The organism is Gemmata algarum (genome assembly GCF_034097035.1).
Taxonomy (GTDB): Bacteria; Planctomycetota; Planctomycetia; order Gemmatales; family Gemmataceae; genus Gemmata; species Gemmata algarum.
Window position 1 is genome coordinate 173,014 of the sequence record NZ_JAXBLV010000211.1, and the last position, 57,671, is coordinate 230,684.

Below are 57,671 nucleotides of genomic sequence, written 5' to 3' on the forward strand. Positions count from 1 at the left end.
GGGGGGCGGTGTTTTTTGAGCGTGTTTCCAACTCTGCTCTTCCACCGGCCCGGGGCCGGATTAGTATTGGCTGTAGACTGGACACGCCAACGGGATTAGCACGGATGAACGCGGCATCTCCGGGGCTCGGGGCCGAACTCGCTAACAAAATTGCCCGTCTCGTCGAAGAGCGGGGTTGGAACCAAGAAGACTTCGCCCGCATCTCGGGTCTGAATCGTCACACAGTTAGGCAGATATTGCAGGGCGGACCGAAACGCCAACTCCGTAACACGACCGTGAGCCAGTGCGCGGACGCGTTGGGGCTAACCGTCAGCGAGTTGCGCACGCTCCCGCTCGAGCGGCTCCTGCCGCGCATGCACGGGAAGCCGGCGGACGACGACGAGTCCCTCAAGCTGCTGGACGAGCGCGCGCAGTTGCCGGAGCTGGTCGGCTGGCTCGAGCGGAACCGCAACCGCGCGACCGAGCTGCGCCCGGACGAGGTGCTGGAACTGCTCGACATGCAGGCCCCGGGCGGGCCGCTCGTCAAGCTGGGGGTCGAGACGTGCGTCGACCTCATCGAGCGGCGCCGGCACCTCGTGTGTAAGGTGAAGGAAATCGCGGGTACGGAGTACTTCGAGTTCCTGGAACAGTTCGTTAAACTGATCCACGAGAAAGTGAAGCCGGCCCCCAGTAAACGTGTCTGACACCGAATCCAGTCGTTTGTAAGGGTCCGGCTCTCGGTTCCGGGTTGCGAACCGGGCCGCACGGCCGCGCCACCAAATCGAACACACGGGGTCGGTCACCGTTCGCATTCGGGGACGGGGCTTACCGCTCCGGAGGTCCGTCCATGACCGCTTCCCCGCCCCCCCCGCGCCCGTTCAACCCCCCGCCGCGTCTGAGGGACACGCGCCTCCCCCCCCCCGGCGAAGTTCCGGCGGTGCTGACCCGGGGGGAACCGGGCGCGCACACGTACTTCTCCGAGATCGAACAGCTCTGGGCGTCCGACCGCGCCGGGCTCGCGACCGAGCTGCGCGCCTACGGCGAATCGCTGGACGACACGCACTGGGAACGGCTGAATAACGTCAACTACCCGCCGCACTGGCACACGTGTGTTATGGTCGAGTGCTACGGCACGCTACAAGGGGTGATGGCGGTCGAGAACCTGCTGCGGCCCGCGCGCCTGACCCCGGGGGCGTGGGTGCTGTACGTGGATTACATCGAAGTGGCCCCGTGGAACTACCGCGTGCCGCAGAACCGCGCGCTGCCGGTCGCGCGCGACGCGCGGTTTAAAGGGGTCGGGGTAACGCTGCTCGGCGAGGCCGTCCGGATCAGCGTCGGTGCGACGGCCGGCGGGCGGGTGGGGTTGCACGCGCTCCCACAAGCCAACGAGTTCTATTCGCGGTGCGGGCTGACCTGCGTCGGCCCCGACCCGGACCACCACGACCTCGTGTATTGGGAGTACGAGGACGGCGCGGCTGCCGCGTGCTTAACCGCCCTGGGGCTTTCCGCATGACCACGCACCAGAAGCACGGACCGGACGTTTGGGACTACACCGGCTGCGTGTCCGCTGGGCGCGCGACGAGCCGCGCGCTGCCGCCACCCACCGAAGAAGAACTTCGGCGGCTCGAAGGCGCGTGGAACGACCCGGCCCGGTACACCCGCCGGGACGTGGCGCCGGCGGGCGGTGCGGCGGCGCGCTCGGATTCGAGTCGCGCGCTGGTCCCCTCGCGGCAGGACATCGCGGCGCTGCCCCGCTGGGCGCGGGTCGCGTTCGCCGCGCGCTGCGCGCGGCGCGTGCTGCCGGTCATCAAGAAGCTGTGGACCGACTCGCCGAAGCCGCTCCTGCCGTCGCTCGATAAAGCAGTTCGTGCCGCCGAAGCCGCCGCCGCCGCCCGCACCGTCGGCGCGGGCGCGGTCGCCGCCACCCACATCGCCCGCGCCGACGGTGCGGCCGACGCGGTCGCCGCGGTGTGCGCCGCCGACGCGGCACGCGCCGCAGCCTACGCGGCCGATGCGGCCCACGCGGACGTGGTTCGCGGCGCCGTCACCGCGGCCGTCACCTGCCTGCTTCGGGCGAGCACCGTCGGCAGCGTGGAGCACCTCGCCGCACCGGCGCGTGACTTCGCCGCCCTCGCGCGGCGCGCGAAGGGTGAGCGCTGGACCCACGACACGCCGGTACCGGTGTCCGAGTTCGGGCCGATGTGGGACGGCGCTCCGCCGGACTGGTGGACCGACGATCTGTTCCGCTCTTAGAGGGGGCGGGCCGCGCCCTACTCTGAGTTCGTTGCGCGCCCGGCATTGGCCGGGCGCCGGCGGCGGCGTTTCCCCGAAGAATTTTGCTCTGGTGCTTGCATCGCGCGCCGGCCGTGAGTAGAACACGTTTGATTTTTGCCGCCCAGCGGCCTGCCGCACGGTGTGACTCGCGCACCCGGGCCGCCGTCACCGAAACTGCCCTGTGGGCAAACCGAGGAACCGATGCCAGATTTCATGACGAGTTGGGGCTTCATGGGCGCGATGGTCGTCGCCCTCCTGGTGCTCATCGGCCTGATGCTGTTTCTCCGCAGTAACAAGAAGGACGAAGATTGAGCCCGGTTCGCCTCGGTCAAAAACAAGCGGGCCGCCACGAGCGGCGGCCCGACCCGATGCTCCCCTTTGCCGATCATCACGGCCGGTTCGATCGGCTGGTCTGCCCCGCGAACTGTCCGACCGTCACTTCCAGAGCGACCGCCTTTCTGTCGCGCCACACACCCAATCGCACCTTCTGACCCGGTGGCAGTGCCGACACCAAGTTGATCAGGTGGTTCTCGTCCCGCAGCGTGACATCTTCGATTTGAAGGACCACGTCGCCGACCCGTAAGCCTGCGGCCGCGGCCGGGGTGTTCGGGTGAACGATTTCGACCAGCGCACCGCTGACGCGGCTGAGGCCCAGACGCAGGGCTTCGGCGGGTTCCAGCGCGCTGGCCAACTGCACCCCCAAGTACCCCCGCGTGACCACACCCTTCTCGATCAACTGCCCCGCGATCCGCTTGACGAGGTTCGCCGGGATGCTGAACGACACCCCGCTGCTGCTGCCGCTCTTCGACGCGATGGCCGTGTTGATCCCGACCACTTTACCGTCGAGATCGACCAGCGGGCCGCCGCTCGAACCGGGGTTGATCGCGGCGTCGGTTTGGAGGAACTCCTTGATGCGGATGGTCGAGCCGAGCGAGATCTGCCCGCGGTCGGTCGCCGAGATGATCCCGTGGGTCACGGTCTGGTTCAGGCCGAACGGGCTGCCGAACGCGAGCACCCATTGCCCCCGCTTCACGCGCGAACTGTCGGCGAGTGTCGCGGCCGGCAGGGAATCGTCTTCGATGTTAAGGAACGACAAGTCGGACTCGGGGTCCGCCCAGATGCGCGCCGGCTGAACGATGCGCCCGTCGGACAGCGTGACGTACACCTTCGACGGCGCCGCGGCGCCGACGACGTGGTAGTTGCTCACCACGACCACGCCCGCCGTGCCCGGAAACTTCACGATCACGCCGGAGCCGGATTCTTCGACCGGGTCGTTCTTGGTCGAGCCCAGGGAAGCCGGTTTGACCGCGTCCACGGCGACGACCGACGGGCTGAAGTGCTTGATGATGTTCTGGAACCGGTCGTGCGGCACCACGGCCGCTTCACCCGGTTGGGCCGCGGCACGCTCGCCGCGCACGAGGGACTCGGCAGCGGCCCCGCCCAGGAACGCGAACGCGGCACACACCGCCACGAAGAGCACTTTGTTCCGCATAGGTTCGTCGCCTTGAACAGAAGTTGGCCTGGTGTACGGGAACTGCCCATCGCTCGCCGTGCAACCGCTTCCACTCTACTCTTCGGCGGAGTCCGCGCGCGCCGGATGACCGGGCCGGAACGCATAATTTCTTTGGACTGAGCGGCACAAAACGAACAGAGCCCGCGGCCGATTGGCCCGCGGGCTCTGTACAGCCGGCACATCCGGTTCTATTTGCTCAGGTCGCTTTCCAGGTCCGAGATGCGCACCTCGCGGTCGGCCATCGGGTCGCCGTCGCGGATACGATCCCATCCGTTCGCGCTGTAGTCGGCGGACCAGCCGCCGTCGCGCTCCATCTCGCGCTGGCAGTCCACGCAGAACGTGCTGAAGGGCAGCGCGTTCAGGCGGGCGACCGGGATCTTGATCGAGCACACCTCACACTTGCCATAGGTGCCCGCTTTGAGCCGGCGGAGCGCACGCTCGATCTGAGCCAGCTCTTTAGCCTCAAGTTCGGCCAGAGTGGACGAAATTTCTTCGCCGCTCGCATCGAACGCCGCGTCCGCCGCGTCGCCCGAAGCGGATGAGTGCTTGACGTGGGCGAGTTCCTCGAGTTCGAAGCCGAGGCGTTTACGGAGCTCGGTGCGGCGGGCGATCAAACTTTTATGAAGTCGCAGTAATGCGTCTTGGCGAGCCATGGTGTGATACCTCCCGGGGCTTAAGCATCCGCCCGGTCGTAACCGTCGAATGCTGTACGTTTTGGATCGCGCTCACCGGGCTAAAGATTCGCGCAGTTTCGAAGTAGCTCTGCGGCAGGTCTATTTCCCGGTCGGACAGTCAAGTATAGGCGCCGACTAAGTGTACCTTTCATCAACCGGAATCGAATCCAAAGGGTCAGAGCAAAAAACCCATGCACGATGCGTGCCGCAAACTGGCGGCCCAGCCGATTATGTGCCAGTATAATCGTCGGCAACCGCAAATAGTTTCAGTATTTCAGACGATTATGCCGAAGTTTCGTTGGCGTTGTATGTGTTGTGCGAATGGTAGTGTGTGAATTGGGGTGAGGCCGAAACGTGATCTCTTCGTGACAGTTTTGTGAGTGGTCAAGAACGCCGTTAGATATTTTGGTGGCGATGTGTCCAGAAATGCGGCATTCTGGGCGCAAAATTGCACGGGCAGGAGGATTGGGTATTTTCGTTTTGGTCAAATAACGCGGCGGCGAAACGCGGTCCTGCGTTTCGCCTGATGGCGCGTTCTCTGGGCTGAAACACGTTACGACTGAAGGTTTTGGAGCATTTCTCGGAGCGGAACAAGTCGCTGCCCGCGCACGTCTTCAATCTTGAGAGCCTTCAAGAACCGGCGCCGCAACTCGCTTTGGAGGTCCTCGATCGCGCTCGGCGCGGTGCTGGAAAGCGGAATGCTCCCGCCGGCACGGCGGTCGTGCCCGCCGGCGCGACCCAGTTTGCCGACGACTTGCCGGAGGATTTCACCCGCTCGTGCGTTCTCGATAGCTGCTCGCACCGAGAGGATGAGCGAGTCCTCGTACACGCCGCCGCAGAAGGCGTAATCCACGCGCTCGAACCGGATCATGAAGTCTACCACTTCTGCGGCCTGTTCGGGCTGCGGGAGCGGGTTGACCCAGCTCATCATGAGCCGGTCGTAGACGAAGGAGCTTTGCATCGCCTGGAGCGTGCATTCGAAGTACGAATGCGGGAGCCGGGCGTTGCGGATCTGGGCGATGATGTCTTTGTCGGCGATGGGGTACAGCGCGATCAGCGCCGCGTCGTCGGACGAGCTAGCTTCTCGCGGGAACCCGGTCACTTCTGTCTCGATCCCGTACAGGAGCGCGGTGGCGACCTTTTCCGGGATCGGGGCGCCTTGCTCCAACAGGTACTTGGTAACGAGCGTGCAGGTGGCCCCGTGCGCGGACCGGATGTCTGTGAACGTCACGCCTTCGAGGTCGCCCGGGGTGTCGTGGTGGTCGAGGACGGCGTACAACTTCACCGAGTCGGGGAACGTGTGGCGACCGGTGCGGGGCTGGCTGTCGACCATCACAACCGCATCGTTCGGCCCCCAGTTCATCTTTTCAACGGGCACCAGATCGAGGCGGAGCACGTCCACCATCGCGCGGTTTTCGGCACGGCTGATCAGCCCGTCGCGGGTAATGAGGGTGGGCTTTCCGAGTCGCGTTTCGACGAGGTGGGCGAGCCCCAACATGCTGCCGAGACTGTCCGGGTCTGGCTGAACGTGTGAGACGAAGATAACGCGGTCGAAAGACGAGAGACCGAGGAGAAACCGGTCCGAGCGTCGCAAACCGGTGGACGACGTTTTCAGGTTCGGGCTACTACTGTCCGGGTCGGCGCTACGGCGCGCCATGGGTGTGGTCCTCTGATACAAGCGGACACGCACGCTCCGTGTGCGGCGCGTTCGCCGGGGGGAGGGCGGTGGGCTGATCCGAATGCCCCGTACCGTTCTACCTTACGGCCGGGGCGTTGCCAAGCACGGATCAGGCCAGCGGATGCGAGAGCCGCCTGCGCACATTCTACAGAACAAATGGCCGCGCGAAGAACGTTGGCGCCGCGGGATTCTCGATGAGAGAAGTATGAGCGGCTGGCGCTCTCGCGCCGCAGAGTACGAGCCGTCACCGGGACAGGTCGCCGATCGACAAATATGTGATTAGTCGCGCACCCCCGATCGGACGCGGCCCCGGAACGTTTCTTCGGAGCCGGCCCTCAGCCGCCGGCCGCTTTCTTCGCCAACTCTCGGAGCTTGAGGACGGTGTTCCAATTGCGGGCGGTGTTCGGTACGCCGACGCCCTTGTCGAACTTCTCACCCAACTTCGATGTGCCCAGACCGAACGGGGTGTGCAGGTACACGACGCCCCCGACGAGTTCGATCGCTTCCCCTTCGACCGCGTGCGTTCGGAGCGCTTCGATCGCTTCCGTTTTCGGCACCCCACCCAGGACTACGGCGTGGACGTGCTTCCCTTCCTTGAAGTCGGGGAACGGGTTGTTCGCGATCAGCGCGTCCCACTCTTCCAGGGTCGGGGCGTAGATCGCTTTCGTGAAGCCGAACTTCTCCTCGCACAGCTTTGCTGCGGTGGCAATTACCTGCTCCCGAGGGAGATGGCTGCGGAGGACGGCGTTGCCGCTGTTGATGTACGTGGCGACGTTCTCGAACCCCGCTCCCGTCAGAGCCGCGCGCAGCGGGGCGACGGGCAGTTGGGTGGCCCCGCCGACACCTCGGAACAAGAGGATGTACGCAGTTTTCGGTTTCGACATGCGGCGATTTTACAGGACTGGCGGGGCCTTCGACCCAGGACCCCGCGGATTGCACACACGACCGCCTGGGCGATCGTGGCCCGTCAAGAAAAGCGGCCACGGCCGCACATTTAGGTCGGGCGGGTGAGCGGGCGTGCGGCAAGAACCACGGCGGCTTCGCCCGGGATCTGCCAGTTGTCGTCGGTGTCGAGCGGGGCGGTTCCCTGGCCTCCGTATTTCGGTGCCTCGCTCGACCAGATCGGGTGCCAGTGCGCGTCCACGTCCGGGGGGGCCAGGAGCGGTTCCGGGGCCGGGTCCAGGTGCAGGTCGCGCCCCAGGTTCACGACCAGCAGTCGGTCGCCGCCCGCGGGGACGAAGAAGCGGAGCACGAACGCCGACGCGCTCAGGACGGCGCCGTCAACGACCGCCGAGCGGAACGCGGGGTCGGTTTTCCGGAGCTTGAGCAGGTCGGTGTGGAGCGCGAGCCACTCCGGGCGGGAGTCGCGCTCCGCCGGGTCGAGCTTCGACCGCTCGAACGTCTTCGGGTCCGCCGGGTCCGGGATCAGGCTCATGCCGTCCGGCCCGGCCTGGCTGCGGAAGCGGCGCATCGCCTCGCGGCGCCCGTTGAACACCAGCGCCGCGAGTTCGGGGTGGTGGTCGGCGAAGTACAGGAACGGGCGCGTGCTGGCGTACTCCTGCCCCTGGAACAGCATCGGGGTCGCCGGGATGAGGAGCAGGTACGCGGTCAGCGCGCGGAACCGGGCCGGGCTGGTCAACTGGTTCACGCGGTGCCCGCGCCCGGAGTTCGCCACCTGATCGTGGTTCTCCAGGAACGCCACGAACCGGTGGCGGGGGATGTCGAACGCCGGGCGCCCGCGGCGCCGGTTGTGCCAGCGGTACTGCTGCCCCTGGTACAAGAACCCGTACTTCGCTGCGCTCACGAGTTCTTGCGGCGTGCCGCTGTAGTCCATGAAGTAGCCTTCGTTCTTGCCGCTGAGAGCGACCCGCGCGGCGTGGTGCAGGTCGTCGTTCCAGATGGCGTCGAGCCCGCACCCGCCGTTCTCCGGGGGCCGCACCAGGTTCGCGTCCTGCGGCTCGTTCTCACCCATGACGTAGATGGTGCGCCGCCCCGCCGCCGCACGCGCCCGGCGGGCGATCTCGGTGAGGACGTGGGTCGGCGAGTCGTCGTAAATGGCCTGGGTCGCGTCGAGTCGCAGCCCGTCGATGTGGAACTCCTCGACCCAGTACGCGGCGTTCGCGATGAAGAACTCGCGCACCGGCCCGGAGTCCGGGCCGTCGAAGTTGAACGGCTCGCCCCACTCGGTTTTGTGAATCGTGCTGAGGAACTGCGGGGCGAACTCGCGGATGTAGTTCCCGTCCGGGCCGAAGTGGTTGTACACCACGTCGAGGATCACCCCCAGCCCGAGGGCGTGGGCGGCGGCGACGAACCGCCGGAAGTCGTCCGGGGCGCCGTACAGCCGGGTGGGGGCGAACAAGCAGGTGCCGTCGTAGCCCCAGCCGAAGTGCCCCGGGAAGTCCGCGACCGGCATCACCTCCACGGCCGTGACGCCGAGTTCCGCGAGCTGCGGGAGCCGCGCCGCCGCCGCCGCGAATGTGCCCTCGGGCGTGAACGTGCCGATGTGCAGCTCGTAGAGCACCTGGCCTTCATCGGTGATGCCGGGCCAGCCCGCGTCGGTCCACTCGAAGCGCGTGTGGTCGACGACCTGTGACGGGCCGTGCGGGCCGCTGGGCTGGAACCGCGACGCCGGGTCGGGAAACAGCGACGACCCGCCGTCCAACTGGAGCCGGTACCGCGCGCCGTCGCCGATCCCCGCGGCGAACCCGGAGAAGTACCCGTCGGGCTCGCGCGCGAGTTCGATTGGGGGGCCGGCTTCCGGCACAACTTCGACCCGCGAGCGGATCGGCGCCCAGACGCGGAAGTGGGTGCCGTCGGTTGTGAGCTCGGCCCCAACCGGGAACCGGCGAACGTAATCGGACGCCATTGCTCTCCTCAAACTCTGTGGACCAATGCGTTCGCGCGTGCTCGCGGGGCTGGCCCGCGTCACGGGGATGTCGCATCACATGGGGGCCGGAATCAGGTTCCCGTATCGCAGATGAGCAGCGCTACCGGGAACCCCTTGAGCACTTCGGCCAGTGGAAGCTGTCCGTTGTGAGCGCGGATTGACTCACCGGTGAGCAGGCTCTTCCATCCCGCGCCGGCCCACTCCGCCGGGAGCGTTAGCGCGGTGCCCGCCCAGCCGTCACGAAGGGACGCCGGGAGCCGCGTCGTCACCACCAGGGCCGCGCCGGTGCCGCTGGTGCGCAAGAACGCGAACGCGTTGGCTCCGCGCGCGCCGGTCGCCTCAACGGGCACGTAATCCCCGTTGGCGAATATCTCCTGGCGGTCGCGGCGACACCGGAGCGCGGTGGCGGTGACGAACAGCTTCGCGCGCGGGTCGGCGAGGTTGTGCGCCAAGTCCGCCGCGGCGGTTCCCTGCGTGTCGAGTTCGTGCAGCCAGCTCGCGCGGGCGGTGTAATCGACCGGGCGGCGGTTGTCGGGATCAACGAGCGAGAGGTCCCAGCTCTCGGTCCCCTGGTAGGTGTCGGGGACGCCCGGCGCGGTACAGCGGATCAGGGTCTGGGCCAGGGAGTTGATCCGCCCGAGTTCCGCGACGCGCTCCGCGAACTCGCCCAGTTCCAGGAGGAACGCGTCCGATTGCTGCGGGTCGAGTGTGCGGTCGACGAACGCCGCGACCGCGGCCTCGTACTCCGCGTTCGGGTTGATCCAGCTCGTGTGGACTTTGGCCTCGGCGAGGGCCTTCTTCATGTAGTCGCGGATGCGCTGCCGGAACTCGTCCGACACGCCCGCGCGGCCGGGCCAGGCGCCGACGAGCGTCTGGTACAGGAGGTATTCCTCGTTCGCGTCCGGTGCGAGCCGGTCGTCCACTTCGGTCTTGTGAGCGCGGTTGTAATCGGACCACCGCGACACGTGCTGCGTCCACTCCGCCGTCAGTTCCGAGAGAACGTTGAGGCGCGCGCGCACGTCCTCGCCGCGCTTGGTGTCGTGGGTGGAGAGCGGCGACAACCCGCCGGGGGCCGCGGCCCGCGCGTGCAGGAACGCGTGGACCTGCTCGGGCTTCCACCCGAACTTGCCGGGCTCGCCGCCCACCTCGTTGAGCGACACCAGCCGGTTGAACACGTAGAACGCGGTGTCCTCAACGCCCTTGGCGGCCACCGGCGAGGTGACCTGCTGGAACTTCCCGGCGAACCGGCGCTGCAACTCGCGGTACTCTTCCGACGCCGGCCCGCTCGGCGAATCCTTCAGCAGAACGGTGTCGCGGATGAAGTCGAACACGGCCTTCCCGAGCACCGGGTTCCGCCGGTACGCCCAGCGCGTGGCCTTGCCCACCACCGCTTTGTCCGTGTCGCCGACCGAGCCGTTCACGTAGGAGCGATACACCGGGAAACACGCGACCACCTCGCGGAGAGCCTTCCGGATGCCGTTGAGGGTGAAGTCGCGGCTCCGGCGGTCGAGCCGGGCGATGCGGTCCAGTTGATGGGCCAGCGCGTTCAACTCGCTCGCGAGCGCGCCCTGCGTCGCCTGCCGCTTCGACCGGTACACCACCTCCGGCCACGGGTCGTCGAGGCCGGTGAACTGTTGGTAGAAGCTGGTGAGCGGCCCTTCGCTCGCGGGATCGACGAACAGCCCATTGAGCGCGTGAATGAACTCGTACCCCGTGGTCCCCGCGCACTCCCAAGCCGCGGGCAACTCCTCACCGTCGCCCAGGATCTTCTCCACGACGACGTAGAGCCCACTGTCCCCGTCGCGGCTCGTGCCATCGTCGGTCGGCCCGGGCGGCGTGCGCCCCACGCTCGTCTGAAGGCGGGCGAGGTACTCTTTCGGATCGAACAGCCCGTCCGGGTGGTCGATCCGCAGCCCGTCGGCAATGCCCTCCCGGAGCCACCGGAACCAGGTGGCGTGGACGGCGTCGAACACCTCCCGGCGCTCGGTGCTGAGGGCCGCCAAGTCGTTCACATCGAAGAAGCGGCGGTAGTTGATTTCGTCCGAAGCGACCCGCCAGAAGCACGGTCGGTACGCCTGGGCCTCAAGCAGTTCGTCGAGGGCCGCGAAGCTGGTCGGGTCGCCCGGCGTGCCCGCCAGTTTCGTCAGCGTGCCGGCAACGGCCGCCGCCGCTTCCGGGAACCGCTCGGCGAGTTCGCCCAAGCGGCGGCGGATCGCGATCACCTCCAGACGGCCTTCCGCTTGTCGGGCCTCGTCGGGATCGGTTCGCGGGGGGAGCCCCTGAACGGCGTGCAGGATGCTGGCGAGTTCGATCGCGGACGGGTGCTCGGCGCCGTGCCGCTCGCGCACGTCTCGGGACGCGGGGGCAAGCACCTGTCCGTAAGTGCGCGGGTCGAGGGGGAGCCGGTTGTCGTGAACGCGAACGTAGAACCCGCCCTCTTCGAACACCGGCTTGAACTCGCCCGCCTCCAGCACCGCGCCGTACTGGTCGCCGAGGACCGGCAGGAGCAGGCGGCCGGCCATTTGCGGACGGGGCGAGTCGTGCCACGCGATGTCGAAGGCGGTCGCAAAGGAAGACGCCGGGCCGTGTTCGAGCACGTCCGCCCACCACGCGTTCCCGGTCCCCACGCTCATGTGGTTGGGCACGGCGTCAAGGAGCAGCCCCATGCCGCGGTCGCGCAGCGCGCGGGAAAGTTCTGCGAGGTCGGCTTCCGATCCGATTTCGGGGTTCAGCGCTGAGTGGTCGAGAACATCGTACCCGTGCGTGCTGCCCGGTCGGGCCTTCAGGATCGGTGAGGCGTACAGATGCGTGACGCCCAGGGCATGTAAGTACGGCACGATCGCCAAGGCGTCGCGGAGGGTGAAGCCGGCATGAAACTGGACGCGGTACGTCGCGCCTGGGGCGCGAACCGCATTACTCGTGGGCTGGTCCGTCATTCGGGTTCCGTTCGACAAGCAGGCGCCAAGTGCGTTCACCACCCAGACACTGGCTGCAAGCTGCGAACCGCGTGCCGCTACTGCTCAGTCGGCGCGAAAGATGCTAGGTACGTGGCGACCGCCCGTCGCGGTTGTAACGCGGCCCTGTGGCCCTGGGGTGATAAAGTTCTGTGATTCAAATTCTCGACATGAAGGTTTCGTGTCGAGTACAATACTCAAATCCTCTCCACCAGAATCGCCCCATTGAGGAAGTGTCCGGGGAGCTACCGCATGTCATCGCGCCGACCCGTAATCGGGATCGCAACCCAAACCCTTCCCGCCGTACCGGGTGAGCGGCAGGCGTGTTGGCTGATGGGCCGTAGCTACATTGAGGAGTTGCGTAAGGTGGGTGCGGTACCGTGGGTCATCCCGCTGGTGCCGCACGATCCCGATACGCTTCAGGAGATCTTCAACCGGCTCGACGGGGTGTTCATCACCGGCGGCGTGGACGTGGACCCTTCACGCTATGGTGAACCGAAGACCGAGCTTTGCGGCACCACAGATACAGACCGCGACGCGGTGGAGATCGCGCTGCTCAAGCACGCTCTGGCCGCCAAACTCCCTGTTCTGGCGGTCTGCCGGGGCATCCAGATTTTGAACGTCACCTGCGGCGGAACCCTGTACCAGGATGTCCACGCGCAGGTGCCCGCCGCGCTGAAGCACGATTTCTTCCCGACCCCCGATCGCCCGAGCCGCAAGTACCTCGCGCACGACATCACGGTGAAGGCCGGGTCGCGGATGCGGAACATCCTGGGCGACACGGTGGTGCCGGTCAACAGCATGCACCACCAGGCGATCAAAGATCTCGCGCCGCGACTCGCCGCCACGGCGTTCGCTCCCGATGGCATCATTGAGGGTGTCGAAGGGACCGACGACCAGTACTTGGTTGCGGTGCAGTGGCACCCGGAAGAGCTGACGGAGACGCAGCCGGGGATGGCCCGGTTGTTCACCACCTTCGCACAGGCCGCTAGCGCGGCGTAGCAGTCGAGAACCTGCGGGCCGCGCCGACGGGCGCGGCTCAGGACCGGCGGCGGTGATCGACACGCCAGCCGGTCCTGAGCCGCGCCCGTCGGCGCGGCCCGCGGCACGTATTCGTACCTCAAGGAGCCCTGAACCGTGCGTTACCTCGCGCTCGTTTGTCTCGCGTTGCTTGCCCCGCGCGCTTCCGCCGCCGAACTCGAACGCCGCATCACGCCGCTCGTGAAAGAGCACAAGGGCAAGGTGGCAATCGCGGTGAAGCACCTCAAGACGGGCGAAGAGTTCTACCTCAACGCCGACGAGCCCATGCCCACCGCGAGCCTCATCAAGTTGCCGATCATGGTCGAAGCGTACTGGCAGGCGAAGGAAAACAAAATCAAGTTCGACAAGCAGGTCACGCTCGCGAAGGGGGACAAGGTGCCCGGCAGCGGCATCCTCACGCCGCACTTCTCCGAGGGGGCCGCGTTCCCGCTGAAGGACGCGATACGGCTCATGATCGTTTACTCGGACAACACCGCCACCAACATGGTCATCGATCAGATCGGGCTGCCCGCGACCGGCGAGCGGATGGCGCAGCTCGGGCTCAAGAACACGAAAGTGAACGCGAAGGTCTTTAAGCCCGAAACCCGTCTCAGCCAGGAGTTCGGCAAGAAGTACGGTCTCGGCAGCACGACCGCGAAAGAGGCGGTCCGGTTGCTCGAACTCATCGACGCGGGGAAGGTGGTTTCTCCGGAGGCGTGCAAGGAGATGCTCGGGCACCTGAAGGCGTGCGACGACAAGGAGAAGTTGGTCCGCTACCTGCCCGCGGGGACCGTGGTCGCGCACAAGTCCGGCTCGGTGGACGCGACGAAGACCGACGCGGGGATCATCTACACGAAAGGCGGCCCGATCGCGGTGTGTGTGCTGACCGACGCAAACGAGGACAAGCGCTGGACCGCAGACAACGCCGGACAGGTGCTGATCGGGAAGATCGCGAAAGAGGTGTTCGACCACTTCGCGGAAAAGAATTAACGGGACGCCGCACGGTATCCGCTAGCGATCCCGTCGTCCGTTCCATTCGCATTTGCCCTTCGGTCACCTGCGGTTGCAGGCGGCCGGTTGTCCCGCGATCCGCCAGCAGCCGAAGACACGACCGGGGCGTTTACCCGGTCGCGTTCCGCTCGCAACTGGAAACGATTGCCCTCACACCGGGCGGTTCCCGCCGGGCGACACTCGGGTGCCGATGTCGAGGAACCGGACGATGGCGGTGGGGTCCGCGTTGAGCACCACCCCGCGGGCGCCGGGCTTCACCGCGTGCCCCTCGTTCCGCGCCGCCGCCCACAATTTCGGCGGCAGCGCGCTCGACATCCGGAACAGCAGTTTCGCCTCCGTCTCGGGGAAGCTCGCCTCGTCGGCCGGGAAGTACGCGGGGGTAACCGGCACCTTCGAGATCAACAGGTTGAACAGCAGCACGTTGCCGTCGGCGGTGGAAATGGTGCGGATGGCGCGGGCCGCCTCCTGCGGGTTGCCGTCGGAGGGTAGCCCGTCGGTGAGGTTCAGCACGATCGGCGGGTACGAGTTCGGGAACTCGTCCAAGAACCCCTTCACCGCCAGCCCCGCGACGCGGAGCGCCTCGCACATCGCCGTTTGGCCCCCCGAGACCGGGTCGTACCAAACCGGGAACTTCACCTTCTGCTCCGTCACCCGGCCGTGCGCGTCGAGCACCTTTTTCACCCGCGCGTCGACGCGGAGCGGACGCTCCCCCAGCCGGCTCACCGGGACGAGCACGTTGAAAGGGGTGGTGCCGCCGAGCCCGGCCTTGACGGTGGTGCCGTACCCGATGACGCCGACCCGGAAGTAGTCGCGGACCCCGTCCGCCTTGGCCGAGCGGAGCACCACGTTCTGGAGCAGCCGGTTAACGGCGTCCGCCACGGTGGCCGCCTTGGACGTTCCGCCGGCCCCGATGAACGGGTCGGCCATCGAGCCGGATTGGTCGATCAGGAACAGCAGACACGCCGGGTTCGCCCGGCTGATCTGGGCGTCGTAAGAACCGACCGCGCGGCGGATCGCCGGGGCGCCGGCCGATGTCGGCAGCGCCGGGTCCGAATCGGGAGCGCCCGCCAGGGCCGGGTTCGCTTGCAACTCGGCCCGCGCCCGGGCCACCTCGTTCTGAATCCAGTCGTCGCCCTCGTCACCGGCTTCAGCGAGCGCTCGGCGGGCCTCCGCGAGCCCCTCCCAGTGCCCGGTGACGGCCACGTTCACCAGCCCGGTCAGCCCGGTGGGCATGATCCCGCTCAGTTCCGTCGATGACCGCCCGTGGGTGAAGGTGTCCAGCGTGATGCCTTGCTTCGCGCCGAGTTCGGGTTCCAGGGACCCGCCGTTCGGCCCCAGGTACGTGCCGACCACGCGCGCCAGCCGGTAGTTCCGGATGTCCCGGTGGTACGGCTCGAACGTCGAGAACGTGAGGTCGTCCGTCATTTCGGGCGGGAGCAGTCGCACGCACCCGTACAGGAGCAGCGCCACGACCCCGGGCTCGGCGTGGATGAACAACCGCTTGCGGCTCCCCGGCTTCTCCGCGGCCAGCAGTTGCACCGCGTGCAGCGCGCGGGCCAGCAGGTCCCGCCGCGACGACGCCGGGAGCACGCGCAACCGCAGCGGGCACACGTCCACGCACGGCGCGGTGGGCCACGGCGGCCGGTCCCCGAGGAACGCGGTCAGCGACGCGTCGCAAACCAAATCGTCGTCCGGCAGAGTGGCGGCTGGCAGGGCCTTCGATTCACCCGACGGGTACCGGACCGTCCACTCGGGTGCCCCCCACGACCGCAGCACGGCCGCCGGGCTCGCCGCCGGGAGCAACATCAGGTGTGAGAAGAACGAGCGGTCGCGCCCGACGGAGTCCTTCGCTAGGTACGCCGAGTGCGCCACCCACACCCCGCCGCGGGGACTGACCGTCCGGGCCAGCCGCCGCGGCGCGGCCCCGGGTTCGGGCCGGTCGCGCCACATGTCGAACGGCAGCCCGTAGGGCGGATAATGGAACGCCTCGTCGAGCAACCCCGATGCGGTCGTCGATGCGGCGCGCACGCTGTAGCCCGCCTCACGGCGGACACTGTCCGCGGGCACGCAGTGGGTAACGTAGAACTGTTCTGCGCCGATCGACCGACCCGCACCTGACATCTCTGGCCTCGCACACCCACCGCACCACGCGCGACCGACACGAGAATCGTACTCGCCTGAAGCGGTCGCCGCAACGCGGGCCGGCGGTCAGGCACGTCTCATTCACGGCCCGGCCGGTGGTGTTTGTTTCTTGTGGCAGAGACGTTCCCACCGACTGCGAACCAGCTACGGGTGGCAACGCGGCCTCTGCGACGCGGGCCGAAACGCCGTGTCACAGAGGCTCAGGAAATGCAGTTCACGAGTAAAAGAATGGCATAGGGGCCGTCAAATCAGTTCCTTGATCGGCGCGCCGCTGTCCTCGACGAGGTACTGCGGTCGCCCGGTGAAGTCCGGGAGCGTCACCTTGTCGGCGTCGATCCCGAGGTTGTGGTACAGCGTCGCGAACAGTTCGCCGAACGTCACCGGCCGGGATACGGCCTCTCCGGCGATCCGGTCGGTACTGCCGATCACCTGTCCCAGCTTCATGCCGCCGCCGGCGAGCAGCGCGCAGTTTACGTTCGGCCAGTGGTCGCGCCCGAGCTGCGCGCTGATCTTCGGGGTCCGCCCGAACTCGCCCATGATGACGACGGTGCAGTCCTTGTCCAACCCGCGGTCGTGCAGGTCCTCGACCAGCGCGCTGACGCACTTGTCGAACACGGGGAAGTCCTCTTCCTCACGCAAGAAGATGGAGTTGTTCTTGCGGCCCTCGGCGTTCATCCCGCCGTGCCAGTCCCACTTGCTGTAGTTCAGCGTCACGACCCGCGCGCCCGCCTCGACCAGCCGGCGGGCCATGAGGAGGCTCTGCGGCACCCGCGGGGCGCCGTTGCTGTCCATGAACACCTTCGGGTCGCCGGTGCCGTACCGCTCGATCACTTTGACCGGCTCGCGCGAAATGTCGAGCGCTTCGGCCATCTTCGAGGAGGTGAGCAGCCCGAACGCCTGTTCGGTGAACGCGTCCATCGCTTTGACCGAGCCGGACGTGTCGGCGTCGCGGCGCATGTCGTCGAACTGCTTGAGGAGCGTCTTGCGGTCGGCGAGCTGGTTCACGTCGACGCCGCGCAGCGTCATGTCCTCGCGGGTGCGGCCCATCGCGCGGAACGGGGCGAGCGACTGGCCCAGGAAGCCGGGGCCGGGCTCGTTGTAGGGGCCGTGGGTGCAGGTGTAACAGAGACTCACATACGACGGCACCGACGGGTGGACCGGCCCTTGCAGCTTCGCCACCGCGGAGCCGAACTGCGGCCACCCGCCGGGCGGCGTTGGCTTCTTCGGGTTGTGCCCGTTGTACACCTGGATCGCGTCGTGGTCCGCCTGGTTCCCCACCAGCGAGCGGACGATCGCGAGCTTGTCCATGTTGCGGGCGAGCAGCGGGAACGCCTCGCAGATCTGGACGCCGGTGACGTTCGTCGGGATCGGCTTCCACGGCCCGGCGATCTCCTTCGGCGCGTCGGGCTTCAGGTCGAACATGTCCTGGTGCGGCGGCCCGCCGACTAGGTAAATGAGGATGACCGACTTGTGCGGCGTGCGCGTGCCCGCTCTGGCTTCGGCGCGGAGCAGATTCGGCAGGGTGAGGCCGCCGAGACCGAGGGCGCCGATCTTGAGGAACCCGCGGCGCGGGAGCGTGTGGGGCGGCATGACGTGAGCCCGTTGGGGTGGGATGGCGGGAGGGACTTCAAGTGTGCCGCGGCGCAGCCGCCGCGTCAACCGGTTTCTGCGGCGCGAGCGGCCTCGTACACGCCGGGCCACGGCCACAGCCGGATCGTGCCGTCGCGGTCTGCGGTCGCGAGCCACCGCCCGTCCGGCGACCACGCGAACAGATGCATCCCAGAAGCAAACACGTTCAGCCCGCACCATTTCCCAACCGCCGCTCCGGATGGGTCGGCAAAGTACAGTTGTCCGCCGAGCGCCGCGACGAGCACGCGACCGTCCGGCGACACGGTCGCGCGCAGGTACGGGGACGCGTCGCCCGTCCCCGGGAACCGAACCCGGATCACGCGCAGCCCGTCCACCTCGGCCGGTGTTCCGCCAGCGGAACTCCCTTCACTGAACGCGTACAAGACGCGCCCGTCCGGGCCGAACACCATTTCGTGCAGTAGCCTTACGGGAAGCGATTGTACCGTGTCGGTGTGTACATCCCAGAGCTTTGCCGTACCTTCACGATCGGTCACCAGCAACCGCTGCCCGTCCGGACTGAAGACGACCCGGCCATTGCCCGGCGGAGTGAGGGTCCGCAGCACACGGCCGTCGTGTGCAGAGCGAAGCGAGTGCCAGTCGCTCACCTCGGCACCCTGGGAAACGGCAACCGTCTCACCGTCCGGAGACGGTTCCAGCCGCCGGGCCCAGTCCGGTTCGAGCACCCACTCGACCGCGGACGGCGTGCCGACCTCCCAGAGTGCAACCGACGTTTCCTGCGGGTACTCGCCGCGCGCTCCGAACAGCAGCGCCCGTTTGCCGTCGGGCTGAAGCGCGAACTGCCAGCACCTTCCGAGGTGCGGCGGGTACGCGACCGCTTCGACCGCGCCCGTGGCAAAGGTCCAGCACCACAGGCCGTCGTTCGTGAAAAACAGTGAGCGTCCTGTGGGGTCGAACGCCAGCGAGGTGAGATAATACCGGGCGTAAGGACCGTACTTCACCCCGGCCTCGTGCCAGGGCACGGGGAGGGCCGCGTGCCCCTCCAATCCGTGGTCGCGGCACGGCCCGCAACTCGGCCCCGTCCATCCGAGCGCGGCGAACGACCCGACCGCCCCGCAGTCGCACACACCGACAAGCAACTCGGCCCCGCCCGGCAGTCGCGCCCGGGCGACACGCTCGGGGTACAGCAGTTCGGCGTAGCTGAGCGGCGTACCGAACTGGTACTGCCCCGTCTCCCCGATGCGCAGGCGGCCGCCCGTGGTCAGCCCGTGCCCGCCGAGCACGCGAACGTGCTTCTCGCCGAACTGGTTCGTCCACCACGCGGCCGTGACCTGCGACTTCCCCGCGAAGTACTTCTTCTTCGTACCGCCGTGCCACCCGTGCAGCCCGTCGGGCGCTTCTCCCAGGCGCTGGAGGAACTGCGGCAGGTCCGCGGGCGGCCACTTGATGAGTTTGCTTTTCGTCTCGTTACCCGTGTTCGCCACACGGACGGCCTCCCGCAGCGCGGCGTCGAGGGCGTCCGGCGCGGGGTCAACGAGGGTGCGGTCGAACGTCTCGCGGTCGGCCATATTCGCCACGGCACCGCCCTCCCGGTCATACAACGGACCTCATGACGATACCTGCGATCATTTGGGATGTCGACGGTACGCTCGTGGACACCGCGGAACACCACTTCCGGGCGTGGGCGCGGTTCGCGGCGGAGATCGGCCGGCCGTTCACCCGCGCCGACTTCGCGGCCACGTTCGGCATGCGCAACCCCGAAATCCTGCGCAAACTGTTCGAACCAGACGCCGACGACGCGCTCTGCGCGAAGTGGGGCGAGCAGAAGGAGAACCACTACCGCGCGTCCGTGCGTGACGAGGGCACCCAGCTCCTGCCCGGCGTCGCGCGGCTCCTCAAAGAGTTCGCTGATCGCGGGTGGCCTCAAGCGGTGGGCTCGTCGGCCCCGCAGGGGAACCTCGACCTGCTGCTGAGCGTCACGAACACGCGCGGCTACTTCGGCGCGGTCGTCACCGGCGACGACGTGAAGCGCGGCAAGCCGGACCCCGAGGTGTTCCTCACCGCCGCGGCACAACTGGGCGCCGACCCGCGGCGGTGCGTGGTATTCGAGGACGCCGCGGCCGGCGTGGAAGCGGCCCGGGCCGGCGGGATGAAGTGCGTGGCGGTGACGTTCGTGGGGCACCACCCGGCGGACAAGCTCCGGGCCGCCGGGGCCGACATCGTTGTCGGCTCGCTCGACGAAATCACCGCCGAGCAGGTCGCGGCACTGGTGTGAGTTAGGGCGCGCGCCGCGCACGACCGCCTCAGTTCTTGCGGGGCGCGTCCGGCAGTAAAAGATCGGGCGACGTGTCGGCGTTCCGCGAGTACACTTCCGCACCGCCCGCCGACAGCTCCAACCGCACCCGCTCGCGCTCGCGGTCGATCTGGTCCGGTGTCGCCCCGAGCCGCCGCAGGATCGCTTCGGTCAGTGCCAGCGCCACCTCACCCTCGCCCGAAACCACCACCTCCGAACCGGCCCGCTGGAGCGCCGCCAGTTCGCGCACGTACGCCGACCGCGCCAGCACCCGGATCTCCGGGTTCAGCTCCTTCGCTGCACGAATCACCTCGCTGCCGCCGCTCACCTGCGACGAGCTGAGGATCAGGCTCGCCGCCCGGTCCGCGCCCGCCTCTTTGAGCGTGTCCGGGTGCGTGGCGTCGCCGTACACGGCCCGGACGCCCTCGGCCCGGAGCCGCTTCACCGTGTCCACGTTCAGCTCGACGACGGTCGGCTCGATGCCGTTCTCGCGCAGCAGCCGGCACACGGTGCGGCCGACCGGGCCGTACCCCACGACCACCGCGCGGTACGCGCGGTCGGCGTCCGCGGGCGCCGGCTCCGGGCCGCTCCCGAGCTGTTCCCGGGTGCGCGCTGTGAGCAGCGCCCAGAGCCGCGGTCGGCCCGCGGCCCAACGCTCCAGCGGCCCGGCGAGCCGGTACACCAGCGGGCTCACCGAGATGGTCCCGATCGCGACCACAACCAACACCTGCGTGGCGTCCTCCGGCAGCACGTTCAGGGACTTGCCGGCCGCGGCCACGATGAACGAGAACTCGCCGATCTGCGCGAGCGCCAGCCCCACCCCCAGCGCGACCCGCACCGGGTACCCCCGCGCCAGCACCAGCGCGAACGTGGTCACGGGCGTGGCGAGCGTCACGATGGCGGCGGTCGCCGCCACGAGCGCCGGCGCTTTCAGCAGGAACGCCGGGTCGAACAGCATCCCGACGGAGATGAAGAACAGCACCGCGAACGCGTCCCGCATCGGGAGCGCCTCGGTGGCCGCCCGGACGCTGAACTCCGACCGCCCGACCACCATACCCGCCAGGAACGCGCCGAGCGCCATCGACGCCCCGAACAGCACCGCCGACCCGACCGCGATCCCGAGCGCGACCACCAGAACCGTGAGCGTGAACAGCTCGCGCGACCGCGTCTCGGCCACGTGCCTCAGCAGCCACGGCACGAACCGCCCGCCGGCCACCAGCACCGCGGCGATCAGCACCCCCACCTTCAGCGCCGCCAGCCCGAGCGCGAGCGGCAGTTCGATGGCGTCGATCGGCCCGTCCTTGAGCACCGCCGGCAGCACCACCAGCACCAGCACCGCGAACACGTCTTGAAGGATCAGCCACCCGACCGCGACGTGCCCGGTGGGGGTGTGCAACTGGTTCTGGTCCGACAGCACGCGGGTCAGAACGACGGTGCTGGCGAACGACACCGAGATCCCGAACACGACCGCCGCGGAAGGGAGCCAGCCGAACCCGAGGGCGACGGCGGTGCCGAACGCCGTCGCCGCCCCGCACTGGGCGAGCGCGCCGGGCAGCGCGACCCGGCGCACCGCGAGCAGCTCCTCCAGCCGGAAGTGCAGACCGACCCCGAACATGAGCAGGACCACGCCGACCTCGGCGAGCTGGTCCGCGATGCCACGGTCCACGACGAACCCGGGGGCGTGCGGCCCGACGACCACCCCCGCGAGCAGGTAGCCGACGATCGGCGACAGCCCGAGCCGGTTCGTCAGGTACCCGAAGGCCAGCGCCACCGCGAGCCCGCCGGCGAGCATAAACACCACGTCCTGATTGTGCATCCCGCTCACCCGCTCCCGAGCCGGCCGCCACGCGCCCCGAACAGGAGGTTAGCGGCAGGTCGGGATTAGCGGAAGCCCGGTCCCGCGGGCGGAGGCGTTCGCGCGTCACCGGCCGAGCGGCGCGCGGCCGGTGACGCGCGAACGCCTTCGCCCCGCGCCGGATAATGAAGCCGAAACGGAACGGGGATGTGAAGGACGCGCTCGACTCGCGCCCGTAATCGCGCCGCTGGGGGGCCGTTCGCCCCGGCACCCGCGGGTCGGATCAGGAGCGCGGCTTCGCGCCCTTCGCCGAAGCCGACTTGGCCGGGACCGCCGGGCGCTTCAGCTCGTACTCGTACTCGCCGTATTCGGCCGCGTGCTTGCCCTTGTCAGTCAGCGAGTAGGTCGCGGCGAACGGGTCGGCAGCGGACCCGGTGGTGAACGCCAGCAGGCCCTCGTCAACGAGCGACGTGAGGAACGAGCCGTCCTTGGTTTTGCGGCTGGGAACCAGCCGTAAAGCGCGCCCGTCGATCGGCTTCTTGCTCCGCCGGACGGTGCGCAGAACCTGCCACGTAAAATGGGACGTTGGGCGTAAGGGCACGGGATGCCTCTCGATCTGTCCGATGCGGGTAGCGAATCGTTGTTCAGAGATTTGGAGAAGTTTAGCTCCAACGGCACACCGGATCAACTCTCTTCGTTCAATTGTTAAAGACGTTACACTCACAACGAGCAAGACCGCGCACGTGAATCCGATTGCCGGCGTCATACCGATTCGCGCAATCTGAGCAGGCTACGCGATTTGGAAAAGGCGACAAAACGGGCCGCGGACCTAGCCCGACCGGCTAATTTAATTCGCGACGGGCCGCGCCCCCTCGGCCCGTTTGGCTCGCACGAGCCCCGCCCAGCGGCGCAACTGATCGGCCCTCGTGACCGCCCCCTTGAACCCGGTGCCCGTATGCCGAACCGCTCTCCGAACTGGTCGAAGCAAGCGTTCAAGAGCCCGCACCCGGCTCGGTCCGCGGGTCCGCGGCTCGGTGTCGAAGCCTTGGAAGACCGCAGCGTTCCGGCGACGGTCATCACCATTCAGGAAGCCCCCGGCTCGCTCGACGGCTTCCTGAGCGCGACCGACGGCACCATCGCCCTGACCGACCTCGCCGGTCAGGCCGCCACGCTCTCCCGCGGCGCCCTCCAGAGCGTCGGCGCGGGCGTCGCCGTCAGCATCACCGCCGAAACCGGGATCGTCTTCGACCCCTCCCTCGCCGCCCCGGTCGCACTGCAAACGAACAACACCGCCAGCGCCGCGTTCGTCGCGTCGAACGGGAACCTCACGTTCGCGGCAGGTCGGTCCCTGACCACAAGCGGCGCCGACCTGGCGCTCACGTCGACGAACGGAACGCTCACCGTCGCGGGCCTCGCCACCTCCGGCGGAAACATCACCCTGAGCGCCGACGCGGTGAACGTTCCGATGGGGGCGATGGTCGATGCGGGCGCGGACCCGGCCCGCAGCACCGTCACCGTTCAGCCGGCCTCGAACGCCATTAGCATCGCCCTCGGTGGCCCGGACGGCCCCGGCACCCTCGGCCTCACCGACGCCGAACTGGACGCGCTGACCGCCCGCGTGTTACGTATCGGTAACGCGACGGCCGGGTCCATCGTCATCAGCGCGGCGATCTCCGTCGGCGGCTCGAGCCAGCTCGAACTGGTGACCGGCGGCGCGGTCGTGGACAACAACCCCTCACAGGACATCTCCGTCGCCCGGCTCGCGATCACGGCGGGCACCGGGATCGGCGTGACCGGCACCGACTCTCCGAACCTGGATTTGAGCGTCACGAACCTGGAGGCCACCACCGCGACCGGCGGCATCGCGATCAACAACGCCACCCCGCTGGTGATCGGCGGCGTGACCGGAGCCCTGTCCGGGGTGAGCGTAACGACCTCGGGCGGCGTCTCGATCTCCGTCGTGGGTGCGCTCACCGTCGGGGCGACCCCGGCCGAGGGCGTCTCGGTCGCGGGCGGCGGGAACATCGCCCTGTCGCCGTCCAGCAACTTGGTGGTCAGCGCGCCGGTCGTAGCCACCGGCGGCAGCGGCAGCGTGACCCTCTCCTCCCAGAACAACATCAGCATCGGCGCCGCCGTCACCGTCGCGGGGGCGGGCACCATTACCGTTGACGCCGACAACGACAACAGCGGGGTCGGCAGTTTCTCGAACACCGCGGCGCTCACCACCGCCGGCGGCGACATCACCATCACCGCGAAGGACATCGACCTCGGTGCGGCGGTCAGCACCACCGCGGCGGCCGGGGGCGACGTGTTCCTACTCGCCCGCGACCCGCTCGACGTCATCAACCTGGGCACCAACACCGGGTTCGGGCTCACCGACGCCGACCTCGACAACGTCACCACCGCGACCCTGCACGTCGGCAGCGCGACCAACGCCGGGGGGATCGCGGTCACCGGCCAGATCACCCTCGGGGCCACCGTCCCCGCGCTGTCGCTCGAAACGAGCGGCGCGATCACCGACGCCACCGGCACCGAGCAGACCGACATCACGGTCGCGGGCCTCGCGCTGCTGGCCGGGCGTGCCGGGGCGGGCGGCATCGGGGCGACCGGCGCCGGCAACCTCGACGTGGCGGTCACCACCCTCGCAGCCGCCAACGCCAGTGGGGACACCGGGTCGATCGTCATCGCGAACGCCTCGCCCGCCCTGAACGTCGGCACCGTGGCCGGGCGCACAGGGGTCGTCAACCAGAACACCACCGGCGGCGTCTCGCTGTCCGCGACCGACGCGGTCGCCCTCGGTGCCACGGTGAGCGGGGCGACCGGTGTGACGGTTTCGGCCGGGGGCGGCGACCTGAGCACCACGGCCGTCGTCAGCAGTTCCGCCGGCCCGGTCCAGCTCACCGCCTCGGCCGCGGTCAGCCTCGGCGGGGCGGTGAGCGGTACCGGCGTTACTGTCACGGCCGGCACCGCGCTGACCACCACCGCGGCGGCGACCATCACCGTCGGCGGGGCCGGGAGCGTCGCGCTGACCGCGTCGGCGGGGGCGCTGGCGGTCGGCGCGAGCGTCGCGGCCGGCACCGGCGGCGTCACCCTGACGGCCACCGACACCGCCGCGACCACGAACACCGTGACGGTGGCCGCCGGCGTCTCGGTCTCGACCACCGGCGCCACGCTCACCATCAACGCGGGCGACGCGGTCACGATCGGCGGCACGCTCACCACCGCCGCCTCGGGCACGGTGAACGTGAACGTCGATGCGGGGGCCGTCGATGTCGGCGTGGGCGGTGCGGTCACGTTCTCGACCACGTCAAACGTGAGCGGCGCGACCACCCTGAACGTGACCGGCGGGGCCGACGACGACACGTTCAACCTGCGACCGCTCACCACCGGCATCACCACCAACCTGATCGCCGCCGCGGGCACGGACGCGCTGAACATCGACCTCACCGCCGCAACCGCGTCGGCGTTCGGCAACATCACCGCGGCCGGCGCGGGCACCTTCAGCTTCGGGAACCGCGGCAGTGTGGTCGTCACCGGTCTCGAATCGGTTGCGGCCACCGGGGGCACTTACGCCGTCAACTTCGGGCTCCAAACGGCCGGGTTCCAGGACGGCAACGCGAGCCCGGACGTGACCACCGTGTCGAACACCGGCACCGCTCTGAACGTGACCGTTCAGGCCAACAGCACCGGCGCGGCGCAAACGCTGTTCAGCGGCCGCACCGGCGACGTTAGCACCCTCACCGTCACCGGCTCGACCGACCGCGACACGGTGACCGTAGACCTCACGAACCCGCTGCCGGCGGTGACCGTTGCGGGCGGCGCCCCGGCCACCGTCCCCGGCGACACACTCAACCTGATCACCACGAACGCTGCCGGCGCGACGTTTACCCCGGTGGTCGGGGGCGGGACGTACACGTTCGTGAACCGTAGCGCGGTCACGTTCAGCCAGATCGAGACCGGGCCGGCGCCCGTGCTCCGCGTCGCGGCGTCCGACGCGAGTGCCGCGGAGGGCGTTACCCCGGACACCGGGACGTTCACCATCACCCGCGTCGGTGACACCTCCGCCGCGCTCACGGTGACGTACACGCTGGGCGGCACCGCGGTGAACGGCGTCTCCTACCAGTTGCTCACGGGCACGGTGACGTTCGCGCCGGGCGCGAGCACCGCGACCGTCACGCTGACCCCGATCGACAACTCGAGCGTGGACGGCACCCGCACGGCGGTGCTCACGCTGTCCCCGAGCGCGGCCTACGACATCGCGACCGGGGCGGGCCAGGCCACGGTCTCCATCGCCGACAACGACGCGCTCGGGCGGCGCCTGGTTGTGGGGTCGTCGGCCAGCGGCACGGTACAGGTGTTCGACAACAGCGGCACCACGGCGGTGGCTTCGTTCCGACCCTACGCCGGGTACCAGGGCGGGGTGTCGGTGGCGGTCGGGGACGTGACCGGCGACGGCGTGGCGGACATCGTGACCGGCGCGACCGCCCTGTCGCCGCACGTCAAAGTGTTCGACGGGGTCACGTTCCGGGAGATCCGGAGCTTCTTCGCGTTTACTAACTTCGCCAGCGGGGTGAGCGTCGCGGTCGGCGACCTGGACAACGACGGGAAAGCCGAGATCATCGTGGGGGCCGGCACCCTGGCCCCGCACGTGAAGGTGTTCGACGCCACCACGCTCCAGGAACGGGCCAGCTTCTACGCCTTCACCACCGCGGCCGGAGCGCCGATCGCCAGCGGCGTCACGGTGGCCGCGGGCGACACCGACGGCGACGGGCGGGCCGAGATCGTTGTGGGCGCGACCGTCGCCCCGCACATCAAGACGTTCGACCTCGCTGGCAACACGCTCCGCAGCTTCCTGGTTCCGAACCTGGCGCCCGACACCGGCATCAGCGTCGGAACCGGCGACCTCGACGGGGACCGGCGGTCGGAGATCCTGGTGGGCGCGCGGGTCGGCGGGCAGGCGGTGACAACGGTGTTCCAGGGGGAGGCCGCGATTGGGCAGTTCTCGTCCGGCGCCGCGGCGACCACGCCGCGGGTGGCGGGGACCGACCGCGACGGCGACGGGAAGGACGAACTCATCCTCACGCTCGGCCCGACCGTCAGCGTGCGGAGCGGGACGGCGCCGTTCGATCAGCTCTCCACCCTGACCCCGTTCACCGGGTTCAACGGCGGCGTGTTCGTCGGCTAACGAACAGATCACCCGCACCTGACACCGCCATCCCGATCACATGGCGGTGTCAGGTGCAGAGCCGGGTTCGGCGGCGGAGGGCCACCCGACGGTTAGCTCCCGGTGCGCAACTGATAGCCCCCGGTTGACATCGGCACCAAGCCCTCGAAGAAACAGTGGTCGGCGTCCGCGAAGAACTCGACCGTGGCGTTGTTCAGTTCGAATAGAGCCCGCCCCATTGAGAGCGATCGCCCCACCTCGCCCAGCGGGACTTCGAGCGTGTCGTCCACGTCCTTCCACATCGCGGTGTACGTCACCGTGATCGGCCCTGGAGCTAGGACGGCGTCGGGAACCCAACCGTTGTCGTCGGGGCTGATCTGGGCTTGGTACTCGCTGACGGCCCGGACGAACTCGTCGTAGCCCGCGTAGCGACGCCGGCCGAGCGTCCAGAATACCTTCCGCATCAGGTCGCCCACAGAACCCTCCTCGGGCCAAAACACCCGCGCTCGTACTGCCTCAGTGTGCCGAAGGATAACGCTCAGCAGCCCCGCCACAGGGAGCTGAACCTCGGCAACAACTTATGCGGCCGAGGCAGGTGCCGCGTTTGGTTCGGCCTGCCTTGCTCACCCGGTCCCCCGCATCGCGTCCAGCGGGGCCGCGATCGCGGCCCGCCGTGGGGCCATGTCCTCGTCCCGGTAAAAGCTATCGAGCCCGTCCTCGGAGTCGCATAGTCCCAGGAATCGGGCAGACCACCGGGCCACGTCGGCTGGGTCCACGTCCGCCCGACACCGCTCGACCAGAAACGCCAACACGACCAGCCGGGCCGCCACACCGTCGTCCACGTCGTGGATGTCCAACTCCGGATCAGCCGCGAACCGGTCGAGTTCGGCGACGAGTTGTCGGGCGAGGCCGGAGGCGTACTCGCAGGCGTCGTCGCTCTGAAACGTATCGGTGCCCCACCGCCCCATATTGCGTCACCCTCCGCCGCCGAACGTACTGCCCGCCTCCCCGGCCGCGCCACCCGCAGCCGACACGATCCGCAAGCGAGCCGTGAAAAGCAGCTCACGTGGCCGGGTCCGGTTCGGCGCCGGGTTCGTCTGTCTTATGGGCCTCCCACATGATCCACATCACGGGCCGGGCACCGACCGGAGGGAAGCGCAACTTCGGGTCGTCGGACTGCACCAGCACCAGCAATCGCCGGGCGTACAGGGAATGCAGCCACGAGGCATGGGCGATCACATCCAGCACGTCCCACGCTCGCACGCCCGGTAGTCGGGCGAACCGATCGAACCGCCACAAGACTAACGCTACACCGGATTTCTCTGGAATGTCGATGTCACTGAGGCAATCGTTGAGCGCGTTCAAGTTGCGGCCGTAGTAACTGGGGAACTCCAGTCCAGCGGCGAACGCGCGGTGCATGTCGGCCTCGGACGCCCACCCGCCGCAGTCGAACGCCGGGCAGCGGTAGCCGTAAGACTCAAGCGCTGCGACATGCTGTCGGAGTCGCTCGGGCGGGCCATACAAGGCGACCGGACCGTTGAGGAGCACCTGCCGATCTACCCGCAGTACGTCGTCGGGATGGACGCTGTGCAGGTTGGTCGGATCGGTTCGGAAACTGGCCACTCGGGACGCCCTCTCTTGCCGAACGACTGCGTTCAGTTGCCCGTCCGACTTTGCGGACGGGGCGCCTGCAACCCAGTCGTTCGGCGGGCTTGCAGTGCTCTGATGGACTCGCGGAAGTCCTGGCGGTAGTTCGCCCCCTTCACACCCACCAGGCACGCCTTGAGCGCGGGTAGGTCCTCATACCCTCCAACCACGATGAGCAGCAACGCCGCTAGGCACCGGATGTCCATTGCCCGGTCCTGTAAGCGCTCCAGTGCCGCAGCCCGAACCTGCTGCTGGTATGACTCTGGCCAACCCCAGCACGCTTGGTGGGTGGCGTCGAGGACGGCGACCCGGACCGCCTTATCCGGGTCGCTGAACAGGCGGAGCAGGTGTTCGGCCGACTGCCCGGGGCCGAACTGTGCGACCACCCCTGCGGCCCGCGCTCGGGTCTTTGGGCGGTCGCTGGTCAGGAGAGCAACCGCCGGGTCGAGCAGTCGGTCGTCGCGACGGAACCGCGTGACGATCCCCCAGGCGGCACCAACCGCCTCCTCGGCCACCCGCGGGTCGGGGTCGCTCAGGGCGGGAAGCAGCAAGTCGATCGTCACGGGGGCGCGGAGCCAGGGGTCCGACCAGCGGTTCACCTCTGCGAGGGACTGGCGGTGGACCCACCCGGCCCCGAGCAACCGCACGCCCGCATCCGGGTCGCGCAACTGGCGGAACGCCTCCGCCGGGTCGTACTTGGCTTGCGAAATCGGTACGCCCTCCCTCGCCGAACAGATCGCCCACCTGCGCCGGCGGCACTGTGCGCGACGGGTCACGAAAGCCTATCAGCGGTCGGCGTCAGGTGCAGCGGCGAGTTCAGCTTGGCGACCCGGCGCCTCGCCTGCGAACTCTGCCGCGGCCCCACCGGCCCCTTGACCACCCGCTGCCGGTCCGGCCGTATCCGTAGTGGCAGGCGCCACCGCCGGAACGTCCGCCAGTTGTCCCACGCCGTGCGGCCCGTCCGGGTACCCAACGGCAGACGGCTCCCGGCGGTGCTGTAGGACACCCCCGCGATGGCGGTGATCGTCGACTCGTCCGAGCAGCGGCCCCAGCGGGCGGACGACTCGTGCCAGAAGGCGGCGCACACGCTCAAGAGCCAAATGGCCGTGGACGAGGCGTCCGGGCGCATCGTCCACGTGTCCGAGTCGGTGCCGGGCCGATGGGCGGACATCAAGCGGTTGGACCGGTCGGGGCTCCTGAACCGGCTCCCGGGCGGGGTGGGGGCTTGTGGATCTGGGGCACACAGGGATTCGGGACCGGCACCCGCCGGGTGTGCCCCCGGCGCAAACACCGTGGGCAGGACGGCCCCCGCGGACCGCAAGTACAACCGTGCGTTCCGCCGCCACCGCATCGGGATCGAGCACGCGATCGGGCGGCTCCGCCGGTTCCGCTCTCTTTCTCATGTTAACCGCCACCGGCGGCACGGGCACGGGCACGGGTTGCGGGTTCGGGCCGTGGCCGGGTTGGTCAATCGGATGCTCGACCACCGGGCCAAGGCCGCTTGAGCACCGGATGGGGAGGGGGAGGAACGTCCACACGCTATCGTGAATGAGGTCTACCGGATTCGACATCAGGTTCGGCATCCGGCGGGAAGATTTCCACGCCCCGGATTTCGCCGGTCCACCACGAAGCCAAATGTCTGACCGCCGGGTCGTCCCATTCCCCGACGAGCCGCATGTATTCGGCCCGGTCCGGACTGTGGATGATGACTTGCCCCTCGGTGACTTCGTGGTATCGCGTGGATGTCGGGTTGGCGAGGAACACCCACTCGTCGGGATAATTCGCCTTAATCTCGGTCATCGTCAGTTAAGGTTCGCACATGGATCCACCTCCGCCTCAGTATCCCATACACGAACGGCCGTAACAAGCCGCTACGCGATCTGCACCTCGGCCGGCTGAATGACGAACTCGTCGGCGCCTTCGGCGGGGGTGGCAAGCTTCATCTCCTTCACCTTCCAGCCCGGGTGCTGGATCGCGCCGGTAAAGGGCGGCTCGCCGGTCACGTTGCCCACCACCCGGATCGCCGACGGGTCGAACCCCTTCGGAACGGTCACCCGGTCGTCCTCGTTGCCCGGCAGGATCGGTTCTAGAACGAGGTGCTGCTTCAGCGCGGCCTGTGCCTTCTTGTGGACCTCGCGGACGGCCTGCCCGATCTGCTCGTCGGTCGCGCCCTGGATGTTCTCGAGCAAGAAGTCCACCAGTCGGGACTCCGCCTGGAGCAGCGCGAGCAGGCGGAGCGGCGCCCCGCTCGGCTTCGTGGGCTTGGGCGGCCCCGCGGGCTTCAGCTCCGTTCCCGTCCGAACCGCGTGGAGCTTGGCCGCGAACGCCGGGTCGTTCTTCGACCGGTTCGCGATCCCCAGCGCAGTCGCGAGGGCCTCGAAACTGCCGGCCCGCTGGTACCCGAACCACGAGGCGACGAAGAACCCGATCGGCGCCCCCAGCATGAACCCGATCAAGAGCATGTTGTCCATGTGACCACTCCGGTGTACGCGAGACGGCAGAATGAAAGAGTATTCACCGCGACAGGCGCGGAAGGTCGAGAAAGCAGAGAGAAACGAGGTCCAAACCACGGGTTCCTCGATCCTGCGGGGCGCGCGACGCAATTAGCGCCTGGCGCGGGTGTTATACGAACAGGCACCCGCCGCGAACGGGATGCCCACGGGCGCGGCACTGGCGGATGGTACCGGTCGCCCTAAAATGTCCAGATGGGTCTGATGTGCGGCATGCACCGGGGACGATGAAGAATGGGTACGCGCCGGGAGGTCCGAGATCGGGTCGTGCTGATTACCGGGGCGTCGCGGGGCATCGGCCGCCGCGCCGCGGTGCGGCTCGCAAAACTCGGCGCAAAACTCGCCCTTACTGCACGTTCGGCCAACGACCTGGCGGCCCTCGTTGAGGAACTGAACGCCGCCGGCGCGCGGGCCGCGGCGTTCCCCGGCGACGTGACCAAAGTCGAGGACCGGGAGCGGATCGTTCGGGACGCGGTCGCGACCTTCGGCCGGCTGGACGTGCTCATTAACTGCGCGGGCGTGTGCAGCTTCGGGGAGTTCAGCACGTCGAGCGAGGAGATCGTTCGCAAGGTGCTGGAGGTGAACTTCTTCGCCCCGGTCGAAATGATCCGGGCGTGCGCGCCGCACCTGACGAGGAGCTTCGAGACCGCGAGCGACGGCTGGTGCCCCGCCATTGTCAACGTGGCGAGCATCTGCGGGCGGTGGGGCATCCCGTCGATGTCCGAGCACTGTGCCAGCAAGCATGCGTTCGTCGGCCTCACGGAGTCACTCCGCGGCGAGTTCGAGCGGTTCGGGATCGATGTCCTTCTGGTGCTCCCGGGGCTGGTCCGAAGTGACGACCTCCAGCGCCACCTGCTGCGAAACGAGGGGAAAATCTACCTCGACTTCGAGGGCGCGCAGCCGTCGGATGAGGTCGCAGATGCCGTGGTACGGAGCCTGGTGCGAAACCGTACAGAAGCGGCGGTCGGGTTCGTGTCGTGGTGGGTCTGGTTCGGGAAGCGGATGTTCCCGCGCGGGGTGCGGTTCTTCATGCAGCGCAAGGTGTGGAAGTTCGCCCGGCGCGAGAACGCGGGCAGGAAAGTGCATTGATGATGGAGCAACAGACCGAACCGCTGCTCACTGTTCGCCAAGCGTATCTTGTAATGTTTGAGTTCTTGCGGTGCCACTACGAGCGCGGGCCGACGGACGACATCGGCGGATTGCTGGGTGGGTTGTCGCTTCTGACTGACGGAAGCCCGGCCGACTCGGCGGTGCAGAGTGATTTCGCCGGAGCTGTTACGTCCGTCCTCGCGGCGGAGGCGGGCGCCTGCTACCGTAAAGCGGATTTCAAGTTGGGTTCCAGGGGATCGGCCTGATGTGCGGGATCGCGGGGATGTTCGACCTGAGTGGCCAGCGCCGCGCCCCCGCGGGCGTGGTGTCGGCGATGGCGAAGGCCATCTACCATCGCGGGCCAGACGAAGACGGCTACCTCGAACGTCCCGGGTTGCACCTCGCCAACCGCCGCCTCTCGATCGTCGGCCTCGCCGACGGGCAGCAGCCCATCTCGAACGAAGACCAGAGCGTCTGGACCGTCTTCAACGGCGAGTTCTTCGACTACAAGGAGAAGCGTAAGACCCTCGAAGCCAAGGGACACGTCTTCCGGACCCACACCGACACCGAATTGATCCCCCACACCTGGGAGGATCACGGCACCGAGTTCCTTCAGCACCTGAAGGGGCAGTTCGCGATCTGCGTCTGGGACAGTCGAACGAATGAAGTCGTGCTCGCACGCGACCGGGCCGGCATCTGCCCGCTGTTCTACACGACCGTGAAGCACGACGGCGCCGACTGGCTCCTCTTCGCGTCCGAGATGAAGGCGCTGCTCGCGTCCGGGTTGGTCGAGCGCAAGGCCGACCTGAACGGGCTGAACCACATCTTCACGTTCATGGCGATGCCCGGACCGACCACGGTCTTTCAGGGCATCCGGTGCCTCGTACCCGGCCGGTACCTGCACTTCAAGCTCGGGCAGACCACCCCGGAACAGGCGACCGCGCAAAAGACCTACTGGCGGGTGGCGTACCCGGACCGCGGGCACGAGGACTACGGCGCCGACGAGAAAAAGGTCGTCGACGGGTTCGAAGAGGTGCTGTACGCCGCGGTCCAGCGCCGGGTGTGGGCCGACGTGCCCGTGGTGTCGTACCTGAGCGGCGGCGTGGACTCGAGCATCGTCGTGGCGATGGCGAACAAGGCGATGGGCCGCCCCATCCCGACGTTCACCGTCTCGGTCAACGCGAAGGGGCTCGACGAAAAGTCCGAGGCGCTGGCGACGGCCAAGCACCTGGGCTGTTCGCCGGTAGTGGTCGATTGCGGGCACGACCAGCTCCGCGCCGGCTACCCGGAGCTGATCGCGGCGGCCGAGTTCCCGGTCATCGACACGTCCTGCCTGGCCCTCCTTCATTTAGCAAGAGCGGTGCATCGAAACGGGTACAAGGTCGCTCTAACCGGTGAGGGCGCCGACGAGTGGCTGGGCGGGTACTCGTGGTTCAAGATCCGCAAGCTGATCGGGTGGATGGACCGCATCCCGGGCGTACCGCTGGGGTTCGCGGTGCGGCAACTGTTCCAGCGGCTCAGCGGCGCGCCGCGGTTCCCGCGCACCGCTTACCAGCACTCGCTGGACCGGCTCGGCGGGCCGAACGGGTGGGGCGACCTGTACGGGCTGATCAGCACCAACAAGCTGCGGTTCTTCACCGGCGACACCCGGGCCGCGCTGATCGGCCGGGCGGCGCTGGACGACCTCGAAATCCCCGCGGACCTGCACCGGTGGCACCCGTTCAACCGGCAGATGTACTTCGGCGCGCGGGTGATGCTGCCCGGGCACCTGCTCGCGTCCAAGGGGGACCGGATCGCGATGCACTCGTCGGTGGAGACGCGGTACACGTTCCTCGACGAGGACGTGATCGCGTACATGGCGAAGCTGCACCCGCGGTGGAAGCTGCGCGGGCTGCTGCGGGACAAGTTCATCGAACGTAAGGTGGCCGAGCGGTGGCTGCCCAGGGACGTGGCGTGGCGCACGAAGAAGATGTTCCGCGCCCCGATGGACAGTTGGGCGGCGGTGCGCGGGGGCGGCGCCGGCGGGACGTGGATCGATCAGGTCCTGTCGCCGGATTCGCTCCGGAAGGCCGGTTACTTCGACGCCGAGGCGGTGGCCCAGGCGCGGCAGCGGCTCGCCCGGCCGGGCGGCGGGGTGGCCCGCACCGGGCTGGAAATGGGCCTCACCGGGGTGCTCGCCACGCAACTGTGGCACCACCTGTACCTCGACGGCTCGCTCTGCGATTTGGAGTCAAAAGTCGACCGGTCGTAAAGTCATGAGGTCCGACCGGGCCTCTGCGATCAGTCGGTGTTGCGACTGTCGGTTTTGCGGTTCTGGACGTTACGACTTCCGACCTGACGACTTTTGACTATGTCGTATGCCCTCCAAACTCTGTGGCACGAGCGCCAGCGGTACGCCTCGGGCGTGCTGGCGGTGACCTTCTCGGCGGTGCTCATCGCGCTCCAGTGCGGGCTCCTGCTCGGGCTGTTCAAGATCACCTCGATCCCGGTGGACAACACCACCGCGGACCTGTGGGTCGGATCGCGCGAGGTGTCGAGCGTGGACCTCGGCAAGCCGATCCCGGTGTCGTACGTCAGCCGAGTCGAGGGCACGCCGGGGGTGAAGTCGGTGGAACTGTACATCGCGAACTTCGCGAACTTCAGCAAGCCGGGCGGCGGGACCGAACTGTGCTACCTGCTGGGCAGTCAGCTCGACGGCGATTCGGCGGGGTTGCCAGCGATGCTCACCGCGGACCAGCGAAACGCGCTCACCATGCCGGGCGCGATCATCGTGGACGAGTCCGACATGACCAAACGGCTCGGACTCGACCAGGACGGCAAGCCGAAGATCAACGGGAAAGACGTCAAAGTAGTGGGCACGGTGCGCGGGCTGAAGAGCCTCGCGGCCCCGTGGGTGCTGTGCAGCGAGCACACCGCCCGCTACCTGCTCGGCTTCCTCATGCCCGGGGACCACGTCACCTACCTGCTGGCGAAGTGCGAGTCGCCGGAGCGGGCCTGGGCGATCGCGGCCGAACTCCGGTCGCAGTACGGGTCCGACATGGGGGCGTACGCCGCCGAGGAGTTCTCCCAGCGGTCGCGGCTGTACTGGCTGACCCGCACTAAAGCGGGCGTCGCGATCGGGTACGCGGCCCTGCTCGGGCTGATCGTGGGGTCGGTCATCACCGCGCAGACGCTGTACTCTGCGACCGCGGCGAACGCCAAGGAGTTCGCCATTCTGCTCGCGCTCGGCGTGCCGCGGTGGCGGATCTCGCTGATGGTAATGGTCCAGTCGTTCTGGGTCGGGGTGATCGGGGTCGCGCTGGCGTACCCGGTGTGCCTCGGGTTGCGGTTCGGTGCCCGGCAGATCGGGGCCGACGTGGACCTCCGCTGGGAGGTGCAGTTGGGCACTGTGGTGGTGACCGTCGGCATGGCGCTGGTGTCGGGCGTGTTCGCGCTGCGGAGCGTGCGCCAAATCGAACCGATGTCGTTGCTGCGATAGTGGTTGGTGTTTGGTGTCGAACACCACGAACCGAACTCGAGTGCCGAGCATCCAAGGCAGGGAGCATTCATGAGCCGGACCGCGAGCCGTTCGACGCCGTGCCTGCGGGGTGTGAAGCTGATGCGCACCTACGGCGACGGCACGGCCCGGCGTGCGGCGCTGCGGGAAGTGTCCATCGACCTGTACCCGGGGCAACTGGTGCTGCTCATGGGGCCGTCCGGGAGCGGCAAGTCAACGCTCCTGGCGGTCCTCTCGGGGCTGCTGGAGCCCGACAGCGGGCAGGTGCTCGCCGACGACAACGGCGCGATGCAGGACATCTGGCAGTTGACCGCCAAGGAGCGCGAGCAGCACCGCCGTAAGCACACGGGGTTCATCTTTCAGGGGTACAATCTGTTCCCGGCCCTCACGGCGCGGCAGCAACTGGAGATCGTGCTGAAGTGGGGCGAGGGGGCGGACGGCGGGGAGGCCCGGCGCCGGGCGGACGAGATGCTCGAACGGCTGGGGCTGGGGAACAACAAGAACAAGAAGCCGGCCCAACTGTCCGGGGGCGAGAAGCAGCGGGTCGCCATCGGCCGGGCGCTCGTGAAGAACCCGTCGTTCATGTTCGCCGACGAGCCCACCAGTGCCCTCGACTGGGAGAACGGGCAGAAGGTGATCGAGTTGCTCCGCGACGCGGCCCACCAGCGCGGCGCCTCGGTGCTGTGCGTGTCCCACGACGCCCGGCTGCTGCCGTTCGTGGACGTGTACTACCACCTGGACGACGGTCACCTGGAACGGCGGGAGTTGCCCGCGGAGTGAGTGCGTGCGGTGACCCGAAAACGAACGGGCCGTCGCGGCGGCTTCTGAGTTTTTGGCCCACGCGGTTTTCGCCCGCCACCGGGCTCCACTACTGGGAGATGCCCATGAACTGGCTCCGCAAGATGCGACCGGTGCTGATCGTGATCGGGCTCGGGCTGGCGGTCGGCAGCCTCGTCGGAGCCCGCGCGCTGACTCACGGGAGCGGTTCGGACGCCGCGGCGAAAGGGGGCGCGGACGTGCCGCCGCCGCGGGCCGCGGGCGGGCCGGTGGTGCTCGGGACCGTTGACACGGACCCGTCGCCGGTCGACTACCGGCTCCCGTCGGTACTCCAGGCCGGCACCGTGTCGAAAGTGTTCGTGAAAGACGGTGACACGGTCGAGGAGAAGCAGCCGTTGTACGCCTTTGACGACGCCGTGCCGCGGGCCAACCTGGAACACGCGCGCACCGCGGTGGCCCTCGCGCGGACGAAGGTGAAGGAAGCGGAAGAGGGCAAGAAGCAGCACGCCAACAAGGTGGAAGTGGCGAAAAAGGGCGTCGAGGCGCTGAAGCGCCGGGCGACCGACGCGAACAACCTCGTGAAACTGACGCGCCATTTGGCCGAAGAATCATTTCGGTTGAACAACGCAAAACCGGAAGAGTGGGACGCGAAGCTGCAAAACGAACCGGCTTACCTGGACGCTCAAAGCAAGTACACCGCGGCGTTCAACGAGTGGCAGGTCAAGGAAGCGGAGTTGAGCGCGTTGCAGACCGTCGACACCCAGGTGCTGGTGGAGGAGGCGCAGGCCGCTGTTAAGGAGGCCGAGGCGAAACAGTCGCTGGCGCAGACCATGCTCGATCTGTACGTCGTCAAGGCCCAGACCGCCGGCACGGTGGAGCACCTGTCGATCCAGCGCGGGTCGACGATCGGGCAACTGTCGCGTGCCCCGGCGCTGTGGCTGATCCCGACTGGGCCGCGGGTGGTGCGCGCCGAGGTCGAGGCCGAGTTCGCCCATCGGGTCGGGCCGGACCGCATCGGCAAGCCGGTGACGATCATGGACCACAGCGACGCGAAGCTCACCTACACCGGCACCATCCGCCGCATCCCGGACGCGTTCCTCCGCAAGCGCGGCAGCGCCGAGAACCTCCTCGGGAGCGAAACACTCGTTCTCGAAGCCGTCATCGACATCACCGACCACGCCCCGGCCGGGAAGCCGCCGCTCCGCGTGGGGCAGCGGGTGCGCGTGAACATGGGTCAGTAAAACCAGCGAGGGGCGGGGAGTGAACGTCGAGCACCTCGTGACACCGATATGGCCGAGCGCGCTCGCGGTGCCCCGCGGTGCGCCCCGCACCTCACCCCTCATCCCCCGATCGTTTCAGGCCTGCCGCGCCATCACCGCCGCGGCGAACAGTTCGTTCCCGCTGGCGTTCCGGCTCCTGTGCCCCGCGAAGCGGCGGGCAATGAACGCCCTGTATGCGTACATGCGCGTCACCGACGATCTGGCCGACGAGGACGGAGCGGTCGAGGCGAAGCGGGCCAAGCTCGCGGCCTGGCGGGTCAGTTTAAAGGCCGCACTCGACGGCGCGTTCACCCACCCGGTTCACCCCGCACTGGTCGAAACCGTTCGGCGCTACGACATCCCCCCGCAGTACCTGTTCGACGCGATCGACGGGATGGAGACCGACCTCGGCCCGGTCCGGATGCAGACGTTCGACGAACTGTACCCGTACTGCTACCGCGTGGCGTCTGCGGTGGGACTGGCGTGCGTCCGCATCTGGGGGATTCGGCCCGGTATCGCCTTCAGCGATACAGACCAACCGGCCGAGGCGGTCGGCATCGCGTTCCAGCTCACGAACATCCTCCGCGACTTGGCCGAAGATTACGCCCGCGAGCGGGTGTACCTTCCGGCCGACGAACTCGCGCGGTCCGGGTGCCCGCCGGAGTTGTGGCGTGACCCGGGGAACGCGGCGAACTTTCGCACGATGATGCAGGCCCAGGTCGCGCGCGCCCGGGAATATTACCGCCGCGGCGCCGCCCTGCTCCCGCTGCTGTCGCGCGAGGGCCGGGCGATCTGCCACATGATGTGCAGTTCCTACCGCGCGCTGCTCGACGAGATAGAGCGCCGCGGATACGACGTGTTCACGGCCCGGGTGCGGGTGCCGAAGTGGCGCAAGGTCGCCGCGTTCGGCTCCGGGTACCTGATCAAGTGGGGCGTCGTGTAACGCGCCGCGGAGTTCGGAATGCGGAACGAAGAACCGAAATCGGAACCGCCGGCGCGCGCGTCGGGGTCCGTGATCGTGGTCGGTGGCGGGTTGGCGGGACTGGCGGCGGCCGTGGGGCTCGCTGGCCGCGGGTTCAAGGTGACCGTGCTGGAGTCGCGCAACCGGCTCGGCGGGCGCGCGGGATCGTTCCGCGACCCGCAAACCGATCAGCTCGTAGACGCGTGCCAGCACGTCAGCATGGGCTGCTGCACCAACTTCGCCCACCTGTTACGCACGATCGGCGTCGAACACCTCCTTTCACCCCAGCCAAAACTGTATTTCGTCACCCCCGACCGACGGGTCAGTGTCTTCAAGAGCGACCCGTGGCCGGCGCCGTTCCACCTCGGGCGGGCACTGATGGGCGCGCACTACCTCACGCCGTTCGACAAGCTCCGCGTGGCCTACGGGCTCGGGCGGATGCTGCTGGAGCGCCCGGACGCGGACCCGCCGCTGCTCCCCTGGCTGAAGGCCCATTTCCAGAACGAACGCACGATCGGCCGGTTCTGGGCCATCGTGCTCACCAGCGCGCTGAACGAAACGGTCGACCGCGTTGGGCTGAAGTACGCCCGCAAGGTGTTCCGCGACGGGTTCGTGCGGCACCGCGACGCCTTTACGGTCCACGTTCCGAGTGTGCCGCTGGGCCGGCTCTACGGCGACGAGCTGCGCGGGTGGCTCGCGGCGCACGGCGTGGAGGTGCGAGAGAACGCGGGTGTGAAGCGGCTGACCTGTACCCCCTCCCCGTCCGGAACCCGGATAAGCGGGGCCGCCCTCCGCGACGGTTCCACCCTCACCGCCGACTGGTACGTGCTGGCGGTGCCGTTCGACCGCGTCGCCGATTTGCTGCCTGGAGAGCTGGCCGGCGAGCCGTACTTCGGCGGCGCGAACGGCCTCACGCCGTCGCCGATCACGAGCGTCCACCTGTGGCTCGATCGGCCCACCATGAAGCTCCCGCACGCCGTGCTCGTGGACTGCCTGGGTCAGTGGGTGTTCGATCGCGGCGAGGTCGCGCCCGGCGAGTTCTACCTGCAAGTGGTGGTCAGCGCCGCCCGCGATCTGAAGGGGCTCGGCCGGGAAGAGATCCAGCGCCGCATTTATGAAGAACTCGGGCGCCTGTTCCCGCCGGTGGCGCATGCGAAGTTACTCCGCGCGAAGGTGGTGACCGAACACACGGCGACCTTCAGCGCGGTGCCGGGGGTGGACCGGTGGCGGCCCCCCCAGGCGTCCCCGGTGTGGAACCTCGCGGTCGCGGGGGACTGGACCGACACCGGCTGGCCCGCGACGATGGAGGGGGCGGTTCGGAGCGGTTATTTGGCCGCCGAGGCGATTCTCGCCCGCGCCGGACAGCCCGCGAAGTTGGTGCAACCCGAGTTGTCCTGAGCCCGCCCGGCGGGTGGCGCCCCCGCCTTTCCGTTGACCCGCGCGCGACCGTGCGAGTAAACTCACCGAGGACAACCCGTTGCACACGCCCGCCGCCCGGCGGGCGAGGAGTCTTTGATGAGCTTCGGCGAAGGCGATGACGCGCCCGTGGACTTCGACACCGCGAAGGGGCGCGACTGGCCGAGCGTGCGGCAGTTCAACGTGTTCCTGGCGAACCGCATGGGCGCGCTGCTCGATCTGGTCCGCCGGTTCGAGCAGACCGACATCCGTGTGGTGTCGCTGACCGTGGTGGAAACGGCCGACTGCGCCATCATCCGGCTGGTGCCGAGCCACTACGAGCGCGGGTACGAGATCCTCACGGACGCGAAGTTCGCGTTCACCGAGAGCGACCTGCTCGTGGTGAAGCTCCCCGACGACGACCGGCCGCTGCTCACCATCACGAAAGCGCTACTGAGCGCCGAAATCGACATCTGCTACATGTACCCGCTCTTGATCGGCGTCGGGCCGCTGGGGAACACGGCCATCGCGGTGTACGTGGACGACTTCGAGACCGCCGCCGCCGCCCTGGAAGCCCAGGGCTTCACGCTGTTCACCGAGAGCGACCTGAGCGAGTAGGAAGAAAATGCGGAATGCGAAGTGCGGAATGCGGAATTGAAGGCAGGAAGCCAAGAGGTCTTCTGCCTTCAATTCCGCATTCCGCACTCCGCATTCCGCATTTGAAGGTTCCGCATTACGAACTCACCAGCCCAGACAGCACCCCGTTCCGCTGCCGCCGGTGAGGAGCGGAAGCACGCGCCGCTCGAACGGTAGTTTCAGGTACTCGGCGCGGTCGTACGCCACCTTCCCACGCAGGAGCGTGTGCGTGACGTGCGTCGTGTGCTCGAACGGGTCGCCGTCGTACAGTACCAGATCGGCCACTTTACCCACCTCGATACTGCCGTACTCTTTATCGATGCCGAGCAGTTTCGCGGCGTTGATCGTAATCGCGCTCAGTGCCCGCTCGCGGTCCATACTCGCCGCCGCGGCCATCGCCGCTTCGTAACGCAGCACCCGCGCCTTCGGAACGTACCCCTCGAACCCGGTGCAAACGGTAACCGGGACGCCGGCCGCGTCGAGCGCCGCAACGTTTCCGGTGAACGCGTGCATCGTTTCGATGCTGCCACCGGCGCGCAGCATGGTGGGGTGAACGACGACCGGAACGCCGGCCTTCTTCAGCTCCTCGGCCATGCGATACCCTTCGGTGCCCAGCGCGATCACGGGCTTCAGCTTGAACTCTGCCGCGATCCGCAGGGCCGTCTGAATGTCGTCCTTGCGGTGCGCCGCGAAGTAGACGTTCGCCTTGCCCTCAAGCGCGGGCACGAGCGATTCGTGCTTGGGGTTCTTCGCCGCTGGCTTGCTGGTGCGGTACGCGTCGGCGTCGGTGAACGCTTTGCGCACCAGCGCCGCGACGCCCATGCGGGTCGTCGGCGATTTGCCCTTTGACGATTCTCCCAGGTTCACCACCAGCGCCCCGACGCGCACAAGAGCGGCGTCGGCCGCGGTGCCGTCGGCGCGGAACACCCCGCCGCGGCCCGCGATCGGGTTCACCCGTCCCGGGGTTGCGTGAACGACCGTGGTGCCGTTCGCGACGAGGAAGTCGAGGAGCGGTTCCCGCGGGTTGAAGCCGTCGAGGGCCCGGAGGTCGGCTTGATTGGGGTCACTCGTCTCGTCCTGGTCCTGGTCGGCCGGGCTGTTCCACGCGCCGCTTAGCCCCGCCGAGCAGAACGGGTCGATCAGCCCCGGGGTGACGTGCTTCGCCTTGTAAACCGGCATGTTCTTGGCCGTGGCTTCGCCGGCAACGACATGCAGGATCTTCCCGTCCTTCGCCACGATCACCCCCGGGAAAACGCGGCCGCCGGTGTGGATGAACTCGGCCGTCACCGCGACCGCTCCTTTCAGTTCCGGCGTGTCGCCGTCGAAGGTCGGCGTGCCCAGGTCGCGGGCCTCCGGGGCCGGGCGCGGCCCGGGAGGCGGGGCCGGTAACTTCTCGCCCGCGGGCAGCGCGAACCCGCCGGTCTGGTAGCCCCGATCGGGGATAACGTCGAACACCTTCTGACCGTCGATCCAGGTCTGCTCGACACGAGTGTACACGCTGAACGGGGAGCCGCTCAGGACCGCAAAATCCGCGTCCTTGCCCTTTTCGAGTGAGCCGAGCCGGTGGTCGAGGTGCAGCAGCGCGGCCGCGCGGATGGTGATAGCCTTGAGTGCGTCCGCTTCGGACATCCCGCCGCGCGCCGCAATCGCGCCCGTCCGGAGCAGGAACCGCGACTCGGTGACGCTGTCGTCGGTGTTGATGGTAACGGTCACCCCCGCGGCGTTCAGAACCGCGGCGTTCTCTTCGAGCAGGCCCATCGTTTCGGCCTTACCGCCGGGGCTGTCGATGAGCGTCAGCGAAACCGGGATCTTCTTCTTCGCGAGTACGTCCGCGACGCGGTACCCTTCCGTGGCGTGTTGGAGCACGAGTTCGAACCCGAACTCCTCGCTGAGGCGCACGGCGGTGAGCAGGTCATCCGCACGGTGGCAGTGGAAGTGGACCGTCCGTTTGCCGTCGAGCACCTCCACGAGCGGCTCGAGCGCCACGTCGCGATCAACTTTGCCGCCCCCTTCGAGCTTCGCCCGGTACTCCTTCGCCTTCTGGAACGTCTCCCGCTGCATGGCGGCGACCTTCATCCGCGTGAACGGGGCGACGCCCTTTCCCCGGCCGTACCCCTTCGGGTTCTCGCCGTTGGCCATCTTCAGCCCGCCGAGGACTTCCTTCGCGCCCGCGCGGCCGGTGACCCGCATCTCCTCGACGCTCCGGCCCCGGTACTTCACGTAAACGGTTTGTCCGCCGATCACGTTACCCGACCCGGGCATCACGTTGGCGGTGGTGACGCCGCCGGCGAGGGCCATCTTGATGCCCGGGTCGTCGGCGTTGAACGAGTCGATGGCCCGCACCCCCGGCTGCACGGGGCCGCTCATCTCGTTGCCGTCGGAGTTGGCCGCCACGCCCGGGCGGCTGTACACCCCGACGTGCGAGTGCGTGTCCACCAGCCCGGGGATGATGACGCGCCCCTTGAGGTCGACGACTTCGGCCCCGGCGGGGACCGCCACGTCCGCCGCGGCCCCGACGTCGGCGATCCGCCCGCCTTTGACGACGAGCGTGCCGTTCTCGATCGGCCAGTCGGCCGCGGCGGTGTGAATCGTGGCGCCCGTGAACGCGGTGACCCGGTCGGCGTCGGCCGCGCGGGCGGCCCCGGGCGCGCCGGCCCCGGGCACGAACGGCAGTGACAACGCGATGACAATCGGAACGAGAGCGGCGAACCTGCGCATGCGGACCTCGCGGCGGAACGGGCGGATTCAACAACGCTAACCGGTTGAAAAGCCGTGTGCCAGAGTTATCATCGCGGATGGGAAACCTGTCGCGTCGCCGACCCCTTCGCGACTTCACTTCAAAACCGGAGAGCGGTCATGAGCTTCAAGATGCAACGGGTTCACCTGTTCCACGCCGAGGTCGAGGACAAGCCGGGCGGCACCGCGGCCAAGCTGAAGAAGCTGGCCGAGGCGGGCGCGCACCTCGAGTACGTGTACAGCCAGCGGTCGCTGAACAAGCCCGGGGTGGGGGACCTGTACGTGGCTCCTCTCACCGGCACCGGCGAACTGGCAGCCGCGAAGGCGGTGGGGCTGCACGAGGTGAGCGAGCCGATCGTGATGCGGGTGGAGGGCGACGATAAGGCCGGGCTGGGCGGGCGCGTCACCCAGGCGTGGGAGATGGCCGGGATCAACCTGCAAGGGCTCGTGATGTCGGTGATCAGCGGCAAGTTCGTCGGGTACGCCACGTTCGACTCCGTCGCGGACGCGAACAAGGCCGCTACCATTCTCGCCGAGCTGGGCACCGCTTGAGGCCCCAACAGCCAGAGCCCGGGGCCGCTTTGGACCCGGTTGTCTTCCGCTCACCCGTGTGAACGCCCCCGCCTGCATCGGTAGGCGGGGCACCTCTCGCATCTTGCACCCGCGAACAGCTTAACACCTGCGAACCGAGTCCCGGCACCGGGCGCGCGGAGCCGTTTCGCGCGCGGGACATTCATCGCCCCGGCCCGGTGAGACCGGCTCCGTTCTCGGCCGGCGTCCCGCCGGTGATGAGCGGCCCGAGACGCTGCGGGAGCCGATGGCCCGCGCCCGGGCCAATTCCCGCGAAACCGGCGCAAGTGGTTGCTTTCGCGAGGCGCACCGCTAGCATCTACGCCGTACCCCAGGATCGAGACTCTCTCACCCACCGAGGCGGCCCATGTCCGTGATGTACGTCGGCGAAGGTCTGGTCATCGAAGGCAGTGACCTGGACAACGTGGCCCACATCGACCTGCTCATCGGGCCGAAGGACGGCCCGGTCGGCGTCGCGTTCGCCAACGCCCTCGCCAGCCAGACCGCCGGCCACACCAACCTGCTCGCGGTCGTCAGCCCGAACATCCCGGCCAAGCCGGCCACCGTCACCGTCACCAAGGTGACGATGAAGAAGTCGGCCCAGGTGATGCAGATGTTCGGCCCGGCCCAGGCGGCCGTGGCCCGCGCGGTCGTGGACAGTGTGGTCGAGGGCGTGCTCCCGAAGGCCGAGGCCGAGAACTGGGTGATCGTGTGTGGGGTGTTCATCGCCCCCAGCGCCAACGACAACAAGAAGATCTACAAGAACAACTACGAGGCCGTGAAGCTGGCCATCAAGAACGCGATCCAGAAGAGCCCGAGCATCGACGAGATCATCGCCAAGAAGGACACCCCGCACCCGTTCGAGTGATCGAGTAACGCGGAACGCGGAGTTCGGAAGGCGGAACCAAACCCGTCCGAACTCCGCCCCATCACGTCTTCCCTTCTCCAAGTCCGCCCCCACATTCCGAATCCCGAAATGGAAAAGGCCACCATCCTCGTCCAGCTCGACACCGATCCGCTGCCGAGCGTGTTCGACCGCGTGGTCGCGGTGGACGCGGGCGTTCAACACACCTTCAGTTACGGCGGGGTGACGCCCCAGAACGTGATGCCGCTGGTCCACGGGTGCATCTTCACCCGCGGCGGCAAGGACCTCGCGCGGACCGCGATCTTCGTCGGCGGGTCCGATGTGACGGCGGGCGAGGCGGTGCTGGCCGAGGTGAAGAAGCACCTGATCCCGCAGTACGGGCTCAGCGTCTCGCTGATGCTCGATTCCAACGGCGCGAACACGACCGCCGCCGCCGCGGTGCGGGCGGCCGGGCGGCACCTGGACCTGAGCAAGACAAAGGCCCTCGTACTCGGGGGCACCGGACCGGTCGGCCAGCGCGTCGCGCGGCTCCTGGCCAAGGCCGGGGGGCACGTCCGGCTCGGGTCGCGCCAGAAGAGCCGGGCCGAGGCCGTGTGCGAGGCGATCCGCGCGCACATTCCCGGCGGGCACCTCGAAGCGGTGAGCGTGGCCTCGTCGTCCGACGCGCCCGCCGCCCTCGACGGCCGCACCCTGGTCGTCGCCGCCGGCGCCGCGGGCGCGGTGCTGTTGCCGAAGAGGCTGCGGCGCGGGTGCGAATCGCTGAAGGTCGCCATCGACCTGAACGGGGTGCCTCCGTCCGGCATTGAGGGGGTCGAACTCGGCGACAAGGGCGCCGACCGCGACGGCCACATCTGCTACGGCGCGCTGGGCGTCGGCGGCACCAAGATGAAGGTCCACCGGGCCGCCATCGGCAAGCTGTTCGAGGCGAACAACGCGGTGCTGGACGTCGAAGAGGTCTACGCGCTCGCGCTGCAACTGCCCTGACCGGCGCCCGCGGCCCGGACGAAGTTCGGGTTGACACGCCGGCCCGAAATCGAACATCATTCGCCGCCCACCACACCTGGAGCGACGAATGGCGGTTAGATTATCAGCACTGAGTCTCTGCGCACTGACTTGCCTGCCCGCCCTCGCCAGCGCCGGACCGATCGCGTTCACCCTCGGGGCCGGGAACCTCACCACCTCCCCCGACGCACCCCAGCTCGGCATGGCGCTCGTTCCGGTCGTGACATCGACCGCGACGCGCAGCGCCGAACTCGACAGCACCCAGCCCGTCACGCTCGGCGTGGTCGCCTACGAGCCGGGGCGCATCCCCACACCCGACCCGCGCGACGTCCACCCGGACGGTACCACCCACTGGAACAACGACGGGTACTTCGCCGTGGACGTGAACCTGGTCGATTACGCCTCCGGCGAGAGCGCGATCCTGACGCTGCACGGGCGCGCCCACATGTACAGCAACTACACCACCGGCTCCGGCTGGAGCGGGCAAACGGTGTTCTGGTTCGACGAGCGCGAGCAGGTGACGCTCGGCGGGAACACGTACACGGTCTGGGGGGCGAACCGGTTCACCGACGGGAGCGGGCAGGCCGCGGTCAACGTGTGGGTCGGGTCCGGCGCCCCGGTCGCGACCCCGGAGCCGGGGACGCTCGTTCTGGCGGCCCTCGGGCTGGCCCCGATCGGGTTGCGCCGGTTCCGCCGCACGAAGTAAGAACACGAAGACCGATTTTGACAGGATGAACAAGATTGACGAGATAAAAATCGATTGCGTTTATCCTGTCGATCCTGGCAGAATCTTCTGGCCTCTTCATCGAGCTTTGGTGGTACGCGCCCTCACCTCGGGCCAACCGTAACGGCCAGCGTAGGCTTAATACCGACACGCGTTCAAAAGTACCCGTATGCCGCGCGTAGCCGGGTGCGACCCGGGCACCTCTTCGCTGGACCTCCTCGCGCTCGAAGACGGGCGCGTGATCGCGCAGGCGCGCATCGAACCGGCCGAGTTGCGTGCCGACCCCGCCGCGCCGGTGCGGTGGCTCACCGACCACGGGCCGTTCGACCTCGTCGTGGGGCCGTCGGGTTATGGCCTCCCCCTCGTCCGCGCGGAAGCCTGCACCGACCGCCAACTCGCGCTCATGTCGCTGGTGCGACCGGACGAACCCGGCGCGAAGGGCGTTGGCGGCTTCTCCGCGACGGTTCGCGCCCTGCGGGCCAGCGGGTTGCCGGTCGTCTTCCTTCCGGGCGTGGTGCACCTGCCTACCGTCCCGGCGCACCGCAAGCTGAACAAGATCGATCTCGGCACCGCGGACAAGCTGTGCGTCGCCGCGCTCGCGCTGGCCCAGCACAACAGCGACGAGCCCGCGCTGGTCGTGGAGTTCGGCTCCGCGTTCACCGCGTTGCTAGTGATAAAAGACAGGCAGATCGTAGACGGCCTGGGCGGAACGAGCGGGCCGCTCGGCGCGCGGAGCGGGGGCGCGTGGGACGGCGAAACCGCGTACCTGCTCTCACCGCTCGGCAAGAACGACCTGTTCCACGGAGGGGTGAACGACGCCCCCGACCGCGACACCGGCCGCGCCGCGTTCCGCGAATCGTTCTGCAAAGCAGTCTATGGGCTGCTGAACGTCCACGGGTGTCAGGACGTGTACTACAGCGGCAGCCTGCTGCGATCGGACCCGGACCTCGTTCAGCAGGCGCTGAGCGAGTTGCCGAACGGCTTCTTCCGGTTGCACTACGCCGGCGATCTGCCCAGCGCGTGGGTGAAGCACGCCGCACAGGGAGCGGCCCTACTCGCCGACGGGTTGTGCGGCGGCACGTTCGCTCCGCTGGTGGAATGGCTGCGGCTGCGAGAGGCGAGCGGCACCGTGTTCGACTGGCTCACGCACCCACAGGCCGCTGAAGTGCGACGGCAGTTCTTGGCAAAATAGCCCACCAGCGGCTCGTGCAGGCAGCGAGCAGCGGTCCGTCTTACTCCGCAGCCCGGGCGCGCTGCTCCAGCACGTCGATCAAGAGCGGGTGCCGGCCGAGCGGCTCGGCCAGCGCGAACCGCACCCACGGGAACCGCGCGCTCAACTTCTCGCGGGCCTCGGTCAGGTCTTCGGCGACGTGAATTCCCGGGGACAAAAAGTACGGCAGCAGAAGCACGTCCGTGGCACCGGCCCCGACGCACTGCGCGCCGCCGGTTTCGATGTCGGGTTCCGCCAGTTCGAGGTAGGAGACCTGCACGACGGGGTATCGTCCCCGCGCCCGCAGGGAAGCGGCGACGAACTCGAGGTCGGCGTTCGCCTCCGGGCGGCGGCTCCCGTGCGCGATCAACAGCACGGCGACGGTGCGTGTACCCATATTCACCTTTCGTTTCACGGTGGCCCCACTCCGGACAGTGGTTACCATATCTGACATGATCGGCGCACGGGTCGGAAACTGGTACGTCGAGTCCGAAATCGGGCACGGCCCGCTCGGGGTGGTGTACCGCGCCCGCGGGTTCGACGACCCCGAGAAGGTGACCGCGGTAAAGGTGTTCACCGGGGTGCGCGACCCCGCGGCGGTGCAGCGGATGGCCGCCGAACTGCTCCCGCTCCAGCGGCTCGACCACGCGAACATCGCCAGAACCATCGACTGCGGCACCCACGGCGGGCTGGCGTTCGTCGCGTCCGAGTTCGTCGCCGGCACCGACTGCGCGAAGCGCCTCGAAGCGGGAAAGCTCCCCTGGCGCGAGGTGCTGGGCGTCGCGGTTCAGGCGGCGCGGGCGCTGAAACACGCGCACAACCGGAACGTCCTGCACCGCGACCTCAAGCCCGCCAACTTCGTGATCGCGCCCGACGGGACGTTAAAGCTCCTCGCGTTCGGGATCGCCAAGGTGTTCCCCTCGCCCCCGAGCCACGTTCCGGCGATCGGGTCGGCGGCGTACCTGCCGCCGGAAACCGCGAGCGGCAAGCCGCTCACCCGGCGGAGCGATTTGTACTCGCTCGGGGGCGTGCTTTATACTCTGGTGACCGGGCGCCCCCCGTTCTCCGCCGGGTCGGTGGTCGAGCTGATGCACAAGCAGTGCTACACGCTCCCGGAGCGACCGGCGCTGCTCGTCCCCGACCTCCCGGCGGAGGTGGACGAGTTCGTTTGCACCCTGCTCGACAAGAACCCGGCGCGGCGCCCGGCAACCGCCGCCGCGCTGCTCGACGAATTGGAGCGGGTGCGCGGCAAGTTGGAGCGCAAGGGCGAGAAGCTCGCGTGGCCCGCGAAACTCACCCCCGACACCGCCGAAATGCCGTCGCTCCCGGCGGCCCTGGGCGGGGGCGATGCGGACGACCCGGCCCCTGAGCCGCGCCCCCTCCTGAAGCGGCCCGTCGTGGTGATCCCGCTGTTCGTGGCGGCGGCGGCGGCGCTGGTGCTGCCGTTCGCGTGGCCGGAGCCGTCCGCGGACGAGCTATTTACCGCCGCCCGGCCGCTGGTCGAGTCCGACAACCCCGACGACTGGGACGCCGCCGAGAAGTACCTGGAACCGCTCGCGCGAAAGCACGCCGACCGGTATAAGGACGAGTTGGCCGCCGCCCGCCGGCGCATCCGGGACCGCCGGGAGCTGCGGCGCGCGATCACGGAGGGGGCGAAAGCCGACCCGCGGACCGATGCCGAGCGCGGGTACCTGCGCGGGCTGCGACTCGCGCAAACGGGCGAGACCGCTCAGGCGCGGCAGGCGTGGGAGGGCGTGGTTGCGGCGTTCGCCGCGGTCCCGTCGGAGCAGCGCTGGGTCGAACTCGCGCGTGCGGGGCAAGCGCTCCTGGCCCAGCAAACGGGGCGTCCCGGACGGCCGCCGCTCGACCGCGAGCCGGTGCGTGCCGCCCTCGAACACGCAAAGGCCTTCGAGGGCCAGGGCCGAGCGGCCGAAGCCGCGGCCGTCCGGGACGCTGTGCTCGGGGTGGCCGGTGACGACCCGGCCGTCCGTCGGATGGTCGAAGATTCGAGAAAGAAGTAGGAGGCGGCGAGCGGCTCCGGTTCGTGATCGGGTTATTGGCGCCCGCACCCCGGCCTTACTTCATTGCGTCACAGGTCGGAGCACCTGTGCTACGAAACACCAGGCGCGGCCAACCGGGTCGGGCGTCGGGCTCCGTCTCCTGACTGCGTCCCCTGTCCTCTGACTTTTGAGTCTTATGGCTACTCCCGTCACAACCGCCGCCGAGTACTGCACGCTGCTGGTGAAGAGCCGGCTGCTACCGCCGGAAGAGGTGAGCGCGCAGTACAACCAGTGGCAACAGGAGAAGCCCGGGCCGAACGACCGCGTGGACTCGTTCCGCCGGTTTCTCGTCGCCCGCAAGTGCCTGACCGACTACCAGGCAGCGATCGTGCAGCGCGGCCGCGCCGACGGGTTCTTCCTTGGCGGGTACAAGATCCTCGACCGCATCGGTAAGGGGCAGATGGGCGGGGTGTATAAGGCCGTCCACAACTTCGGGCAGGTCGTGGCGCTGAAGATCCTGTCGGCGTCGCGGGCCAAGAACCCGCAGGTGCTGGGGCGGTTCCAGCGCGAGGCCCGGTTGCTCACTCAGCTCGACCACCCGAACGTGGTGCGCGCGTTCCAGGTCGGCGAGAGCGGCGGGGTCCACTTCATCGCGATGGAACACATCGAGGGTGAAACGCTCGCGGACGTGCTGGAGCGCCGCAAGCGGCTGCCCTGGCCCGAGGTGGTGCGGCTCGCGACTCAAACGCTCGACGGGCTCCAGCACCTGCACGAGCGCCGGATGGTGCATCGCGACCTGAAGCCCGCGAACATCATGCTCACCCCGGAGCCGACGAAGGGTAAGCCCGACACCACACTCGAAGCGACCGTCAAGATCCTGGACGTCGGGCTGGGCCGCGAGTTGTTCGACGACAGCGTTCCGGAATCCCAGGCGGACGCGAAACTCACTCTGGAGGGGTCGGTGCTCGGCACGCCCGACTACCTCGCACCCGAGCAGGCGAAGGACGCGAGCACCGCCGACATCCGGGCGGACCTCTACTCGCTCGGATGCTTGGTGTACCAGTGCGTCGCGGGGAGCCCCCCCTTTCCCGAGTCGAACATTATGGCGCAAATGCTCAGGCACGCGACCGAGAAGGCGCCGCCGCTGAGCACGTTCGTGCCCGACCTACCGAACGGGTTCCAGCAGGTGCTCGACAAACTCCTCGCGAAAACGCCCGAGGCGCGGTACCAGACCCCGGCCGAGGCGGCTACCGCACTGAAACCGTTTACCGCGGGCGGCGCGGCCCCGGCGTCGCCGAACCTACAGCCCGCGTTCAAAGACTGGCTCGAAAGCGAGTCGCAGTTGGAAGCGCCGACGCTACCAACGGCTCGACCGACGAAACACGATTCGGCATCGGCACCGGGCCTACCCATGAAGCCACCGGCCCCGGCGCAAAGGATAACTGCGAAGGCGGCGCCGAAAGCGGGCACTGCCCCGGCGCCCGCACTCGCAAGCGCCCCGACGCCGCCACGGGCCATGCCGCGCGCCGTACCGACCGCGGCACCGGTAGCCGTCCCGGTACCGATGCCGCTCCCGCTGGGGGAAATCAACGTCGAACTGGTGGGCGATTCGGGAGCGCAGATGGCCCCCGGACCGGACCGTCCGCTCTGGCAACCCGATCGCCGCGACTGGATCATGCTCGCCGTGGGCGCTTCCGGCGTCCTGTCGGCGGTCGGACTGGGGTACGGAATGGCGCGGCTACTCCGAAGGAAGCCCGAGCGCCCCGAAAGCGACGCCGGTTCAAGCTGACCGCCTCACCACGGCCGCGGTGAGGCGCTTCTTCCGGTGGGGCGAGTTACCGGGCGCCCCACCGCCACATCGTCAGCCCGGTCAGATCGCGAATCACCACTTCGTTGCCGCACACCGCGAGGTGCGCCCACGTCTCAGCGTCGGCCACCTTCCTCTGATCCAGCAGGTCGAACTCCTTTGTGCTCGCGCGGAACAGGTACAGCGTCCCGCGCTGGTCGAGCGCTAGCACCTTGTCGCCGTTCGCGACCAAGCTCCAGTAGTCCCCGAACCGCTCCTCCGAACGCCAGACCTCTTTGCCGGTTTCGAGGTTCGTGCAAAGCAACCGTTTATCCTTTCCGAGCAAATAGGCGTGGCCGGCCACCACCACCGGCGAAGTCATGTTGCCCTCGTATTTGAAGCTCCAGGCGTCTTCGGCGGAGTACCGGCCCCCGTCGCTCTTCAGCCGCAGCAACCGGGTGTTCCCGCCGTAGGTGCTGGTGAACACGCCGTCGTCGCCCACCGGCACCGGGGTGAGAATGTTCATCCCGCGGAACGAAGGGATCTCTTTCACCCACAGCTCCTCACCGGTACCGCGATCCACCCCGGCGAGCTTGGTGCGCGTCTGCACGAGCACCTGCTCCTTGCCCGCGAGCCGCGCGAACACCGGCGACGAGAACGCAGACCCCATGGTCCCGCCGCCGTCCTTGAGTGCCTTCCAGAGCACCTTACCGGTAGCCTTGTCGAGCTTCGCGAAGCACCCGCCGGCCTGGACGTACACGCCGGTGTCGTCGACGAGCGGCGAACAGACGAACCCGAAGTCGGGGGGCGGGGCGCCGAACTCCTTGACGAAATCGCACCGCCACCGCTCCTTCCCGGTAGCCCCGTCCAGCGCGACCAGCAGGTCCTTGATGCCGGCAACGAAAAGCGTTTTGCCGTCAAACGCCGGAGTCGAGCGAATCCAACTCCCGTTCTTCGCGGCGAAAAACGGCACCGTGATGGCGCCCTCCCACGAGGCCTTCCACAGCTCCTTACCCGTCTTGCGGTCGTGGGCGGTGACGACTTCGGCCTTCTTGTCCACGGTCTGGGTCGTGAACACGCGATCGGCGGTCACGATCGGTCCCGAGTAGCTGGGTCCGAGGTTCTCAACACGCCAGACGCGTTTGAGCGCATCGCCTTCCAGTTTGTTGGGCCAGGGGGCGCCGGCCACGAGGCCGTCCCGGGTAGGACCACGCCACTGGGGCCACACCTCTGGTTCTGCACCCGCCACCGGGAGGGCCAACAGGAGCACGAAGGCGAACGCACGGATCGGGTTCATGGGCATTACTCGTGTGAATGAACGACCGGACCCAATTGGTTCGCCGGGGCCGGGGGCGCGGATTCAACCCCACTCGTTTGGCGCGAGCAGGAACCGAGCACCGGGAGCAAAACACGCCACACCGGATGAGACCGGCCTGCGTTAAGAACGTTCGAAAGTCCGGCGCCGCGCCCGCGTCTCTCCGTCCTACGACGCCGCAAACCACATCTGTCTGCGGAACGCGCGGCGCGAATGAGAGTCGCGTCTAATGGCATCCCACCATTTCAGCATGATTGAGCCCAAGTGACATTCGCCTCATTCACCCCACAATCCCCCGAATCACCACAATTCTCAAATCGCCCAAATCCGCCATAACCCCAATCACCAAATGTCCAGTCTTGACTCATTACGTAGTCGAATTATTCCGAATTTTCCTTTTTTGACGCCTTGCAGGTTCACAATTGCGGCAGAATCGTCTATAAACGGCACTTCCCGCGGCATGTACGGCGCGGGAGATCGCCCTCCAAGTGGTTACACCAGGAGTAATGCATGACCACGACGATTCTGGCCGCGATCGCCCTGTCCGGTGTGCTGGCCCCGGCTGCAAAGCCCGAGTTCCAGGCGCACACCGACTACGCTTCCGCCCTGAAGCGCGCGGCCAGCGAAGGCAAACCGATGGCGGTGCTGATCGGAACTGGTAACCCGTTCGCCAAAGTGCTGAACGACGCGGCCATGACCGACGAGACCGCCAAGTTGCTTCGTGACAAGTTCGTGTGTGTGGCAGTGGACACCGGGACCTCGAAGGGTGCGGAACTCGCGAGCCAGTTCCAGCTCACCGATGGGCTGGTGATCAGCAGCACCGGGGGCACGTACCAAGCCCTGCGCCAGCCCGGCGCGGTGTCGGCTGGGGACCTCGCCAACCACCTGAGCACCTACGCGAGCGCCCCGAACACCCCGAACACCACCGTGACCGTGGGGGCCCCGGAGGTTGCCACCGGCGCGCCGCACACCGCCTACCCGGCCCCGCTGTACCGCGGGAGTTGCTCGGGCGGGAGTTGCTCGGGCGTGATCCAGAGCGGCTACGTCCCGACCGTCGGCGGCTGTGCGAGCGGCCGTTGCCCGACCGTGATCCAGGGCGGCTACGTGCTGCCGACCGTCGGCGGCTGCGCGAACGGCCGCTGCCCGACCACGCGCTAAACGACCCGCACGGAATCGGATCGAGCCCGAGGTGAAAAGACGCGGCCGGCGGATCTCCATCCGCCGGCCGCGTCCGAGGGTCACCCTCCCGGGTGATTCACTTGTTCAAAGGCCCTTTCACCGGCGTTCCCGGCAGGGACGGGGACGGGAACGGCAACTGTCCGGTGTTCGGCGGAGGAGCCACCGAGGGCACGGCGGGCGGGGGGATGTGTTCTCCCTCGTTCAGTGACGGCATCGGCCCCACTTCAATCGGCCCCCGACCTGGGATCGCCGCCCCGGCCAGAGGCGGGCCACCGGGGAGCAGGGTGCCCCCGCCAGTCGGGCACGGCATCGGAGCGCCGGTAGCGGTGTCAAAACAGCCGCTGCTGCGCCCCACCGTCCGACACGGCACATCCGACGACGAGCGCGAGCTGAACCAGCTATGGCGTTCCCCGCACGCGGATCGGCAACCGGTCTGGGCGGCGATCAGAGCCGCGACGGCGGCGACCAGAAGCGCACGGCAGAACATCGCGGAACCCCTCGTGTCGTGCCCCGCCAGCCCATTCACGTCGGCCGACGCACCGCACTTGAGACAATTCTGCTTCGCGCCCCATTTCTCGCAATGAAACGCGCGCAACAAAACTCATGTCCGCAACAGCTCCGCCGGGCGCAGCCAGTGCGATCCGTCGCCTCGCTACATTCGCCACAACGAATTTAAAAGAAACACATTTGCCAGATTAACCGCCGTTGACATGTCGGTTTCCGGCCCTGGCCGGGAGCGTTTCCGCGACCGAAAGGGAGGTGCCGGCGGCTCAACAAGATTGCACACCGGTTCCCGTTACGGGGACGAGGCGCTCAAGTCGGACGTGGTGCGGCGAGCCGGGTAACGCGACGGGCCGCGCGCGAAAACGCCCGGAGGGTACTAACCACCGGGCGTCGGGGACATCGTTAACTCGCACCGGACCGGCGCAATCACTTCCTGTTGACCAGCCCTTGAAGGTGCTCAAGTGCCTTCGCCAGTTGCTTGTCCTTGGCCGGGTCGACCGTCGGCGCCTTCTTGCCTGGAACCGGGATCACTTCGAGGTCGCGGCTGTACTCGAACCAGTCGGCCAGCTCTTCGCGGGTCATCTTGAGCTCGAACCCGGCGTCGGGCTTCACGCCCCACTCGTCGCGGGCCTTCAGCTCGCTCGACTGCTCCATCGCCACCTTGTCGATGTTGCGCCCGCTCGGCGGGTAGTACCGGGCGACGGTGTACTTGACCCGCCCGCCGGTCGCGTCGTACTCCTCGACGTGCTGAACGCTGCCCTTCCCGTAGGTCCGCTCGCCCATGATCGTGGCGCGGCTGTGGTCCTGGAGGCACGCGGCCAGGATCTCGCTGGCGCTGGCGCTGTTCCCGTTGATGAGTACCACAATCGGGAAGCTCCGGTCGCCCGCGCTGCGGCCCGAGTAGGTGAACGTGGCGCCCGCGCCGCCCCGCTCTTTCGTGGTCACGATCGCTTCCTTACCAACGAACTGCTCGCAGATGTCGATGACGGCCTTGAGCGACCCGCCGGGGTTGTTGCGCACGTCGATGACGAGTCCGTTGAGGCCGGTCCGTTTCAGGGCCGCCACCGCGCGCCGGACATCGGCCGGCGTGCCCAACTCGTTGGACACCGTGATGAACTGGCTCAGGTGCAGGTAGCCGATCTTGTTCTTCTCATCGAGGTAATAGCCCCAGTCGTTCTTCTCGTCCCGCTTGACCCCGTGGACGGTTTCCACCATCACGTAATTGCGGGTGATGCGGTACACTTTCGGCTCCGATTCGCCTTCCCGCGAGACGACGAGCGAAACCGGGGTGTCCGGGGCGCCGGTGATGAGGTTCACCGCGTCGTCGGTCTTCAGCCCCTTCGTGCTGTGGACCTTCTTGGCATCGGCCGGGAGCGGCTTGCCCTCCTTGTCCACTTCGAGGCGGATCTCCGTAATCAGGTCCCCCGCCTGAATACCCGCGCGGAACGCCGGACTGCCTTTAATCGGGGTGACGACCAGGAGGCCGTCGCGGACGGCCTCGCGGCGGATGATGATGCCGACGCCCGGGAACCGGCCGAACAGTTGGCCCTGCGTGCGGAGCCACTCCTCTTTCGTGAAGTAACCGGCGTAGGGGTCGTGGAGCGCGCCGACCAGCGCGCGGATGGTCACGTCGGCGCCCTTCGCGCCGTCGAGGTCCTCGCGCTTGCCGAGCCGCAGCCGGGCCTCGGTGAGCAGCTCCTTGCCGCGCTCGTCGCCGATCTTCTCGGGGGTCTTGATCGTGTCGGCGATGTCGGCCGGGACGGGCTCGTCGGCCTCGGTGAACAGGCCCTTCACGGCGAGGGCGGTGAGCTCGCCCCGGGTCATCGGCTTGATGTACTCGGCCGACAGCTTGTAGATCGCCGGCAAAACCTTCCGGGTGAACTCCGCGGCGGCGTCGCTATCGAGCTTCAGGTCCTCGAGCAGCTTCTTGCGGTGCGCCTCGAGGTCCGCCACGGTGGCGCCGCCGTCGGCCAGCTTCTGGTACTCCTTGCGGAGCGCCTGCGACCACTTCAGTTTGGGCATCCGGAACAGCAGGTCCACGCCCTCTTTGACGAGGTCGGGGGTGAGCTTACCGGCCTTCGCGAGCCCCTCGACCGCGTCGAGCCGCTTCTTGATGGTGTCGGTCTCGGTCGGGTTGCGGGTGACCCAGAACTTGCTGGCCCCGCGGCCGACGAAAACGGGCTCGAGTTCCTTTTCCTTGTCGGTTTTGCCGGTCGCGCGGGCCGCGTTCGGGATCTCTTTTTCGAGGTACTTGAGCAGCTCGCGGGTGGTGACGATGCCGTCCGACTCGTAACCCTCGTTGTACGGCGCCTGGTCAGCCTTCCCGCCCAGCGCGTCGGAGAGCACGGAGTAGAACAGGCCGTGATCGCCCTTCGTGAGCGCGTCCTGGAACGGCGGGTTGCCGAGGACCAGCACCCGGTTGGGCGGGAGCATGTTCTCGTCCTTCTCGTCGCCGAACACGAGCTTCATGATCTCGAGCCAGCTCGGCTCGAGGATCTTTTCGGCCCCCGCGTCGACCCCGCCCTTGTACTGCACGTCCATCAGCAGCAGGACGTTCTGGCTCTTGAACTTCTTGAACGCCGGCTCCAGGTCGCTCATCAGCAGAGCGGTCTTCGCCCGGTCTTTCACCGTGCTGTCGTTCGTCAAGAAGCACGGCTTGTCGCCGGTGGACGACCCGCGGCCGAAGAACGCGAGGATCACAGTGTCGTCACCGCCGGTGGCGGCGGCGGCGGCGTCGACGGCCTTCACCACCGCCTCCCGGGTCGCACCGGACGAGGTCAGGAGTTTGGCCCGATCGAGGGAAGCACCGAGGTACTTTTTGTCGGTGAGCAGCGCGTGAAGCGCTTTCGCGTCCGCATCGGCGGTCGGCCGGGGGCTGATCGCCTTATCCTTGAACTCCCCGACACCGACGACCACGACGTAGGGTCCCTGAGCTTTTCCGCCGGCCGGCTCCGCGGCCGGTTGTGCGGCGGAGCCGGCCAGGGGGGCCGCCAGCAGTCCTATCGCAGCAAGTGCGCCTATCGTCCACGCTCGCGCGTT

46 protein-coding genes (1 of these 46 running past the window's edge) are annotated in these 57,671 nt (G+C 68.1%); 25 read left to right on the top strand and 21 right to left on the bottom strand.

Annotated features, from left to right (window positions below; all coding sequences use genetic code 11):
• The first annotated feature begins 104 nt into the window (after positions 1-104).
• The 3 genes from R5W23_RS24965 to R5W23_RS24975 all read left to right on the top strand — a co-directional run bounded on the left by R5W23_RS24965 (position 105) and on the right by R5W23_RS24975 (position 2,232).
• Positions 105-683 (top strand): helix-turn-helix transcriptional regulator, encoded by a 579-nt coding sequence (locus R5W23_RS24965; protein ID WP_320688663.1) that lies wholly within the window; start codon positions 105-107, stop codon positions 681-683.
• A 143-nt stretch (positions 684-826) separates the two neighbouring features.
• Entirely contained in the window at positions 827-1,492 is a 666-nt protein-coding gene (locus tag R5W23_RS24970) for a hypothetical protein (protein WP_320688664.1), read from the top strand.
• The gene (locus R5W23_RS24975) at positions 1,489-2,232 is read left to right on the top strand and encodes a hypothetical protein (RefSeq protein ID WP_320688665.1); all 744 of its coding nucleotides are present in this window, start codon (positions 1,489-1,491) and stop codon (positions 2,230-2,232) included. Before R5W23_RS24970 ends, R5W23_RS24975 begins: the two co-directional genes overlap by 4 nt.
• 409 nt (positions 2,233-2,641) lie before the next feature.
• Here R5W23_RS24975 and R5W23_RS24980 read toward each other — a convergent pair whose 3' ends face one another.
• The 6 genes from R5W23_RS24980 to treY all read right to left on the bottom strand — a co-directional run bounded on the left by R5W23_RS24980 (position 2,642) and on the right by treY (position 11,941).
• On the bottom strand, positions 2,642-3,745 hold the full coding sequence (locus R5W23_RS24980; RefSeq protein WP_320688666.1) for a S1C family serine protease: 1,104 nt from the start codon (positions 3,743-3,745) through the stop codon (positions 2,642-2,644).
• Between the two features lie 209 nt (positions 3,746-3,954).
• Positions 3,955-4,419, bottom strand: a complete 465-nt coding sequence (locus tag R5W23_RS24985) for a TraR/DksA family transcriptional regulator (protein ID WP_320688667.1) — start codon at positions 4,417-4,419, stop codon at positions 3,955-3,957.
• A gap of 574 nt (positions 4,420-4,993) precedes the next feature.
• Complete coding sequence (locus tag R5W23_RS24990) at positions 4,994-6,097, bottom strand: DHH family phosphoesterase (protein ID WP_261184295.1); 1,104 nt, start codon at positions 6,095-6,097, stop codon at positions 4,994-4,996.
• Positions 6,098-6,453: 356 nt separating this feature from the next.
• Positions 6,454-7,002, bottom strand: coding sequence for a DUF1697 domain-containing protein (locus R5W23_RS24995; protein WP_261184294.1), 549 nt, complete (start codon positions 7,000-7,002; stop codon positions 6,454-6,456).
• Between the two features lie 110 nt (positions 7,003-7,112).
• Positions 7,113-8,984 carry a malto-oligosyltrehalose trehalohydrolase gene (gene treZ / locus R5W23_RS25000; RefSeq protein WP_320688668.1) on the bottom strand — a complete coding sequence of 624 codons (1,872 nt, stop codon included), beginning with the start codon at positions 8,982-8,984 and terminating at the stop codon, positions 7,113-7,115.
• Positions 8,985-9,076: 92 nt separating this feature from the next.
• Entirely contained in the window at positions 9,077-11,941 is a 2,865-nt protein-coding gene (gene treY / locus R5W23_RS25005) for a malto-oligosyltrehalose synthase (RefSeq protein ID WP_320688669.1), read from the bottom strand.
• A 270-nt stretch (positions 11,942-12,211) separates the two neighbouring features.
• On the opposite strand from treY, the gene R5W23_RS25010 reads away from it, so the two are divergent.
• Positions 12,212-12,961, top strand: coding sequence for a gamma-glutamyl-gamma-aminobutyrate hydrolase family protein (locus R5W23_RS25010; protein ID WP_261184291.1), 750 nt, complete (start codon positions 12,212-12,214; stop codon positions 12,959-12,961).
• A 135-nt stretch (positions 12,962-13,096) separates the two neighbouring features.
• Complete coding sequence (locus tag R5W23_RS25015) at positions 13,097-13,969, top strand: serine hydrolase (RefSeq protein ID WP_320688670.1); 873 nt, start codon at positions 13,097-13,099, stop codon at positions 13,967-13,969.
• Between the two features lie 171 nt (positions 13,970-14,140).
• On the opposite strand, the gene R5W23_RS25020 is transcribed toward R5W23_RS25015, so the two are convergent.
• The 3 genes from R5W23_RS25020 to R5W23_RS25030 all read right to left on the bottom strand — a co-directional run bounded on the left by R5W23_RS25020 (position 14,141) and on the right by R5W23_RS25030 (position 19,287).
• Positions 14,141-16,111 carry a GAP1-N2 domain-containing protein gene (locus R5W23_RS25020; protein ID WP_320688671.1) on the bottom strand — a complete coding sequence of 657 codons (1,971 nt, stop codon included), beginning with the start codon at positions 16,109-16,111 and terminating at the stop codon, positions 14,141-14,143.
• A 264-nt stretch (positions 16,112-16,375) separates the two neighbouring features.
• On the bottom strand, positions 16,376-17,722 hold the full coding sequence (locus R5W23_RS25025; RefSeq protein ID WP_320688672.1) for a DUF1501 domain-containing protein: 1,347 nt from the start codon (positions 17,720-17,722) through the stop codon (positions 16,376-16,378).
• A gap of 65 nt (positions 17,723-17,787) precedes the next feature.
• Positions 17,788-19,287, bottom strand: coding sequence for a WD40 repeat domain-containing protein (locus tag R5W23_RS25030; protein ID WP_407936163.1), 1,500 nt, complete (start codon positions 19,285-19,287; stop codon positions 17,788-17,790).
• A gap of 41 nt (positions 19,288-19,328) precedes the next feature.
• On the opposite strand from R5W23_RS25030, the gene R5W23_RS25035 reads away from it, so the two are divergent.
• Positions 19,329-19,994: an HAD family hydrolase gene (locus tag R5W23_RS25035; protein ID WP_261184287.1), complete on the top strand. Its 666-nt coding sequence runs from the start codon at positions 19,329-19,331 to the stop codon at positions 19,992-19,994.
• Between the two features lie 28 nt (positions 19,995-20,022).
• On the opposite strand, the gene R5W23_RS25040 is transcribed toward R5W23_RS25035, so the two are convergent.
• Together R5W23_RS25040 and R5W23_RS25045 are read right to left on the bottom strand one after the other, a co-directional pair.
• On the bottom strand, positions 20,023-21,828 hold the full coding sequence (locus R5W23_RS25040) for a cation:proton antiporter (RefSeq protein WP_320688674.1): 1,806 nt from the start codon (positions 21,826-21,828) through the stop codon (positions 20,023-20,025).
• Positions 21,829-22,090: 262 nt separating this feature from the next.
• Positions 22,091-22,408 carry a hypothetical protein gene (locus R5W23_RS25045; protein WP_261184285.1) on the bottom strand — a complete coding sequence of 106 codons (318 nt, stop codon included), beginning with the start codon at positions 22,406-22,408 and terminating at the stop codon, positions 22,091-22,093.
• A gap of 354 nt (positions 22,409-22,762) precedes the next feature.
• Here R5W23_RS25045 and R5W23_RS25050 point away from each other — a divergent pair, with 354 nt between their 5' ends.
• Positions 22,763-26,992, top strand: a complete 4,230-nt coding sequence (locus R5W23_RS25050; protein ID WP_320688675.1) for a beta strand repeat-containing protein — start codon at positions 22,763-22,765, stop codon at positions 26,990-26,992.
• A 92-nt stretch (positions 26,993-27,084) separates the two neighbouring features.
• Here R5W23_RS25050 and R5W23_RS25055 read toward each other — a convergent pair whose 3' ends face one another.
• The 4 genes from R5W23_RS25055 to R5W23_RS25070 form a co-directional block, all read right to left on the bottom strand.
• Positions 27,085-27,447, bottom strand: a complete 363-nt coding sequence (locus R5W23_RS25055) for a hypothetical protein (RefSeq protein ID WP_320688676.1) — start codon at positions 27,445-27,447, stop codon at positions 27,085-27,087.
• Positions 27,448-27,594: 147 nt separating this feature from the next.
• The gene (locus tag R5W23_RS25060; RefSeq protein WP_320688677.1) at positions 27,595-27,939 is read right to left on the bottom strand and encodes a DUF4259 domain-containing protein; all 345 of its coding nucleotides are present in this window, start codon (positions 27,937-27,939) and stop codon (positions 27,595-27,597) included.
• Between the two features lie 94 nt (positions 27,940-28,033).
• Positions 28,034-28,594: a barstar family protein gene (locus tag R5W23_RS25065; protein WP_320688679.1), complete on the bottom strand. Its 561-nt coding sequence runs from the start codon at positions 28,592-28,594 to the stop codon at positions 28,034-28,036.
• 32 nt (positions 28,595-28,626) lie between these two features.
• On the bottom strand, positions 28,627-29,394 hold the full coding sequence (locus tag R5W23_RS25070) for a HEAT repeat domain-containing protein (protein WP_320688680.1): 768 nt from the start codon (positions 29,392-29,394) through the stop codon (positions 28,627-28,629).
• Positions 29,395-29,631: 237 nt separating this feature from the next.
• On the opposite strand from R5W23_RS25070, the gene R5W23_RS25075 reads away from it, so the two are divergent.
• Entirely contained in the window at positions 29,632-30,123 is a 492-nt protein-coding gene (locus R5W23_RS25075) for a transposase family protein (protein WP_320688682.1), read from the top strand.
• A gap of 34 nt (positions 30,124-30,157) precedes the next feature.
• Here the strand turns inward: R5W23_RS25075 and R5W23_RS25080 are convergent, their stop codons facing one another.
• Both R5W23_RS25080 and R5W23_RS25085 read right to left on the bottom strand, forming a co-directional pair.
• A complete protein-coding gene (locus R5W23_RS25080; protein ID WP_320688684.1) occupies positions 30,158-30,418 on the bottom strand; it encodes a hypothetical protein in 261 nt (86 codons plus the stop codon).
• Positions 30,419-30,489: 71 nt separating this feature from the next.
• On the bottom strand, positions 30,490-31,089 hold the full coding sequence (locus tag R5W23_RS25085) for a DUF2760 domain-containing protein (RefSeq protein ID WP_320688686.1): 600 nt from the start codon (positions 31,087-31,089) through the stop codon (positions 30,490-30,492).
• 273 nt (positions 31,090-31,362) lie between these two features.
• Here R5W23_RS25085 and R5W23_RS25090 point away from each other — a divergent pair, with 273 nt between their 5' ends.
• From R5W23_RS25090 to R5W23_RS25130, 9 genes are all read left to right on the top strand, one after another.
• Entirely contained in the window at positions 31,363-32,217 is an 855-nt protein-coding gene (locus R5W23_RS25090; protein ID WP_320688688.1) for an SDR family NAD(P)-dependent oxidoreductase, read from the top strand.
• On the top strand, positions 32,217-32,483 hold the full coding sequence (locus tag R5W23_RS25095; RefSeq protein ID WP_320688691.1) for a hypothetical protein: 267 nt from the start codon (positions 32,217-32,219) through the stop codon (positions 32,481-32,483). Before R5W23_RS25090 ends, R5W23_RS25095 begins: the two co-directional genes overlap by 1 nt.
• Positions 32,483-34,468, top strand: a complete 1,986-nt coding sequence (gene asnB / locus R5W23_RS25100; RefSeq protein ID WP_320688692.1) for an asparagine synthase (glutamine-hydrolyzing) — start codon at positions 32,483-32,485, stop codon at positions 34,466-34,468. The genes R5W23_RS25095 and asnB overlap by 1 nt, the downstream gene beginning before the upstream one ends.
• A gap of 99 nt (positions 34,469-34,567) precedes the next feature.
• Positions 34,568-35,695, top strand: coding sequence for an ABC transporter permease (locus R5W23_RS25105; RefSeq protein WP_320688693.1), 1,128 nt, complete (start codon positions 34,568-34,570; stop codon positions 35,693-35,695).
• A gap of 69 nt (positions 35,696-35,764) precedes the next feature.
• Complete coding sequence (locus R5W23_RS25110; protein ID WP_320688694.1) at positions 35,765-36,493, top strand: ABC transporter ATP-binding protein; 729 nt, start codon at positions 35,765-35,767, stop codon at positions 36,491-36,493.
• A gap of 104 nt (positions 36,494-36,597) precedes the next feature.
• Positions 36,598-37,731 carry an HlyD family secretion protein gene (locus tag R5W23_RS25115; RefSeq protein ID WP_320688696.1) on the top strand — a complete coding sequence of 378 codons (1,134 nt, stop codon included), beginning with the start codon at positions 36,598-36,600 and terminating at the stop codon, positions 37,729-37,731.
• A 19-nt stretch (positions 37,732-37,750) separates the two neighbouring features.
• Positions 37,751-38,692 (top strand): phytoene/squalene synthase family protein, encoded by a 942-nt coding sequence (locus tag R5W23_RS25120; RefSeq protein ID WP_320688698.1) that lies wholly within the window; start codon positions 37,751-37,753, stop codon positions 38,690-38,692.
• An 18-nt stretch (positions 38,693-38,710) separates the two neighbouring features.
• Positions 38,711-40,108: a hydroxysqualene dehydroxylase HpnE gene (gene hpnE / locus R5W23_RS25125; protein ID WP_320688702.1), complete on the top strand. Its 1,398-nt coding sequence runs from the start codon at positions 38,711-38,713 to the stop codon at positions 40,106-40,108.
• A 117-nt stretch (positions 40,109-40,225) separates the two neighbouring features.
• The gene (locus tag R5W23_RS25130) at positions 40,226-40,723 is read left to right on the top strand and encodes a hypothetical protein (protein WP_010034632.1); all 498 of its coding nucleotides are present in this window, start codon (positions 40,226-40,228) and stop codon (positions 40,721-40,723) included.
• Between the two features lie 123 nt (positions 40,724-40,846).
• Here the strand turns inward: R5W23_RS25130 and R5W23_RS25135 are convergent, their stop codons facing one another.
• The gene (locus tag R5W23_RS25135; protein ID WP_320688704.1) at positions 40,847-43,459 is read right to left on the bottom strand and encodes an amidohydrolase family protein; all 2,613 of its coding nucleotides are present in this window, start codon (positions 43,457-43,459) and stop codon (positions 40,847-40,849) included.
• A 138-nt stretch (positions 43,460-43,597) separates the two neighbouring features.
• On the opposite strand from R5W23_RS25135, the gene R5W23_RS25140 reads away from it, so the two are divergent.
• The 5 genes from R5W23_RS25140 to R5W23_RS25160 all read left to right on the top strand — a co-directional run bounded on the left by R5W23_RS25140 (position 43,598) and on the right by R5W23_RS25160 (position 47,830).
• A complete protein-coding gene (locus tag R5W23_RS25140) occupies positions 43,598-44,029 on the top strand; it encodes an ACT domain-containing protein (RefSeq protein ID WP_010034626.1) in 432 nt (143 codons plus the stop codon).
• A 385-nt stretch (positions 44,030-44,414) separates the two neighbouring features.
• Positions 44,415-44,915, top strand: a complete 501-nt coding sequence (fae, locus tag R5W23_RS25145) for a formaldehyde-activating enzyme (protein ID WP_010034623.1) — start codon at positions 44,415-44,417, stop codon at positions 44,913-44,915.
• A gap of 108 nt (positions 44,916-45,023) precedes the next feature.
• On the top strand, positions 45,024-45,896 hold the full coding sequence (locus R5W23_RS25150; protein ID WP_320688706.1) for an NADP-dependent methylenetetrahydromethanopterin/methylenetetrahydrofolate dehydrogenase: 873 nt from the start codon (positions 45,024-45,026) through the stop codon (positions 45,894-45,896).
• 88 nt (positions 45,897-45,984) lie between these two features.
• Entirely contained in the window at positions 45,985-46,620 is a 636-nt protein-coding gene (locus R5W23_RS25155) for a PEP-CTERM sorting domain-containing protein (RefSeq protein ID WP_320688708.1), read from the top strand.
• Between the two features lie 187 nt (positions 46,621-46,807).
• Positions 46,808-47,830, top strand: coding sequence for a DUF1464 family protein (locus R5W23_RS25160; RefSeq protein WP_320688710.1), 1,023 nt, complete (start codon positions 46,808-46,810; stop codon positions 47,828-47,830).
• Positions 47,831-47,870: 40 nt separating this feature from the next.
• Here the strand turns inward: R5W23_RS25160 and R5W23_RS25165 are convergent, their stop codons facing one another.
• On the bottom strand, positions 47,871-48,245 hold the full coding sequence (locus tag R5W23_RS25165; protein ID WP_010041782.1) for a sirohydrochlorin chelatase: 375 nt from the start codon (positions 48,243-48,245) through the stop codon (positions 47,871-47,873).
• Positions 48,246-48,300: 55 nt separating this feature from the next.
• Between R5W23_RS25165 and R5W23_RS25170 the strand changes: the two genes are divergently transcribed.
• Entirely contained in the window at positions 48,301-49,869 is a 1,569-nt protein-coding gene (locus R5W23_RS25170) for a serine/threonine protein kinase (RefSeq protein WP_261184265.1), read from the top strand.
• Positions 49,870-50,044: 175 nt separating this feature from the next.
• Positions 50,045-51,637 carry a serine/threonine-protein kinase gene (locus tag R5W23_RS25175; RefSeq protein WP_320688713.1) on the top strand — a complete coding sequence of 531 codons (1,593 nt, stop codon included), beginning with the start codon at positions 50,045-50,047 and terminating at the stop codon, positions 51,635-51,637.
• 46 nt (positions 51,638-51,683) lie between these two features.
• Here the strand turns inward: R5W23_RS25175 and R5W23_RS25180 are convergent, their stop codons facing one another.
• Positions 51,684-52,931, bottom strand: a complete 1,248-nt coding sequence (locus R5W23_RS25180; protein WP_320688715.1) for a PQQ-binding-like beta-propeller repeat protein — start codon at positions 52,929-52,931, stop codon at positions 51,684-51,686.
• 528 nt (positions 52,932-53,459) lie between these two features.
• Between R5W23_RS25180 and R5W23_RS25185 the strand changes: the two genes are divergently transcribed.
• Entirely contained in the window at positions 53,460-54,107 is a 648-nt protein-coding gene (locus R5W23_RS25185) for a thioredoxin family protein (protein ID WP_320688716.1), read from the top strand.
• Between the two features lie 951 nt (positions 54,108-55,058).
• On the opposite strand, the gene R5W23_RS25190 is transcribed toward R5W23_RS25185, so the two are convergent.
• A protein-coding gene (locus tag R5W23_RS25190) for a S41 family peptidase (RefSeq protein WP_320688717.1) crosses the window boundary here: on the bottom strand, positions 55,059-57,671 show its 3' portion. Its footprint extends 3 nt past the window's final position; only the last 2,613 of its 2,616 coding nucleotides appear in the window; the start codon falls outside the window, past its right edge; its stop codon occupies positions 55,059-55,061.

Excerpts from the sequence above, each read along its gene's own strand:
- R5W23_RS24965 (WP_320688663.1), top strand. The coding sequence starts at position 105 with ATGAACGCGGCATCTCCGGGGCTCGGGGCCGAACTCGCTAACAAAATT.
- R5W23_RS24970 (WP_320688664.1), top strand. The coding sequence starts at position 827 with ATGACCGCTTCCCCGCCCCCCCCGCGCCCGTTCAACCCCCCGCCGCGT.
- R5W23_RS24975 (WP_320688665.1), top strand. The coding sequence starts at position 1,489 with ATGACCACGCACCAGAAGCACGGACCGGACGTTTGGGACTACACCGGC.
- R5W23_RS24980 (WP_320688666.1), bottom strand. The coding sequence starts at position 3,745 with ATGCGGAACAAAGTGCTCTTCGTGGCGGTGTGTGCCGCGTTCGCGTTC.
- R5W23_RS24985 (WP_320688667.1), bottom strand. The coding sequence starts at position 4,419 with ATGGCTCGCCAAGACGCATTACTGCGACTTCATAAAAGTTTGATCGCC.
- R5W23_RS24990 (WP_261184295.1), bottom strand. The coding sequence starts at position 6,097 with ATGGCGCGCCGTAGCGCCGACCCGGACAGTAGTAGCCCGAACCTGAAA.
- R5W23_RS24995 (WP_261184294.1), bottom strand. The coding sequence starts at position 7,002 with ATGTCGAAACCGAAAACTGCGTACATCCTCTTGTTCCGAGGTGTCGGC.
- treZ (WP_320688668.1), bottom strand. The coding sequence starts at position 8,984 with ATGGCGTCCGATTACGTTCGCCGGTTCCCGGTTGGGGCCGAGCTCACA.
- treY (WP_320688669.1), bottom strand. The coding sequence starts at position 11,941 with ATGACGGACCAGCCCACGAGTAATGCGGTTCGCGCCCCAGGCGCGACG.
- R5W23_RS25010 (WP_261184291.1), top strand. The coding sequence starts at position 12,212 with ATGTCATCGCGCCGACCCGTAATCGGGATCGCAACCCAAACCCTTCCC.
- R5W23_RS25020 (WP_320688671.1), bottom strand. The coding sequence starts at position 16,111 with ATGTCAGGTGCGGGTCGGTCGATCGGCGCAGAACAGTTCTACGTTACC.
- R5W23_RS25025 (WP_320688672.1), bottom strand. The coding sequence starts at position 17,722 with ATGCCGCCCCACACGCTCCCGCGCCGCGGGTTCCTCAAGATCGGCGCC.
- R5W23_RS25030 (WP_407936163.1), bottom strand. The coding sequence starts at position 19,287 with ATGGCCGACCGCGAGACGTTCGACCGCACCCTCGTTGACCCCGCGCCG.
- R5W23_RS25035 (WP_261184287.1), top strand. The coding sequence starts at position 19,329 with ATGACGATACCTGCGATCATTTGGGATGTCGACGGTACGCTCGTGGAC.
- R5W23_RS25040 (WP_320688674.1), bottom strand. The coding sequence starts at position 21,828 with ATGCACAATCAGGACGTGGTGTTTATGCTCGCCGGCGGGCTCGCGGTG.
- R5W23_RS25050 (WP_320688675.1), top strand. The coding sequence starts at position 22,763 with ATGCCGAACCGCTCTCCGAACTGGTCGAAGCAAGCGTTCAAGAGCCCG.
- R5W23_RS25060 (WP_320688677.1), bottom strand. The coding sequence starts at position 27,939 with ATGGGGCGGTGGGGCACCGATACGTTTCAGAGCGACGACGCCTGCGAG.
- R5W23_RS25075 (WP_320688682.1), top strand. The coding sequence starts at position 29,632 with ATGGCGGTGATCGTCGACTCGTCCGAGCAGCGGCCCCAGCGGGCGGAC.
- R5W23_RS25080 (WP_320688684.1), bottom strand. The coding sequence starts at position 30,418 with ATGACCGAGATTAAGGCGAATTATCCCGACGAGTGGGTGTTCCTCGCC.
- R5W23_RS25085 (WP_320688686.1), bottom strand. The coding sequence starts at position 31,089 with ATGGACAACATGCTCTTGATCGGGTTCATGCTGGGGGCGCCGATCGGG.
- R5W23_RS25090 (WP_320688688.1), top strand. The coding sequence starts at position 31,363 with ATGGGTACGCGCCGGGAGGTCCGAGATCGGGTCGTGCTGATTACCGGG.
- R5W23_RS25095 (WP_320688691.1), top strand. The coding sequence starts at position 32,217 with ATGATGGAGCAACAGACCGAACCGCTGCTCACTGTTCGCCAAGCGTAT.
- asnB (WP_320688692.1), top strand. The coding sequence starts at position 32,483 with ATGTGCGGGATCGCGGGGATGTTCGACCTGAGTGGCCAGCGCCGCGCC.
- R5W23_RS25105 (WP_320688693.1), top strand. The coding sequence starts at position 34,568 with ATGTCGTATGCCCTCCAAACTCTGTGGCACGAGCGCCAGCGGTACGCC.
- R5W23_RS25110 (WP_320688694.1), top strand. The coding sequence starts at position 35,765 with ATGAGCCGGACCGCGAGCCGTTCGACGCCGTGCCTGCGGGGTGTGAAG.
- R5W23_RS25115 (WP_320688696.1), top strand. The coding sequence starts at position 36,598 with ATGAACTGGCTCCGCAAGATGCGACCGGTGCTGATCGTGATCGGGCTC.
- hpnE (WP_320688702.1), top strand. The coding sequence starts at position 38,711 with ATGCGGAACGAAGAACCGAAATCGGAACCGCCGGCGCGCGCGTCGGGG.
- R5W23_RS25130 (WP_010034632.1), top strand. The coding sequence starts at position 40,226 with ATGAGCTTCGGCGAAGGCGATGACGCGCCCGTGGACTTCGACACCGCG.
- R5W23_RS25135 (WP_320688704.1), bottom strand. The coding sequence starts at position 43,459 with ATGCGCAGGTTCGCCGCTCTCGTTCCGATTGTCATCGCGTTGTCACTG.
- R5W23_RS25140 (WP_010034626.1), top strand. The coding sequence starts at position 43,598 with ATGAGCTTCAAGATGCAACGGGTTCACCTGTTCCACGCCGAGGTCGAG.
- fae (WP_010034623.1), top strand. The coding sequence starts at position 44,415 with ATGTCCGTGATGTACGTCGGCGAAGGTCTGGTCATCGAAGGCAGTGAC.
- R5W23_RS25150 (WP_320688706.1), top strand. The coding sequence starts at position 45,024 with ATGGAAAAGGCCACCATCCTCGTCCAGCTCGACACCGATCCGCTGCCG.
- R5W23_RS25155 (WP_320688708.1), top strand. The coding sequence starts at position 45,985 with ATGGCGGTTAGATTATCAGCACTGAGTCTCTGCGCACTGACTTGCCTG.
- R5W23_RS25160 (WP_320688710.1), top strand. The coding sequence starts at position 46,808 with ATGCCGCGCGTAGCCGGGTGCGACCCGGGCACCTCTTCGCTGGACCTC.
- R5W23_RS25165 (WP_010041782.1), bottom strand. The coding sequence starts at position 48,245 with ATGGGTACACGCACCGTCGCCGTGCTGTTGATCGCGCACGGGAGCCGC.
- R5W23_RS25170 (WP_261184265.1), top strand. The coding sequence starts at position 48,301 with ATGATCGGCGCACGGGTCGGAAACTGGTACGTCGAGTCCGAAATCGGG.
- R5W23_RS25175 (WP_320688713.1), top strand. The coding sequence starts at position 50,045 with ATGGCTACTCCCGTCACAACCGCCGCCGAGTACTGCACGCTGCTGGTG.
- R5W23_RS25180 (WP_320688715.1), bottom strand. The coding sequence starts at position 52,931 with ATGAACCCGATCCGTGCGTTCGCCTTCGTGCTCCTGTTGGCCCTCCCG.
- R5W23_RS25185 (WP_320688716.1), top strand. The coding sequence starts at position 53,460 with ATGACCACGACGATTCTGGCCGCGATCGCCCTGTCCGGTGTGCTGGCC.